Genomic DNA, 57,671 nt, shown 5'->3' with positions numbered 1-57,671 from the left:
TGCAGTGAGCATAGAGGTCGCCTTCCCATCATTAACCTGTACAAGGAAAGAATAACTGCCTGATGTTGCAGGAGTCCACGTGAATTCGCCAGTACTTGGGTCTAAGGCGGCTTCGTCCGGACCATTAATCATTGTATATGTCAAGGTATCGCCGCTATTTGCATCAGTAGCTTCAAAGGAAGCGGACGTTGCATGACCGACATAAGTGTTTACTGTAATTTCTGTTGCAGAATTTTCAAATTGGGGAGCACGGTTATCTGTCGGACTCACTTTTATATGATCTATGGCCAGATAATTTCTAGAGTCACCCTCAAGACTTAAAATCACAATGTTGATCCCTGGAAATTTTGAGATGGGCACTTCCTTAATATTCATATTAACCGTAACATAGGTCCATGTGCCATTCGTATTTGGTAAATTCACGGTTTTAAACGGTTCACTGCTAGCGTCTCTTCTTAATTTCAATTGCGAGACTCCGTTTGTTTTTATTTTAAGTGCCAGGACACAATAATCATCACGATTGTATAGGGCCGGTATATTCAGAACAGCTATCTCTGTTCCACCGTTCCCTGCATCAAGCTTTAAATAGGAAGTTGTATTATCACTCTCTTCCGTCGCAGTACCACTCAATAAAGTATATCTATTTTTTTCTACTTCGATCGGATTGGTATTCCCACTATTAACAGCTGTGCCAGCAGCCGATGCCGGAATATGAAGCCAAAATTCTACTCCCGCATTTTCTGGTGACGGAGCTTTATGAAAGGCTTCTGTAAAATATTTAGCATCATTCCCATTCATATCTACACCAGATTTTTGATAGTAATAATACATCATATAGAAATCATAAAATCTGCCGCGCCCAAAATCTGCAATTGTATCATAGGCTTTTATAGGATGCCATGTTGTTTCATATCCCAAATTATACTTACTGAAATAATTAGCGCCTTTTAATAAACGATCGTCCTTGAAATGGAACATGCTAACCGCATCGGAAGCAGTCGAAATTGCCCCTGTGGAAGGATTTACTTTAGTTCCTTGTGCTTCAAGCATATAGGCTATTTGTGCCAGACATGTTATATTGGCAGCTGCATGCGGTTGGTCGCGCCCCATCTCTGCTACTTGTATAACAGAATCATCCACATCACTCACAAGACCGTCATCTAACACTCTTTTCATAACTTGTGCAAGAGCGCCTGTATTTTCAGGGACACTTGCTTTACTATTTACAGTCGCCATCTCTACTGACTTAGCATAATCGGTTGCATCATCCATAAAAAGATCGGCAGACATACGTCCAACCAGCGCATAGCCAAATTGATTCATCCAAAAATTAACAGATGTAGGTCCGGCAAAAAAGTTCTCATTCGCCGGCTTAACATAATTAGTGATAAATTTGGTATTATCCGCCTCTGTCCATACTAAATCGGGACTTTCAGTACTTGTATATTTTAAAAGCTCGGCTGCCGATACCATAAAATACATAGCATATGACATTTTTATATGTCCATCCACAACGTACTTTGCTTGTGATGGATCTAATTGAGACCATAACCGAAGAATCGTGATCGACTTGTTGCGATATGCTTCATCACCCGTAAAATAGTACAAAAGTGCTTGCGTAAAGGCAGCTTGTGCATCAGGTCCTATAATATTTTGCATAAAACTGGACGAATAATCGGAATACGTGAACTTAGCCTTTGCTGGATCACTGCTATCCTGATTCTTGATCCCATAACTCTTAGAGGCATAGGGTGAACTTGACATTGCATTAAAATAGCTCTTCCATGGATCAGCTCCATTTTTAATTTGTGTCCGCACATTTTCTAGTTCAGATTTTGTAACCCCGATGCCCGGATGAACAAATCCGCTTTCCGGGTTAACTTTAGATAGTATTGTCGGCTCATAGCTAGTGGAATTTAATGTAGTTGCAGCGCTTGCTTTAGCATTCAAATACGGAAAAAATGAAATAATCATACTAATACAAAGGATACTTGCTATTGACTTCATAAGGTTAGTTGCTCTGTTTGAATTCATTATTTCCTCCCGGTTTCTCTTGAAATTAATTGAGTGACAAACATTTTCGAACTTTTTCGACAAATATCTTCCTTACTTATCGATATATCGTTCGTTTCTGGAATTATGTTTATAGGACAAATTACCTTACTTGGGTTTGACTACAAACCCTAATCATTTTAATGAAATAATTACAAGGAATCGTGGAAAAGTAATATTTACACCATGTGACTTGATTAGCTATATTTAGAACGGTTAAGGTAAGCGCTTACTTTATGACTACACTTGTAGTGAGGGGGGATCGTTCCATCTGCCAGCTTTTTTGCTAAAGAACACACGCATACTCTATGAATGCCAGGGAGGAGGGACACATCTGGTGAAGCAGCATATTGGTTATCTGATAGAGAGACAGTGGGGGAATTCATTCAGATAGGATGATTCAGAACACGATTCTCCATATGTATATCTTATGTGAAGGAGCTAAAAAACGAATGGAACGAAAACTATTAGTGATGAAGGGACGTTTGGTTCGCAGGTGGATGTCCATTTTGCTGGCCGCAGTGATGCTGCTGTCCTATTTGCCCATGACGGCCGAAGCTGTAACCGCTCCAAATGACGGAATGTTGGATTATCCCGCATTGGCCACCGGTACTTCCGGTTCGGGCACAACAATAACATCTGCTCAACTAGCACAGTTAAAAGATGATAATACCAACACCTATATTGGTGACTTTAGTTTACCGACACCTTATTTCACGCTTGATTTTGGTGATGGTTATGGTGTAATAGCGAAAGCATTCAAAATGCAAGCCCGGACCTCATATTCCGGCCGCATTTCCGGCGGACGGGTGCTGGCTTCTGCGGACGGCAGGGGTTGGACGGAAATAACGGCTGCAAGAGCGTCGTCGAGTATCACGGACATGCAGACCTTGTCAGTTAAAACAGAGTTTCAAGAGGTTCCTTTCCGCTATCTGAGATTTCAGGCGGATGGGTCCTGGGGTATATTCAACATCGGCGAGTTAAGAATCGACGGATCAAAAGTGACGCTGGTAAATCTGATTAACTCTGTCTCGATGTCGTCCAGCAACGCGGACTCTGCTACAGCAGTTGCAGGCGATACCGTTACCCTTGGATTTGTGTCAGCCTCTCCCATTTCCGATGTTAATGTCCACGCTAACGGGAAAGTATATCCTGCTGTACTGAAAGAAGGATCGAACAACAAAGAATGGTCTGCAAGCTATGTCATCGGTCCGTATGAATCCCCTGGAACAGCTTCATTTTCCATTCATTACAAGGATGCGGAAGGGAATTACGGGAAACCGGCAACCGCAGCTATGCTTGGAAGCGTTTTAACGATTGAGGAGCCCACGGATTTTATTGATGTATTATCTAAAGCTAAGGCATTTGGGATTCCTTCACCAGACGGAAGCAGCAATGTTGATTATGGTACGACCAACGCTCAGAATGGCAAAGCTTTTGCCACCCTGATGATGGACAATAATACGATCACTTACCCCGACTACAATAAATATAATGGTTACGTATATTTGAACGTGGATATGGGCGAAGGCAATGCAATCGCTCTAGATCGGGCACATTTAATAGCCAGGAGTGATCTGCCCGGCCGCATCTTGGGCACCTACCTGCAAGGTTCCAACGACGGAATCACCTGGAAAACAATCAGCAGCAGTGCAATCCAAAGCATAGATTGGCAAACATTATCTATAACAGACAAGACATCTTACAGATATCTTAGAATTAACAGCACTGCGAAATGGTATTTAAACATGGCGGAGATCAAGCTCTACGGAAGACTCCGGCAGGCAGGAGTTCTCTTCACGTATGATTTGCAGGATCAAGTCGCCGCCGCCAAGGTTATCGTCGGTCAGGGGCAAGTCATTCCAGGCAAACACCATTATTCTGATGCGACCTGGCAAGCGCTTAAGACTGCCTATGCTAACGGACAAGAAGCCCTGGCCAAAATAGAGAGTGGCACCGCGAGCGGCCTCACCCAAGCAAATCTGGATACGTTGACCGCAGCCTTGAAAGCTGCCATTGAAGGGCTGGCGGAACAACTGCCTGAGGTTGTCGATTTGGGGCTGAAGCTCGCAAGTCCCGGCATCGCGCTTAACGCAGCCGACCTTGACCGCATCAGAGAACATGTGGCCAAGAAGGAAGAGCCCTGGTACACCTATTATCAAAATTTCAAAAATAACCCCTTAGCCTCCAAGTCATACCAGATACAAAATGATAAGTATCCGGGTACCGACACACTGGCGCCGAATTTCGGGTATCTCAACTATAACACTGGACTTTTTAACAACCAGCTCTCCAAGGATTCGCATGCGGCTTATTACCAAGCTCTTATGTATTATTTTACAGGTGATAAAGATTACCGGGCTAAAGCGATTCGGATCTTAAAGCTATGGTCCATGGTGAATCCGGCTGAAGCCGGTCCGACAGCTGATGCACACATTCATTTCGGCTTTCCGATGTTTATGATGAATTCGGCCGTCGATCTGATCCGTTCGACCAGCACCAATGATAACGGCCTTATGTGGACACAGGAAGACACAGACAAATATATCACCAATTTTGTGGATCCGCCCCTGCGTTTGTTTTTTGATAAAAACACGTACTGGCTTAACCAGTTCCAAACAGCTGTGACGGGAGCTATGTCATCCTACATTCTGAAGGATGATGTGGAAGGATACAACAAGTTGGTTGAGCGGTTTACTGTCAACAGCTCCGTTCCGGAGGAGGCCAAATATGGGCACGGCGCATTGGTCAACGCGTTTTTTGAAACCAGTACCAATTATGACGGCACTCCATTAGACGAACCTGTCATCGTTATCAAAGAAATGATGCGCGACCAGCCTCACTCCAGAGATAATGTCAACGTGGTTTCAATGATAACGCGTATGCTTCTGGCGCAGAAAACCAAGGTGGATCCGGTAGCCGGGACGGCTTCGGCGGAATCGAACGCTGTCGGCATTTTTGAATTTATGAATGACCGGATACTCAAGGGAATTAATCTTTATTGTGCCTACAACCTGGGCTATACGGTTCCATTCAACGACGGCATAGGATCGCCTCCTTCCGAGTCCGGCCGGGGCCGCCTTTCCAATTTTGACTATATGTACTATTACTATAAATATGTACGCGGTTATCAGGATACTGACCCTGATTTCAAATACCTGGCGGAGGCGTTCAAACGAAGAACGATCAACTATCAATCTTTTATTGATTATGACCATAACTGGTTATACATTCCTGATCAGGCGCTGGGCGATAAATCACTGTTGCAGAGCCAAACGGAAGAAAAGCAGGGTACCCCAGGCCCTCATCAGATTGAGCCCAGATATACGGCCTTTGACGGCAATTCTTCGACACAGACTGCCGACGGCGTATCTTATCTGGAAGTGAAAGCATCACCTACAGGTTCTAAATTTGCCATTTTCCAGCAGTTCAATTGGCGTGGAGGCCTTTTGGCCTTCCGGATCAAAACTAACGACATGATGGAATTGGACATTAGCCGGGATCAGGGCCGCCAGCCGTTCAAAACCATTACTTTACCTAATACCGAGAACCAATGGCGATTCATTACCCTCGATCTTAGGGATGTCCCGGTCAACGCTTTCGGAAATGAAATTCTCTTCTTCAGCCTGCGTGGCAACGATGGCGCCATTGCCGATCTTGATTATATGAAGGAAGGGGCCGCAGATGTTACGCCTCCGGTATTTCCAGGATCGGCTTTGAGTACGACAGCAACCACTTTTGCAGGAGGACAGTTCTCAACTTCCTTTAAAGCCACTGATTCGAATGCGACGGAAACCGTCAGCTATTCCCTTATCGGTGCTCCCGAAGGTGCGAATATTGACGCCTCAGGCAATTTTACATGGACTCCGCCCAGCAGTGGAAGTTATTTCTTCCGTGTGTCCGCAACCGACGGAACCACCATCAGTTTGCTTGAAGTGACCATTTATGTACAAGGCTCTTATGAAGAAGCGATTGCAGAACTGGAGAAGGCCTATGATTCGTCCAGAATATACGAATCCGCCACTCTAAAGGCCTATCTTGATGCATACAATCTGGCAGTAGATGCAATCAGCGGTACTATGGAAGAAAAGAACGCCAAACTGCTGGCTTTGAAAGCTGCGGCAGAGGGACTGAGGCTTGCTACACCTCTTGCATACGACGGCAGCCTTGATTATAGGGGACTTGTCACCTCCACGCTGTCAACCTCCAATGTCAACAGTATGCTGGATAATGACTTTCTAACAGCTATGGCCGATATGTGGGGTAACAACGACAAGTCGTTCACGATTGATTTTGGCCCTAACTATAAGGTTGCGGTTTCCGAATTCCAAAGTGGGCCAAGACATATGTTCCCCCAGAGATCAGAAGGCATGGTAGCCTTAGGCTCCAATGACGGAGTGAACTGGATCCGCTTGACGGATATGGCCGTTAAGTCTCTGGAGATGCAGGCCCTTCCTGTATTCGAGCAATACCGGGACACCAAATTCCGTATGTTCAAGTTTAAGGATTTGAACGGCGGAGTTATCAATCCTAACGAATTTGCTGTTGAGGATCAGCCATTGTCGATCAGCGAGATGCGGATCTTTGGAACACGTTATGAGAATGTAAGTGAAATTTCCAGTATTTCTATTGTGTCTGACAATGCGTTGAGTACACGCGCGGTTCCAGGCGACACAGTAACGTTGACCTTCACTACCACGGAGGCTATCGTAAATCCGAGGGTAGCCATCGAGGGACAAAACGTTTCTGTAGTTAAAGCTGAAGGAAGTAATAAATACACAGCTGCGTATAAGGTTCCTGCCGATGTACAAACCGGAGATGCATACTTTGCCATTAACTATCTGAGTGCGGATGGCGTAACTCCGGGCGGAGAGGAATTACTGACAACAGACGGCTCTTCCGTACTGTTGTCGAACACTGGTAATTTGATTGACGATGTGCTGGGCAAATCAACGGCCACTTTTTCGTCCCCCCTCAAAGCCGGCACTGTTACAGCGCTGTTTGATAATGCAATCAGCAATATCGAGTTTGGTGACTGGGGCTCGTCTGTTACCTTCGATTTCGGCAAAGCGGGAGCGGATTACACTGTCAAGCTGAAGCGGATTGAAATGTTGGCCAGATCTGGCTTTGGAAGCAGACTTGCAGGGGCCTATGTTCAAGGCTCCAACGATAATGTAAACTGGAAGACTCTTACCGTATCAGGTGCTAGAGACACTCAATTGTGGCAATCACTCTCAGTGAAAGCGTCCGAGCAGGTTCATACCTACCGCTACATTCGGGTGACCAATGGTGGCAAGTGGTATGGCAATATCTCCGAGCTGCGTTTCTACGGTGAATACGGCGATCAGCTAACCGCCGGACCTGAGGTAACCTATACAGTGCAGGCCCAGACTTCGCCTGAAGAAGGCGGCGTTGTGTATATGGTTTACGGGACGACAGCAGAGGAAAAACGTGATTGGCTGGATGGAGTTGCAGATGGCTCAGTAGTTACGGTTAAGGCTGTTGCCAATGAGGGATATAAGTTCGAGAGCTGGACGCACAAACGGGTAGTGGAAGGGCTGGAGGTTGATTACGCGACATCCGGCAACCCTGTGTATACCCTTGGATACTTCAATGGAGGTTACCTTGGCGGCGGCAGAGTAACTGAGGTTGTGGAGAACTGGAATTTAACAGCTCACTTTGTCAAGGTTAAAACCGACAACGCAGATTTGGCAGCCCTTAACCTGGGTGAAGTGCAGTTAAGCCCGGCTTTCAGCCCAGATATAAGGGAATACACTGCCACAGTAAAGCAAGCGACATATGGCATCACCGTCACCGCATCGGTATACGACCCGTCTTCAACGCTCAAGATCAATGGCATTGATGCGACTAGCGGCAGTCCGTTTTCTGTTTCGCTCAGCGAAGGCAGCAATAAAGTGACCGTGCAGGTTACATCAGAGAATGGCACCCAAAAAACGTATACGGTTACAGTGATCATTGACAACAAGACCGACGTGTCATTAAATCCGGAAACACCTAACGGTAAGAACGGCTGGTATACAACACCGGTTACAGTAACGTTGTCGGCCTACGGAAATATGCAGTACAGCTTGGACGGCGGAAGAAGGTGGAATGTCTATGATAAGCCTGTTGTTCTGGGTCAGGAAGGATTGAACCAAATGCTGTATCGCCCTGTAACCGAAGAAGGCGCCCCCGTTCCGAAGTCGGTGGAGGCGAAGATCGACATGACTGCGCCTCAGGTGAACATCCATGGAGAGACTGCCTATACGGTCGATCAGCCGGTCAGTATCACATGCAGTGCGGCGGACACCGTTTCCGGCGTGACTTACTCACCGTGTAATGCACCGCTGGTGGATGTCAAGGCGTATACGCTTCAGCCGGACGTTCATAAGGTAACGGCGGAAGCGGAAGATGCCGCGGGACATCGCGGATCGGCCGAACATTCGTACAGTGTGGTGGCTACTTTCGACAGCCTGTCTGTGCTGACGGGTATGTTCTCGGCCGAAACCGGCGCTGCAGGCGCGGATCAAACTGCCGCAGCGCTTAAGCAGCAGCTGGAAACGGCCAAAGTGAAAGCCGATGAAAGGAAAGGTGCGGAAGCACGCAAGCTGCTGCAAGCGTATATCGCGGAAGTGAAGCAGCAAAGCGGAAACGTGTTCACGGGTGAACAGGCGGCTGTGCTTGTCCGATGGGCGCAGTGGCTGCACGATGTAACGCCGCTTGCCAGCGGCGCACCGGGCAAACCGGTTCTGTCCGAGAATAACGGCCATGATACGGGGCTGAAGGACGGAAGCTATACCATTACGTTGAACCTATGGTGGGGGAGCAACGGTACCGAGTTCAAGCTTTACGAGAATGGCAAGATGATCTCCACGCAGAAGCTGACGGACAACTCACCCGAGGCACAGACCGTGAACACCGATATCGCGAGGAAAGCGAACGGAACGTACACGTATACCTGCGAACTGACGAACGTCTTTGGTACGACGGCAAGCAACCCGCTTGTCGTCACCGTCACCGATGCAGCACCGGGAAAACCGGTATTGTCCCATAACAACTGGGACAAAGACGGTGATTACGTCGTCACGATGGACATGTGGTGGGGAACGAATGCATCGGAATACCGCCTGTATGAGAACGGAGTATTGATCCATACGCAGACGTTGAGCGAGGCTACGCCGAAAGCCCAGAAAGCGGTAACTACGGTTTCCGGCAAGGCGCCGGGCGTATATAAGTATCACGCCGTATTGGTCAATGCGGCTGGCGAGACGTCCGGAGAGACGATCACCATTACTGTCAAGCAGCCATAAGTCTGGTTCCACGGAACAACACAGTAACGCTCATATACATTGACCTATCATATAATCCCTCTTGTGCTGATCATAAAATGCATTTCAATCGCACAAGAGGGATCTTTATTAAAGAGTGACAATGAAGCTTAGTGATGGGGATATGGTCAATGGAAAACGGATTGACACTCCGGTAACCAGCTATAACTCTGGTGTTACAGCCAGCGCAATCCTTCCAGTCGGCCAGATGTATACGGCTTTTGACCCGGCTACTTTGATGTATCCCAAGAGAGGATCGTAAGAACTGCTCGCTTTTTTCTGGACTGATCAGTTCAGATATGTTATATTACCATTACGGGAGGTGTTACTTATCGCCAGGACAAAAGAGTTTAACAAAGATCAAGCGCTGCACCAAGCGATGCTGTTGTTTTGGAAAAAAGGATATGAGGCAGCCAGCATACCGGATTTACTGGAAGTAATGGGCATTAGCCGGTCCAGTCTTTATGATACTTTTTCTGACAAGCATACCTTGTATACGGCTGCCCTGGAGCATTATAAAAAGGGGAGCTTTAATAAACAAGCTATTCTTGAACGGGCATCAACCGTTAGAGATGGAATTCTTCAATTTTTTGAGCATCATATTGCGTCAGCATATGATACCAGCCTGCCGGGCGGGTGTTTTGTAACGAATACAGCTACAACATTAGAGTCGCCAGATGAAAAAATAAATGAGTTGATAAAGACAAGTTTCTTGGAGTTAGAACAAGCTTTTTGTGAGCTTTTGGAAAAGGGTCAACAATCGGGCGAAATTGATAAATCGACTGATATCAAAGCATTATCTTATTTATTGCTGAACTTACATCAAAGCATAAATATTATGGCAAAAACAGGTCAGGATCCGGAACGCGCAAAAGAGATGATAACTTTTGCAATTGCAGGAGTATAATTTTTTTGTCGATAACGGAACGATCGTTCCGTTATCGTGTTCATTATATTTATGGAGGTGATATTTGTGAAAGTATCTGTAGGAGCATGAATTTTTTTTGATCAAATTGGAACAATCGTTCCGTTATTGCGAAATCCATCATAAATATGGAGGTGAGACTAATGAAGGTATCGTTTATCGGGCTTGGGAATATGGGCTTTCCCATGGCACAAAATCTGTTGAAAGCGGGTTATGAATTAATCATCTTTAATCGGACCCCTGAAAAAGTTGAACCATTAATGAAACAGGGAGCACGATATGCCGAAACACCGCTAGAGGCAGCAAAAGAAAGCAATCTTGTAATAACCATGCTTTCTGACGATGCCGCTTTAGAGGAGGTTGTTGAGGGGCCGAATGGTGTCTTGAATGGATTATCGGAAAAAGGAATTCACGTATCTGCCAGTACGATTAGCGTAGATCTGGCTCGGAAGTTATCCGCCGCGCATGCGGAGAGAAAGCAACACTTTGTGTCTGCCACGGTGCTGGGGCGTCCGGATGCCGCTAAAGCAGCTGCATTGCGCATCATTTTGGCAGGTCCGGTACAAGTAAGACAACGGGTACTTCCAGTTTTAACAGCATTGGGTCAAGAGATATTCGAGATTGGGGAGCACGGCGAAGAAGGGAACGTTGTAAAAATAGGTGTTAACTTTTTAATTGCTTCGATGCTGGAGGCTTTGTCGGAAGCGCAGCTAATGGTAGAAAAGCACGGCATCGAGCCAGCCCGATTTATGGATGTCGTGAATGCTCTTTTTCAATCTCCGATATATCAGAACTATGGAGCGATCATGACCGAACAGCGTTTTGAACCGGCCGGTTTTAAAATGAAGCTTGGAATGAAGGATGTTGCATTGGCTATTGAGGCAGCTCAGTCCGTTCAAGCTCCTCTGCCTTTGGGAGAACTGATCCATCATCATTTGCATGAAGGACTGGCCAATGGTTATGGTGAGCTTGATTGGACCGCTTTAATTCGTTGTCTGAAGCATTCTAACTAAAAATAGGGTTGAGCCGATTCTGTTGGGCAAATTGCAGGAGAAAAAACAAAAAAAGGTGAGATGAACCATGGAAATAGGCGTTACTTCGTTTGTAGAAACAAAGCCTGATACTGAGACCGGAATTGTGATGAGTCATGCACAGCGATTACGCGAAGTCGTCGAAGAAATCGTTCTTGCCGATCGGGTTGGATTGGATGTTTTCGGTATAGGTGAGCATCATCGGGAAGATTATGCAGCTTCTTCACCAGCAGTGGTGTTGTCTGCTGCTGCCCCCCTAACTAAACGGATTCGATTAACGAGTGCTGTGACGGTCCTTTCATCAGCTGATCCTGTGCGAGTGTTTCAGGATTTTGCCACGCTTGACGGCATCTCCAATGGACGTGCCGAGATTATTGCGGGCCGGGGTTCCTTCGTTGAATCCTTTCCGTTGTTCGGGTATGACTTGCATGACTATGAGGAATTATTTAATGAAAACATTGAACTGCTTCTGAAAATACGGGAATCCGAGAAAGTAACATGGAGAGGAGGCCATCGATCAGCGATACATAATCTGGGTGTGTACCCGCGGCCCATTCAGTCCTCTTTACCCATATGGATTGGCAGCGGGGGTAACCAAGATTCAGCCGTACGTGCAGGCCTTCTGGGTCTGCCTATGGTCCTGGCTATTATTGGTGGAAGCCCGGCGAATTTTGCGCCGCTTGTACAACTGTATAAAAAAGCGGCAGCCCACGCCGGGCATGATGTATCGCGGCTTCAGGTGGGTTCACATTCAATCGGATTCGTCGCAGAAGATACAGAACGGGCGGCGGAACTCTTTTTTCCGTCTACCCAATACGGCATGAATAAGCTCGGCAAAGAGCGGGGATGGGGGCATTACGATCGTTCCAGCTATGATGCTGCCCGACGCTTTGATGGTGCGTTGTATGTTGGGGATCCGGAAACAGTCGCCCAAAAAATCATCCATCTGCGCAAGCATGTAGGGATTACACGTTTCATGATGTATGTCCCATTAAGCACGATGCCGCATGAGTTGGTTATGCGGGCTATAGAACTGCTCGGTACAGAGGTTGCTCCACGAGTACGAGAGGAAATTGCCAAATGGGAAGCTGAAATGAAATAAGATTTATCTATGGGAAAAACGTGAACGAACGATTTTATTTGGAGGGATTTTCATGAGTATAGAAACACGTATACTACCAGAATTAAGAGAGGTATATTCACAATTTCCAGGGTTTCAATTGGATGAGAATTTAGAGTGGAGTAGGAGCTTAGTATCGGCTGCGCCCGTGAAGAGATCAGAGCATGTAAACACAACCAGTCGGAAAATTCCGGGGGCTGGAGGCGAGATGCTGGTAAAAATTTATGAGCCTGCCGGGCGAACTGATGACTTGCTTCCAGCCATGCTATGGATTCACGGGGGCGGATACGTGTTGGGACATCCTGATATGGACGACGAGTTGTGCGAACACTTCGTTCAGACAGCTGAATGCGTTGTCGTGTCGGTCAATTATAGGCTTGCTCCCGAGCATCCTTATCCGGCGGCGATTGATGATTGTTATGCAGGCTTGGTATGGATGACGGAGGAGGCGGAATTGCTTGGCATTGATGTGAATCGGGTTGCAATTGCCGGTGCAAGCGGTGGCGGCGGGCTGACAGCAGCACTCGCGCTGATGGCACGTGATAAAGGAGGACCGTCTATTATCTTCCAAATGCCGTTGTACCCGATGCTTGACAACCGTAACATCACGCCGTCAAGCCATGAGATTACGGAAAAAGGCGCAATCTGGAACCGAATGGACAACTTGGCAGCTTGGAACATGTATCTGGGCGAGGAGAACGATGTCAGCGGGGGATCTCCCTATGCGGTACCGTCGAGAGCGGAGAACTTGGCAGGGTTGCCGCCAACCTATACATGTGTAGGTCAACTCGATCTATTCCGAGACGAGACGATCGAGTATGTAACACGACTTGCACAAGCAGGTGTGGATGTCGAATTTCACCTGTATCCCGGTTGCTTTCACCTTTTCGAAATATTCGTTCCAGAAGCGGAAGTGAGTCAGCGCGCTGTTCGTGGCTGTATGGATGCGATGGCCCGAGCACTTCATCCCAAAGGGGGCCTTTGTTGATGGAGGATCATCAAGTTGTAGCTATTATCAGTGAGAACAACAGAATTGGATCGGGGTATTTGATATGCACCCGATAGAATAATAATCGTTCCCATGTTGATGTCTACCTACCCGCATTATTCATCGCACACACGATAACAGTGAGCAGCTATGAAATAGAAGATATTGATCGTACATGAAGGTATTTGAGAACAATAAAGGAATACTCATTGCATCAGCACCGTTTCTAACGGGAAACGTTAGTTAAATGAAACAGCGACAGTTTAGGACTTTATTTTTCGGTCCTTTGCTATCGCTGTTTCAATTTCTAGGGTCAGTCTAGAACCGGAACCGGATTTCCCATACCTGTGAGAAATGGGAGACGTAGACCGGAGCAGCCGACATCCTTTACAGGACTCTGCATAAAAGTCGGAAGATGTTAGCCTCACATTCCCCAAGAGTACCCTATCCAAAATTATCGGAAATACAGTAAGGAGTACCAACGGGACGCTTTTATGTCTGCAGGTTTTGTTGAAGAAATCACTAGTAAGCTTAGCGGGAACATCCTTCACAATGGTGTTGAATTGAATGTCACGCCAACTGATATCTACTGCTCACCGTCCAGATGGAGTGGCAACAAGAAACATTAAATACTATGAATGAAATCTACGATAAAATGCATAACTTTACACTTTATGAGTCAGAGTATGAGTAAGGGGAGATTTAAACTACCAATTGTCACGGCATTTTTGTTATCCCTCCATAAAATAAAGTGTAACTTGACTAAATACATATAAGTGAAGTACCATGTGTATAAATGATAGTATTTACTATCAAATGATATATATTTATATCGTTGATTGAAGTTTTAAATCATATATTGATCGGAGAACGACAATAAAGGGGATGGGAATCATGTTGATCCAAAATGCGTTAGGACGAATTACATTTTCGAAAGAGGTTATCACCAAAATTGTTGGCAAAACAGTCAGCATGACGGAAGGCATTGGTGCGATGTCAAACGGATTTATTGAATTCCTTACCCAAAAATTTACAGGTAGCAGCATTCATAGTGGTATTGAGTTACGTGAGCAAGATAGAGAAGTGGATATTCATTTAAGGATTAACGTTCACTACGGGATTCGTGTGGAGGATGTATGCAGGGAGCTACAGGACAACGTGAGAGAAGTAGTAGAGAAATGTACAGGGCTGACTATTGGTGCAATTCATATCAAAGTAGAGGGATTTACTCTTTCTTAGAAGTAATAAATAAATGAATGAATTACATCATTAGAAAACAATATAAACCAATCGATAGGAGCATTGATTATGATAACAGTCATTTCAATTGTACCAGCCAATCCGCATTCACTTGATGGAGCTAAACTCAATTTAATGGCAGTTGGAGATTTGGCGCATACGATTGCAGGTTCGAGCAACCAAAGCATAGTAGGGGAGACCTTCCAAAAGCTGTGGCAATCTAAGCACAATAGATTCAGTCATGAATATGCTTTTGAGGCGAAAATGGGCGATAAAACACTAGGAATGATTACGTGCTTACCCATTAGCGTTCTGGAACAATTGATCTCGTCAACGGCGAAACAACTGTTTTCATACAGAAAATTAGGCCTGATCGCTTACAATCTTCAGCATCTGAGAGCTTTTTTCTCTACAATTTCACTGAAAGAAGGCTTCGAAGGAGAATATCATATCGCTACACTTGCGGCAATACCTGAAAGCAGAGGAATGGGTATCGGCTCCCAGCTCATTGAACATGCGGAAAAGCAGGCGATAAAAAAAGGCTATAGCGTAATTTCTCTGACGGTCAAAAAAGAGAATCATCTCGCGGCCAAATTATACTCCAGACTCGGCTATGAAATTACATCGGAAGTGAATAAACCCTCTGTGTCGTTGTACAGAATGGTCAAAAAACTAACTATTTGACCGGCTAGGTGATGGTATACTATCAAATAAGTTGTAATTGAACCAAAAAGACAAAATATACTATTGGGGTGTGCTGAATGAAAAAAGAAATGCCTATAAACAAACAAACGAGGCTGAACACCATTTTGGATGAAGCAACGAAGTTGCTTATTGAGAAGCCAAATGCTTCCATGAATGAAATTGCTGACGCGTCAGGGATCGGAATTGCTACGTTGCACCGTTATGTGGAGAGTAGGGAACAGTTGATGATTCATCTAGGGTTCCGCGCCATTGAAGTCGTAAGGGCGACAATTGAGGGAATTCCACTTACTGAAGAAAACTGTGAGGATTATTTTCCGAGATTAATTGAAGCGCTTATTCCACTTGGTGATAAGATTTATTTCCTAGGACATGATGCCTCTGTGAATTATAACCCGGACATTGAAGGTGCCGATCAAAAGCTAAGGGAACCAGCACTGAAAGCGATCAGCATGCTACAACAGAAGGGATATCTCCGCCATGATATTAATTCGAAGTGGATTATAGATGTTCTATATTCAATCCTTTTTCTGACATGGCAACAGGTGATTGACGGACAAATTGCTAGAAAGTCGGCTGCGGCACTTGTGGTCGATACGTTTTATAATGGCTTCAAGACTAAATGAGATCGCGACATAGATCGGGTCAGACAAGTTAACCGGGCTGAACTGGTGATAATTCATCGGCAGAATCTATTCACGAACATCAAATGGAACCGGCGTAAAAATCGTATAGTAGCTCCGGGTGAATAACAGATGTACTCTTAACACAAAATAACCAACCATGCCAGCTCTATTATATTGTTTATTTTATGTTTGGTAGCTAGGTGCTATGCTTATTTAGCTGGGGGAGATAGTACTGAGTTCTTGCCCTTTTTCGCATGTCGATCTCCTAAACCACGTACTATCACGTACTATAAAATGATTGGGTATGAAGACGTAATAAATAAAAAAAGATAACGCTTACATATGCTTGCGGTATAATTTTGGAGACATGCCATAGGCCTTGGTAAATTGGCGAGTAAAATAGTTGCTGTCGTTGAAACCACTTTTGTAGGATATTTCTGAAATAGGGAGATTTGTCTTCTTCAATAACATACATGCGTGTTCCAAGCGAAGCTGCTGAAGATAGGCGAAGGGTGTCGTTTGATAATAGGATTGGAAGATCCGGTTCAAATGCCTTACGGAAATATTCGATTTCGCTGCAATTTCTTCACGTGAAAGCCACTCCAGATAGTTATCCTCCATGTAAGAAATGGCATTTGCTAAATACATCAAATTGCTTTGAACTCCTTGTCCTTCCTGCTTCTCATACTGTCTGGACAAATGTACAACGAGCTCCATAAACCGTGAACGCAGCATCGTCTGATATCCCTGTAATTTACGGTTATATTCCTCTATCATGAAATCCAAGAGTGATGAGATATAGTCTAAATGTGAAATCGGTAAACTTAATTTACTTGTTAAATGTTGGATATTTAGATAGGAAGGTTTCAGGATAAAAAGAGCCTGAAAACCGTTTGATTTTCTCAGTTCAGGACATGCCAATTTCAGAAACTCAGATTTGTACATAACATTGCAAATTCGGAAATTATTAGGGTCTTTATAGGCGTGAGAGGTAGCACCGTCAATGATAAAAACGTCCCCTCTTTTAATAAAGAATTCTTCAGTATTGACAATATGTGTAGCATTTCCGTGCAGAACGATAACGAGCTCGGAGAAATCAACATGATTATGCATATACATGTCTTCCTGATGTCCACCGTACTGAATATAGAACTTGAATTGTTCGTCGGACGTAAACCAATTTAAATAAACACTCTTCATTCGGAACACTCCTCTCACCTGGGATTTATGTACATTTGTCCCTATCATCCTATTTTATGGCTTTAAAATCAAGGTTTAAGAACAAAGACTAAAACTATAATCTAACTGAGAGCGAAATTTACAGAGGAGTCGGTGGGCTTCAGATTATTGATACTAATTATAGAAGGGAGTAATTACGAAAAATCTCCGTCGTACCTTTTTGCTATTTGCGCAAACGTTCTCACTTTCATCTCCATTTCTTTCTTTTCTAGCTTCTAGTATTAAATCGTTATAAAGTCATTTTATATTTAGGTTTTGTAAGCGGATTCACAAATTCATCGATTTCACGTCTAGCATTAGCCCTGATTTATGGCAGTTTCAGGATGTGAATACATAATTTTAGAGGGGAGTGTAATATGAAGAGAAGTGCAAGATCACTATGGAGCATCGTTCGGCTTTTCGCATTGGTGTTGCAGTCATGGGGCTTGATTGCAGTTCCACGAAATAATGCTCTAGCTGCAAATGCTAGTAGCGTATAGGCGGCAGCGGATTACGATTACTCATTATAGCGGGTGTATTTTATTACGGAGGAGTGATTGTGGTGACTAGCGTATACAAAGTTCTAAAGACAGATAATGATTTTTCTAGGGCTGCGAATACTCAGGCACCTGTGGCCGTCTTTGAGCGCCGAGGTGATCTGGCCGTTTGTATTGTGAATTATGGAGGATTGGTAAAAGAGTGGAGTGACGATAGTGTTAATATTGATGATACTTATTATAGGAGGGACCAATTTGAATTTAGAATAGCTTTGGCTTAATAGGTCACTGGAAAGCGAGGGATTTGCAAAAAATCCTTACCTGTTAACAATATACGGGTGTATGTGAAATAATAAATCGGAGATTATTTTGCTCTTTGTGCAAACGTTCTCGCTACCTCATCTCCACTATAACTTCTAGTATTAAATCGTCATAAGTCCAATTCTATATCCTAGTTTTGTATGCGAATACATAAACTCATTACTTCCATCGTCTAGCATTAGCCTTGTTTTATAGCCAGTTTCAGCGGCTGTAAATAAATAATTATAGAGGAGAGTGTGATATGAAGAGAAGGGCAAGATCACTATGGAGCATCGTTCTGTTTGTCGCGTTGTTGTTGCAGACCTTTGGCTTGACTGCGGTTCCACAGAATAATGCTCTAGCTGCAAATGATAGTAGCGTGCAGGCGGCAGCGGATTACGGATTGCCAAGTAAAACTTCAGAAGGTGTCATCTTTCATGCATGGAACTGGTCATTTGATAACATAACTAAGAATTTACCGGCGCTCGCTGCAGCAGGCTTTAAATCTGTACAAACTTCTCCCGTTCAACCCACTAAGGAAGGTTCGACCGATGGTAGTAAATGGTGGCTCCTGTATCAGCCAACACACTTCTCGGTAGGTAACACTCAACTCGGATCAAGGGATCAATTCAAAAAAATGTGTGACGAAGCCCAAAAATACGGTATCAGCATCATCGTCGATGTGGTTGCTAATCATACAAGCAATGCTGGTGGTGGCAGCAGTACGTATATACCTGGCACAAATGTCGATCCGGCGATACGCAACAATCCTTATTTTTGGCATGAAGCCAGAGGAGTGGAAAACTGGAACGACAGATGGCAGGTTACTCAGTGGGGCATTGGTCTTCCGGATTTGAATACATCGAATCAAGAATTGCAGAATATGATCATCAATTTCCTGAATGATGCCATTTCTCTTGGGGCGGACGGTTTCCGTTTTGACGCAGCGAAGCATATTGAACTGCCCGATGATCCAAATGGCTCAGCCTCAAACTTCTGGCCCCGTGTGCTGGGTTCACTAAACAATAAAAACAACCTGTATATTTATGGTGAAGTGCTGCAAGGAGGAGCAGACCGTTTCGCGGCTTATGCGAACTATATCAATCTGGCGGCTCCAACCTACGGGCATAATGTTAGAAATGCAGTTGGTTTTGGAAGCGCAATCAATGTAAATAGTGCCACATCGTTCAATGCAAATGATGTGAATCCGTCGAAACTGGTAACCTGGGTGGAATCTCATGATACGTATGCCAACGACAGCAAAGAAACGACTGGCATGAATGATTGGCAAATCAAAATGGGATGGTCAATCATCGCGGCCCGTGCACAGACAACCTCACTGTTCTTTGACAGACCGGTTGGAGGCGGCACTCTCGGTCAGGTCGGAAGTACGCTATGGCAGGATTCAGACGTAACGACAGTCAACAAATTCCATAACGCTATGGCGGGCCAAGGTGAATATTTAAGAACCCAAGGCAATCAAATTATGCTCATTGAACGTGGAACCAAAGGAATGACTATTGTTAATCTTGGTGGGGACACCTATATCAATTCGAACACCAATCTTGCAAGCGGTACCTATATTAACCAGGCAAGTGGTGGCGGTACGTTTACTGTCTCAGGCGGAAAAATCACCGGAAATCTGGGTGGCGGAAAAATTGCCGTGTTGTATGAAGCTGCAACGCCAACGCCAACCATTTCAATTAATGTTGCAGAAGGCTCTTTCTATACGGATACCTTGGCAGTCAAAATGACTTTAAGCAATGCAGACAGCGCATCTTACTCGGTGAATAATGCTACTGAAACTGTGTTCAGATCTGGCGATACGGTTACACTAGGCGCAGGCGCGTCGTTTGGCACTTCCTTTGTTCTGAAAATTAAGGCAAACAATTCAGCAGGCCAAACGGTCAAAACCTATACTTTCGTCAAAGATGATGCTAACGCCGCACTGAAAGTCCACTATTACAAGCCTTCGAGCTGGGGTACACCGAATATTTACTATTATGACGCTACTGTGACTCCAAAGAAAGAAGGAGCGGCTTGGCCGGGAACTGCGATGACCAGTGAAGGAGACAACTGGTATTCCTATTCCATATCCGGTTGGCGGCAGGCCAAAGTAATCTTTAATTCCGGTAGTAATCAGATCCCGGGAGCCGAGCAGGAAGGTTATTCGATAAGCGGAGAGAAGTGGATTAAGGATGGTGCGATCTATTCACAAAATCCGGATGTCGTCAGACCAACTATCTCCATTGACCAGCCGGAAGGAACCTTCAGCGGAGACAGCCTTGGAGTAACTGTTACTTATCAGAACGCAAATAACGCTACTTACACTTTGAATGGCAGTGCGGCTGTACCCATAACCTCCGGGCAGAAAATCACCATTGGAGCGGGTGATGCTGCCGGAAAGGTATACAGCCTCGTTGTAGTGGCAGCTAATGCAAAAACATCAACAACGGCAACGTACACTTTTACGAAACAGACGTCGTCAAAGGATATTACCGTTCATTACTATAAACCTTCATCATGGGGTACACCAAACATATATTACTATGACGAAACGGTAACACCGAAAAAAGAGGGAGCCGCCTGGCCTGGTGTGGCAATGACTAATGAAGGAGGCGGTTGGTATTCTTACAAAATTAGTGGTTGGAATCAAGCAAAAGTGATCTTCAACAGCAATGGACAGCAAATCCCGGTATCGGAGCAGCCGGGATACCTGGTAATGCAAAATTCCTGGATCAAGGACGGTATCGTTGCAAGCCAGCAACCGGAAAGCAGCACGGTCCCGGTCACGTTTACCATTAAAGATGCCTCAACTAATCTGGGACAGAAGCTATATATTAGCGGCAATATTGCCGAGCTTGGTAACTGGGATCCAGCAAAAGCAATCGGACCGGCATCCAATCCGAATCACCCGGATTGGACGATCACGATTAACCTTCCAGCAGGTAAGTCTATTCAGTTTAAGGCGATCAAAAAAGACGGCAGCGGAAACGTGGTTTGGGAAGGCGGTGACAATCACACCTATACAGTATCAGCCTCAAGCCCTGCAGTAGATTTCTATTTTCACAACTAGTTAGTTTATAACTCTAGCCGGTACGCCGCATATCAGCGTTCCAGTTAGAGTGAATTTAAGAAGAAGGCATAAGCATTCTTATTATTTACCAAGACATTCTTATGAGCCAGATGAATAAGAGCTTTAGGACTGAGAAACCGCATGGTAACGAAACTAAAAACCGGCAGAGCTTTTAATGAGCTCTGCCGGTTTTTTTTGCTGTTCAGTATGTTCTAATCGATCATGCTGAAGAACTGCAGGAACAATGGAAATTCACATCAGCTTATAAGATTAGGAGGTTCGGATATCTGTCCGAGCGTAGTATTAAGCGGACCTTGGGCCCCGATAGGAATTAATGTTTTGTCCTTAGCGGATAATCGACTTCGCCCGCATACGCAACTGATGCCGTTCACCGCGGATGGCATTACCAAGTGCATCGATATTCTGGTACAAGGCAAGGCCGGAGAAACCAGCGTCACCGATATGTTGAATATCAACCCCGCATGCTTTGCAGGCAAGGGCAATCTTCTGCACCACTTCCTTGCTGGAGCTTTCCTGACTCGTGCCGATGGCTGACAGGGTCAGCACCTTTTGAGACGGATCTGTCACAGAACGATTGTGGGCGTGGACAATTTCCACCATTTGCGTTAGGTCTTCTTCCCTAAATTTGGGTACTGTATAGACCGCGGGGAACAAAATAATATCGGCTCCGGCCGTAATGAACGCCTGCACGGTTTCTGCATCAATAATGGGCTCATCTATGCCTGAGCTGTGCATTTTGCCTGCGATAATCAGCCCGTGGAAATGCTGGCGTGCCTGGCTTATCGAGCTGCAAATGGCCGAATTCGTAACCCCAGTGCCCGGGTTTCCTGTGAGACAAATAAAATCGAGACCAAGCTCATTTGCTTGCANTCGAGCTGCAAATGGCCGAATTCGTAACCCCAGTGCCCGGGTTTCCTGTGAGACAAATAAAATCGAGACCAAGCTCATTTGCTTGCAGAAAAGTAGATACAGTAGCTCTGCGGCCCGGGCTAAGGTGCTCCTTCTCGTCCATGGTTTCCCGCGTATCGTCTACGGGCTCCAAGTTGGCGCCTACCGGACGGCCAATCAATCTTCTCAAGGTCTGTACAGGCTGCAGATCGGCAGGATCGATACCTGATATTTGCGGATGCTCAACATCGAACGCGTTTAGCAGCAGCAGATCCGCTCCTGCGAACCGGGCGATTTCTCCATTAGTGATTCCATCAATAATAGGTTCCTTTACTACCGCCGTCTCAGCCAGTATTGTTCTTCCTTCACTAGCATAAATGGAGAGCTTTAGCTCATCCCGATTCATGGCCAGCAGATCGCTGGCGTTGCAGTTCAGTAATCGTTTTGTCATATTCATCATTCTCCTTTGCTTTCTTCACGAACAAATTGCTTGTCCATTGTTCTGAAGAAAGGATAATAGATAAGCACGGATACGGCCAGGTTGACAATTTGCAGAATGGAGCCGCGGATGCTGCTTGTAGCCAGGTATCCGCTGATCAGTGGCGGCATGGTCCATGGAACCGACACGCCGTTTGTTTTGGGAACCAGACCTGTCACCATAGCGAAGTAGGTCGTGATTACCATTGCAATCGGAGCCAGGATAAACGGGATGAACATGATCGGATTCAGTACGACCGGAACACCGAACATGATCGGTTCGCCGATGTTGAAGGCCGAGGGCATGATGCTCAGGCGTCCCATCGATTTGTTTTGATTGCTCTTGCTAAACAGGATCAGACAGATCGCAAGGGCGAATATCGTGCCCGCTCCACCCATATGGACGAAGATATCAAAGAATGGCTGCGTGAAGATGTTGGGCAGTTCTTGGCCAGCTTGGAGGGCCAGGCGGTTTTCGTCCATTTTTTGCATCCAGATCGGATTCATAATGCCGCCCATAATGTTGCCACCGTGAATTCCCGTCAGCCAGAACAGGCTGATCAGCAGATCATAGATGATTGCCCCGAAGATGGTGCCGCCCAGCAGTCCAAGCGGTTTGCCAAGCACGGTCTGAACCAGATCGTGCAGGCTGCCGATTCCTGATGCACTCAGAATCCAGCTAACTACAGCGAAGAAGACGATAATGAAAAAGCCCGGAATGAGCGCGGTAAAGGATCGGCCGACCGCTGGAGGCACGCCGTCGGGAAGCTTAATAACCAGATTCTTGCTGATGACAAAGCGGAAAATCTCGGTGCTAATAATTCCGATGATGATCGCAACAAACAGTCCTTTGCTGCCCATTAGGCTAAGCGGGATACCTGCAGCGTTATCCGCAGACAGAATGTTGGGCGTGCTCAGTAAATAAGAAGACAGGGACAGGATTCCGACCGACATACCGTCTAATGAATATTGATTTGCCAGGGAATAGGCAATAGTAAATGCAGCTAAAACCCCGATGAGCCCGAAGGTACCGTCGACGATCATCCCGAGACGAGCTCCCCAGCCGCTTTCGTTCATCAGATTCAAATACCAGTTGGCCTCAATGGGGAGGCTATTTAGAATTAAGGCGATGGACCCGATGATAATCAGAGGCATGATGTAGGAAATCCCGTCACGGATGGCCACTAATTGTTTGACTTGACCGATCCTCCCGGCGAATGGAGCGACCTTATCTTCCATGAATGTTTGAATTTTGCTCATTGTATGTCCCCCTTTTAGTATTTACTTGTCCAGTTCCAGGTAATTCAGCAGCAATCGGCAATACATCATATTCGACCAGGAGAACCATTCCCGGGTATACTGGTTTTCATCTTTAACATCAAAGCTTTCATGGCATTGCATCGTACCTGCCGTGGTTCCAACCAACAGATCGAGCAGGCGCTCTTTCTCAGCTCTGCTATTTGTGGTCAGACCCTGCATGGACAGGGCTATGGGCCAGATATATTGGTTCGGCGTATGTGAGCTTCCAATGCCTGATGCTACTTCGCCAGAGTAATAATAAGGATTGCGGTCACTAAGCAGGAGCTCGCGTGTATTTAAGTACACCTCGTCTTCTGGATCGCAGTAGCCAAGATAAGGAGCCGACAACAAGCTGGGCACATTGGCATCATCCATCAGAGTGTAATTGCCTAACCCGTCCACCTCATAGGCAAATACCTTTTTGCCTGTCTGTGGATCTTCAACAATGCCGTATATGTCGATGCCTTCTTGAATTTCATCCCGCAGGCGGCCTATCTCCTCACCTAGAGCACTCTCGTCATAAAATTTGCCGATAATTTCAGTCAGGTAAGTAAGGATCACTACAGCAAACATATTTGCTGGAATCAGGTATCCGTACCGGCAGGCATCATCACTTGGCCGGAAACCGGACCAGGTCATACCGGTATAACCGACGGGTGCTCCCTTTCCGCCATTGACGAGGGTGTCTTCCGGGCGTTCACCGAATCGTTCAAATGAATAGTCTGAGTTATCATGGTGCTGCTCATTCTTAAACAAGACTACAACTTCCTTGACCGCTTGAAGGAAGGTTTCATTAAAATGCCCAGTATATCCTGTTTGCTTGTATAGTAAGTACGCAAGTCTTACCGGATAGCACAACGAGTCAATCTCATACTTCCGCTCCCATACCCAAGGTGACATCGAGGTTTGGTCTGTCTGATGTCCGTGACTGTTCGGCTGTTCATTAAAAGCATTGGCATAGGGATCAATGATAATGTACTCGCATTGTTTTTGGACGAGCTTTGCGATGAGGTGCTGGAATACTTCGTTCGACTTGGCCAATATCAAGTACGGCTCAATCTGGGCTGTAGAATCCCGAAGCCACATGGCCGGAATATCCCCGGTAACCAAATATACCGATCCGTCAGCCTGAATGTGAAGCGTTCTCAATAAAGTGTCCGAAAAACAATTGTGGAACTGAGTTCCCCACGAATCCTTGTTCATTTGGCGGGTTAGAGCATCTACTTGCTCCAACATTCCGGTAATTCCTTGCATGGCTTGATCTTTGATGATTTCCAACTCCTTCTAACATTTATATCATTTTATAATACATTTAACACCTTTATAATATGTTCTGAGATTTATCTTTGTCAATCAAATTATTAAATGATATAATATATATATCTTTTTACAAAAGGACGATCTAATTATGAAAAAGAAACCGTTGTATCAAACGATCTACCAAAGCGTTAAGGAAGATATACAGAGCAGCAAGTATGCCCCGGGCGATCAGGTGCCCACCGAAAAAGAATTAATGGATATGTATGATGTCAGCAGGTTGACTGCTAAAAATGCCATGAATCTGTTGGCGGAAGAAGGGTGGATTCACCGGGTTTCAGGTAAAGGGAGTTTTGTCAGTGAACTGGTGGTAGAGAAGGCAAACCGAAGTGAGCAGAGACAGGCGAGGCTGATTGGCCTGATCCTGGCCGGGTTCTCAGACAGCTACGGAACAGAACTGCTTCGGACCATGGTTGACGAGCTGACCCGGAGGGGATATCACGCGATCCTCAAGATTTCCAATGAATCACAAGAAATGGAGACCCAGTATTTAAACGAACTGATTGCTTTAGGAGTTCAAGGTATCCTCATTTTGCCTGTTCAAGCCGAGTTTCATAACGTAGCCCTGCTGAAGGTAACGCTCAGCAATTTCCCCATTGTTCTTGTAGACCGGAGATTATCCGGCTTATCTGTTCCCTATGTGGGCAGTAATAACAGGGAAATAGCAAACCAACTGACATCGAAACTTCTAAATTCTGGGCACAGCAAAATTAGTGTCATTTCTCATGAGCATTTAAATAATTCTTCGCTCAGCGATCGGTTGGATGGGATCAGGGACGCTTATATGGAAAAACAGGTGCTTCTCGATAACAATCTGTGGCTTCTTGAATTAGAGACGTCCTATTGGAACCTATCGGATACACATGTACTTGAAAAGGATTTTCAAAAAATCTATCAAAAGCTGCAGGAAAAGCCGGAGATCACTTGTTTCTTCACATTGGATTATCTCAGCGGACAAATTTTGTGGTATGCGCTACACCAGATCGGGAAGAGCATTCCAGAGGATTACAGCTTACTCAGCTTTGATGGTCCGCAGCATAACTTTTTATCCCCTTCATTCTCCCGAATCATTCAAAACCAGACGGAGATCGGGTTGCATGCTGTAGAACTGCTGCTCCAGATGATAGAATCAGGACGGCCGGATTACAAGGAAGTCATTGTCAAGACAAAATTCCAGGATAATAATTCAATACGTGTCATCAAAGAGCAGAGAAGAAATGCCCCTGTATCGGACGTTGGGAAATAGGGGAAGACAATGATAGTAAAGGAGGAGGGACGTGTGTATCCGCGGATTGTACTCATCCTGCAGTATTTGCTCCATACGGACTCTCCAGTAACTGGAGAGTATCTGGCTATTGAGGTTGGAGTTACCTCAAGAACAATCCGAAATGATATCAAGCTACTACATGAACTGATTTCTGGTCACGGAGCTGAGGTTCAGGCCTTGCGGGGTGTAGGGTATGAACTTAAGGTTAATGATCGTCCCGCCTTTGGTACCTGGCTGAAAAGACATGTGTCCGTGTCACCTATTGCTACAGGAACCTTTATGAACCGGGTCGAATTCGTGATGAGAACGTTGTTGTTGGAAGAAGGCTATGTTAAATTAGAAAACTTGGCAGATCAAATGTTTGTTAGCAAATCCACGGTACAAAACGTGTTGAAGTCTGTGAAGCAGAGACTAAGTGTCTTCGGACTTCGAATCATAACCAAGCCAGGTTACGGGTTGAAGCTCAGCGGAGAAGAATACCGGCTTCGTTTTTGCATCGCTAATTTTTTTGTGGAGGATGTTAACCAGGTAGGTCTGAATAGCGCGGGGGATGAAGGATTTCCTCTTCTATTCAGCAAGGATGAATTGAGATTGGTTAGGGACATCGTTATAAGATGTATGAGGAGACACGGTTTAATTTTTTCTGACCGTGGCCTCCACAATCTCACAATTCATATTCTGTTTGCTGTACGGCGGATCCGGGAAGGGCACCTAATACTATCCTTACCGCAAGAGTATATATGGCCGGCTGATTGCCTAGAAGCGGCAATAGCCCGGGACATTGCTGCAGCCCTGGTGCCCGTATCCACCCTTATGTCGTATCCTGAACTAGAGGTAGATTACCTGACTATGAATGTGCTGAGTACTGAGTTGTCTGTGGAAATGGGAGATACTAAACGGCTGGCATTGACAGAGTCGGATAAGGAATACCGTATGTATGCCAAATCCATGATTGAAGAGATGGAAGCGGGTCTGGAACTTGGGATCAGGCATGACTCGGAGCTGGAATGGGGGCTCAGCATGCATCTCAAACATGCGCTCAGCCGTATACGCTTTGGGATGGGATTCAGTAACCCGATGCTGGACTCCATCAAATCGGAATATCCGCTTGCTTTCCAATCCGCTATTATCGGAGCTGCTGAACTGCAGAGGCAATCAGGCCTGCACATCTCAGAGCAAGAAATCGGCTATATTGCGCTTCATATCGGATCTGCACTGGAACGTGTGAAGGAGTGCTCTGCCGTCAAAAAGTGCATCATCGTGTGCAGTACGGGACTGGGCAGCGCACGCCTGCTATATCATAAGATCAACAGGCATTTCGGTTCGAAGCTGGAGGTTGCCGGCACTTTCGGATACTATAATTTGGACCAGGCTCCGCTGGAAACTATCGATTTTATTGTAAGTACCGTTCCTCTCCCGGATGAATTACCGGTTCCGGTTGTACAAGTACAAACCCTGCTCCAGGACGCCGACCTTCAGCATATTCAAAGGATGGCCTTCAATCTTGGGCATGAACCCATTGGCTTCATCCGTGAGGAATTAACATTTTTACAGATGGAGTTGGAGAGCAGGGAAGAGGTTCTAAGTTTCCTATGCAACAAGTTGGAGTCGGGGCAACTTGTGAAATCCGCTTTTCTGGAATCGGTTAGACTGAGAGAACAGCTCTCATCGACTGCTTTTGGTAATCGCACAGCCTTACCGCATCCGCTTATTCCGCAAACGAAAGAGACCTTTGGAGCCATCTGCACCCTGAAAAAACCTGTGATGTGGGGAGACAAGCCTGTTCAGTTTGTTTGTCTTTTATGTGTGGGGAAGAAGAGTCAGCAGGAGGATCTCACGGTCATCTACGATACCTTAATCCGCATCACGGAAAGTGCTGAACTGGTTGAACAATTAGTCGAAGCGGAGACCTTCCGAGATTTTAGCGATATTTTTTTCCTAAGAGAAGCGGAAAAACATTCGCTGTAGCTTGAAAGAGGGATAGCTTATACTTGTGGAAACACTTTTTCGCTTGATTGGAAGCGCTATATAGCACTCTGTCAAGCTGATCCAGTGCACAATAAAATAATCGGAGGGTATGATAGTGGAGTATATAGAAAAGGTCATGTCGATGATCGCGAAATCCGGTGCGGCCAGAAGCCAAGCGATGGAAGCCATTATGGTTGCTAAGCAAAAGAATTACACCGCTGCAGCTGAACTTCTGGATAATGCTACTCTGGATTTGAAGGGCGCGCACAAGATACAGACACAGTTAATCCAAGAAGAAGCTGGCGGTGCCAAGCACGAAATTACACTGCTGATGATTCATGCTCAGGATCATTTGATGAACGCCATGACAGTCAAAGATTTAGCCAGGGAAATTATCGAGCTGCATGAACTTACTCATCTGCACCAAATTGGAAAGGGGATGACATCATGATTAAGATTGTACTTGTATGCTCCGCTGGTATGTCTACTAGCCTAATGGTTAAAAAAATGCAAGAAGCCGCTCAAGCAGGCGGTCAGGAGGTAAGCATTCAAGCGACAGCTGGAGAGAATCTGGCTAATTTTGGTGATGAGATTGATGTCCTAATGCTTGGCCCCCAGGTTGCTTATATGCGGAAGGATTATGAGAAGAAATATATACCTAAAGGTGTAAAAGTAGATGTTATCAATACGGTTGATTATGGGCGTATGAACGGAGAAAAGGTGTTGAGTAGGGCATTAGAGTTGGCAGCAAAGTAGCTTGAGAGACTATCGTTTCACTTTACCCGAAAGTTAAAATTTCTTCGGTAGAAATTATATAAACAAAGAACCTTCAACAATACTAAAAAGTTGGTTTGAAGATTCTTCTTCGCGCACGCCAGATTGTAGGCGGTGATAGTCTTGGCTGTACCACCTTTCTGATTGCAATGTTGATAACGGTTGTTTGTCTCATTGTGAAAACCTCCCCTTAGGTTTGCTACGAACATATTGTCAATGGTAGTTTGCGCTTTCTTTTGCTTTTGCCGGAAACCATATAGGCCGGTCCCCTATTTAAGGGGGCCGGCCTATTGTGAGCTTGGCAGCGCATCGTGCTAACGGGTGAAGGTCCCAGGCGGCAGAACCAAAGCTTGCGTTCAAAGATAATCAGGGTAGAATTGACCGGGGAATCAAGTATTAACCCTGAAATCGCTTAGTTGTCTCACGTATGACCAAGCTTGTAGGCAACATGACTTTCTTATTGCCGTAGGATGAGCCTTCGGTAATTTCGAACAGCAGCTTGGCACTCTCATAGCCAAGGACGTCGAAATATTGCTTCACTGTGCTCAAGGCGACCTTGGCGAACTTGGAGCTCTCGAAATCGTCAAAGCCGATTAGGGATACTTGTTCAGGGATACGGATATCAAGTGCGGTCAGCCGATCTATTACCTCAAGGGCCCGCTTATCGTTCGCGCAGAAAAGTGCGGTCAGCTCCCCGCTTTGAATCAGGTGTGCAAGCACAGAGTGATCCATTTCCTTATCCAGGAACAAGAGAGACTCGGATATTGGAATGGACGCATTCAACATGGCATTGCAATAACCGTTATATCTGTCAATCTCCGGACTCAGATGATAGTCGTAAGCCGCAAATCCGATTCGTCGATGACCTTGCTGTATCAAGTATTCTACTGCTTCATAAGCACCGTCGTGGTTATTACAAGTGACGAGCTCCCCTTACCCCTGATACGGTAGATCACGCCCTCGTTCACCAGCTCTGACAGTGCTTTGCGCACAGTGATAGTGCTGACATCCAGCAGCTTGGAAAATTCCGACTCGCTAGGAATCCGGTCTTCCTCTGTAAATTCCTGATTCTCAATCTGGGATAAGACATAGTCTTTAGGTGATCTACTTCGAGGGGACTTTTACGAATACGTTTACGAATCATGTCGCAACACCACGGTATAACTACAATCAAGTCATGTATAAACTCGATCTGGCGAATCCGAAGCTAGGGCTTACTCCGGTTCAAGGAAAGACCGGTCAATAGAGTGCCGGATCAGATGCACTAACTGAATAAGGACCCTTCCGGAAGCGCTATGAACTCCGGAAGGGTCCTTTATGCAGGGTGTGATAGCAGCCTGTGCCGGATGGGAATTGGGTAGTCTATGCAGAATTTGATTGATGGGAGGAGTTACTTTGAATTTTGACTTTGCCAAGTACACCAGGCTGATGGGGAGATTTGATCTGACTGAGAAGGGGAATCCGAAATGCGGATGGGTTAACAGTGCTGTTCATCTAGCCTTCCGGGGTACGGCCATCTCTATGACAGCAGAGGATTCCGGTGGCCAGGATTATGTTGAAATCGTATTGGACGGGATTGCCCGTAATTGGATTAATCTGAAGAAAGGGGTTCATGCATACATGATCGAACAGGGACTTCCGGATGGTGAGCACACTTTGGAAATCCACAAGCGAACGGGGATTTTGACCGGAAATATCGCATTTCATCATTTTGCTCTTCCTGACGGGGGAAGCTTCCTTGCCCCGCCTGCGGCCAAGCCTATCCGGCTTGAATACTTTGGGGATTCCATCACAGATGGAGCAGGGATCGGCCATCCGCATGTGCTCGCTGAAGCTCCGCATCTTGACGACGGCTACATGTCCTATGTCGGGATCAGCGCCAGAATGTTGAACGCGGAATATCATACGATGGCCATTTGCGGCATTGGTGTTTGGCAGGATGCCGTAGGGAACAGGCATGGGTTGCCGGAGCATTTTTTTGGGACCCTTGGCAAAGAGACGACGCCATGGGACCTTTCCCGATATATTCCTGATGGAATTGTCATTAATTTGGGTCAAAACGATTATTCTACGCCGATTGATGATGAGGAGTATATAGCCGTTTATATAAAATTCATTCAGGTTATCCTGGAACAATACAATGATCCCTATGTCTTTTGCTGTGTTGGAACCATGAACAACAACTATCTTGCCAGTGTGAATAAGGTCGTGGCCTATTTTAATCAAATTGGAAACGGAAAGATATTATTGGTTGATTTAGGGCTGATTCATCCAGAGGTGGAAGGATGGGGCGGCCGTTACCATCCCAGCTATCAGACGCATTACCGGATGGGATGGGAGCTTGCCTCGTTTATATCCGCCAAGACCGGATGGGAATTGCTTAAGCGTCCGTTGATCGCTACGGAATGCGTGTTGTGAACCTAATAGTGGAGGATGGAGAGTGGCGAGAGGGTTTGGATACCATAGAAAGTCTTAATCTGCTCCCCGGTAACTATAACGGCTACGTAGCATTTTCTGATCACACGCGGAGAAAGGCGTTTCACCACAAGGTAGTTTTTTGGTGGAGGCTTACGTTTCGGTGTTTCAGAGACTTCGCTCTTCTTACGAAGGCGTGTGTGCGTCCGGAAAGTGTATTCCTGGCTCCTAAGCATGAACGGACCGAGTTGCACTTATTTGGAGCTATTAGCCTGTTACAGTAGGGAAAAGGACTCCAGCGCAGTTATTTCTCCCTGATGGCCGCTTTTAGATAGAATGCAGAGCAGATAAGGTCGTCTGGGTCCGCAAAAGAGAATAAACAGGGGTTTTACTCTCCATAGCGTCTCCTGAGTCCTTAACGAGTAAACGAACCCGCTGAAGGCTTTTAGGGACCCTGCTTTCAATATTAAATCCCTGCTTCCCCAGAGTTTTTTCCGAAACCCTTGAATTTTGAAACACTTGGAAAAGATCGCATGACTCTCATGAAATATTGAGGCAATGCGATCTTTTTTTATTAAAAGATCAAAACATTGCTCATCGCTGATGCTGAAGGTACTTTGGAGCTGTATTCCCAGTTTCTTTATCCAGATAGATATACTCCTCGTAATTGGTGCAGTAAGAGTTACTACATATAGTTCGTTTATTGCGCCCGGCAGCATTCAGCATCGCTACGGCATCTTAAATTGAACTACAGTTCTGTCTTTTTCAAGAGATTCAGGTGTTGCAAAAATGCAATTACGCAACATGGGAAAAATATTTTATTTTTTTCTTGATATTTATAAAATATCTTAAAATGCATTCTGCACGAATTTGTATAATTCGCCGAATATGAAAGGTCACCTCCAGGTTATTTTTATATCTTTTAAACAAGATGAATGAAATAGTGTGGTTATTTTGCGACTGTTACATCCAATCCGAATAAGAAAAAAATAGAGTTGAATTTCACCTGTCTATTCCAACACGCTTATTAATCATTAAAGAAAAAATGTGCTTAAAAAGAGAGTGTTCAAAAGAGTGAGTCGCAAAAAATCTACAGAAAAAAACCTTGATTTAGAGCTATTTCGGGCCTGTTGACCCGTTCTTTTTTCTGTAATACGATGACATTGCGAAATATTTCACAATAGATTTGAGGCATGCGAAGTAATAGTTTTATTTTTTTAATCAGAAAAGTGAAAATATTCACATATGAGGGAGCAGATTAAATGACAAAAGTAATTTCAGCCGCAAAAGCAGCGGAACTAATTAAAGATGGTGATACAGTTGCAGCCAGCGGGTTTGGATTATCATGCTGGGCAGAAGAGATGGGAATAGCCATTGAAGATCGCTTCGTGCAAACAGGACAACCGAAGAATTTGACTGTAATGCACGCGAGTGCAGTCGGCAACCGCCGCGACAAAGGAATGAGCCACTTAGGCCATGAGGGATTAATTAAACGATGGATTGGTGGAATTGCAATTGCTTCTCCCGGGATGGCTAAGCTCATCGAAGAAGACAAATGTGAAGCGTACAATTTGCCCCAAGGTGTAATTACTCAGCTATACCGGGAAATTGCAGCTAAGCGTCCTGGTGTGATTACCAAAGTAGGCATGGAGACGTTCGTAGATCCTCGGGTCGAAGGCGGAAAAATGTCCCCGTCTACGAAGGAAGACATAGTGAAGGTTATTGAATTAGAGGGCGAAGAGTGGTTATTCTATAAATCCTTCCCTATTAATATCGGCTTGATCCGCGGAACCGTGGCTGATGAGAATGGCAATTTGACTCTTGAAAAAGAAGGCCTGCATATGGAGGTTCTGCCTATCGCTCAGGCTGTCCGCAACTCGGGAGGCATAGTTATAGCCCAGGTGGAGACGGTCGCAAAGTGTGGCACTCTTAATCCTAAGGATGTTAAAGTGCCAGGGATTTTAGTAGATTATATTGTTGTTTCTAAACCGGAAAATCATTACCAGACAGAAAACACTCATTATAATCCGGCATTTTCCGGTCATGTAAAAGTACCTACAGAGTCTATTGAATCCCTACCGCTGGATGAGCGCAAAATCATCTCCCGCCGAACTGCAGTAGAGCTTCAACCGAATACGATCTTGAATCTTGGGGTTGGAATTCCGGTTAATGTTGCGAACATAGCAGCAGAAGAGGGAGTAAGCGACCAACTGATTTTGACAACAGAGGCGGGTTCGATTGGTGGTGTTCCCGCAGGTCTGAAAGACTTCGGTCATGCTTATAACTCTGAGGCTATTGTAGATCATGACTCGCAGTTCGATTTCTATGATGGTGGCGGAATCGATTTATCTGTCCTTGGCTTGGCTCAAACAGACGAGTTCGGGAACGTAAATGTCAGCAAATTTGGAACTCGTGTAACTGGATGCGGTGGGTTTATTAATATCTCTCAAGCTGCCAAAAAGCTTGTGTTCGCAGGTACATTTACTGCTGGCGGGCTAGAGGTCAAGGCTGAAGATGGAAAACTGCAAATACTCCAAGAGGGAAAAGTAAAAAAGTTCATTAAGAAGGTGCAACAAATCACGTTCAGCGGTTCATATGCTGCCAAAGTTGGGCAACCCGTTGTATATGTTACTGAGCGCGCAGTATTCGAACTGCAGGATGGAAAAGTTACATTAACTGAAATCGCACCAGGTGTTGACTTGCAGACTCATATTCTGGATCAAATGGAATTTGAACCGGTGATCTCACCAAATCTTAAAGAAATGGATCAAGCCATGTTCCAGGAAAACTGGGGAAAATTGAAGTCTATTATTGCCGCGAAAAATCGGATTTTATTGGAAGTATAGTGATTATTTATTGATTTAATAAACCATAAAAAGGGATGATGTCATGAATGTAAAGTTGAATCGTTGGAGGATATTGATTGCATCAACGATCATTAATATCTGTGTAGGTGCAATATACGCATTCAGTATTTTTGCACTGCCGTTAACCAAAGTATTTAATGTTACGATGCCGGATATTATGATGGCTTTTACTATTAACGCGGCTATATCTCCAATTCCAATGATCCTGGGAGGGAAGTTGGTGGATAAAGGGGGAGCCAAGAAGGCTGTATTCATTGGCGGAGCAATGTTTGGGCTTGGATTTATTCTTTCCGGATTGGCAACCGCTCCTTGGATGCTGTATATCACATACGGTGTAATTACCGGAATAGGTCAGGGAATTGTGTATTCAGCTACAATTGGGAACAGCGTTAAGCTGTTCCCGGACAAAAGAGGATTAGCTGCCGGAATTGTTACAGCGGGATATGGCGGTGGATCCATCGTTATAGCACCTATAGCTAACGCGTTAATTAGCGGCAATGGTGTCCAGCCAGCACTGATAATGCTCGGGGCCGCCTTCTTAGTAGTCATTTTAAGCCTTGCTCTACTCGTTAAAGCATCCCCGGCCGGTTATATCCCTGACGGCTGGACGCCTCCGGCTGCTGCAGCTTCTAAGGGTGGAGTTAATATAGAGTGGCACGAAATGATAAAGAAGCCATTATTCTATGTGATAGCCTGCCTGTTCTTAATCGGTGCCTTGTCAGGAATGATGGTAACAGCTAATGCTTCTGTAATCGGTCAGAAGATGTTTGGACTTTCAGCTGCAGCTGCAGCACTATATGTAAGTTTATACTCTCTCAGTAACTGCATTGGTCGTGTATTCTGGGGTGCTGTGTCCGATAAAATTGGGCGGGTAAAATGTCTGCTCATTATCTATCTGGTCATTGCGGGCATGATGTTGACTATAGCATTATCTACAACAATAGCCGGATTTGCGGTAGCCATCGTAGGGATTGGCTTATGCTTTGGCGGAACCATGGGAATATTCCCTTCTATTGTCGGTGAGAAATTTGGTATGAAATATTACGGTGTGAACTATGGTGTAACTTTTATCGGTTATTCAGGAGCAGCATTCTTCGGACCGAGAATTGCCGGTAAGGTTGCAGCAGCTAATGACGGAATGTTCACGAATGCTTTTTACATCGCTCTGGTTATCTCCTTGGTTGGTTTTGCCTTAACCTTTGTTTTCAAAGCAATGGAAAAACAACAGCCAAAACCAGAAGCCACTAAAGCTGCTTAAGAAACTTAGTTACATTAACTATAAAAAACGATCAAAAAAATGGAGGTTTATAAGAATGTCGATTACAAAATTATTAGGTATTAAATATCCGATTTTTCAAGGTGGTATGGCTCAAATCGCTGTTTCTCCTCTAGTAGGTGCTGTTTCTAATGCGGGAGGGCTAGGCATTATCGGTTCAGGCGGATTTACTCCTGATCGTCTTCGTGACGAGATTCGTAAGGCAAAAGAAAGCACCAATAAACCCTTCGCTGTAAATTTGATGTTGATGATGAACAATATCCCTGAACTTATTCAAGTCATTATAGAAGAAAATGTGAAAATTGTAACCACTGGTGCAGGTACGCCTGCTCCATACATGAAGACTCTCAAAGAAAATGGCATTATCGTAATTCCGGTAGTTCCTTCTGTAAAAATCGCTAAGAAAATGGAAGCATTAGGTGTTGATGCGATTGTTGCTGAGGGAACAGAAGCAGGCGGACATGTTGGTGAAACAACGACGATGGCTCTGCTGCCTCAAGTAGTTAGTGCGGTTTCCATTCCGGTTATTGGAGCCGGCGGGATTGCGGATGGCCGTGGGGTCGCAGCTGCCTTTGCGCTCGGAGCACAGGGCGTTCAGGTTGGAACCCGGTTCCTGGCTACAGTGGAATGCCCTACTCACGAGAACTTCAAACAAGCAGTAATTACCGCAGATGATACGAGCACAACGGTTACTGGCCGCAGCCTGGGTGGACCTGTTAGAAGTATTAAGAATAGTATGATTGCTGAATTCCTTAGACTTGAAAATGAAAAGGCTTCTCGTGAAGAGTTAGAGAAATTAAGTTTGGGATCTTTGCGCAGAGCTGTATTCGAAGGAGATACGGATACTGGCTCTGTAATGGCAGGACAAATTTGTGGGATGGTTAATGAGATTACCACGGTTGAAGAGATGATTACCACTATGTTTGAAGAGGCTCAAGAAATCCTTGAGAAGCTGGGGAAATTATCAGTTGTTGGCGCATAATTAAAGTGTAATGTATATTAGCCAAGTGGTATCATTTACGTAATGATATCATTTGGCTTTTTTTCTAAATATGGAATAAGCGTTAATACAACTGTATAGGACTGATAAATTTGACGAAAAGAAATAAAAAATCAGGTAAACGTACGATAGACGAAATTATTGGAGAATTGCCTTCTACTTTATTTGTCACCGATCCAAACGGAAATATATTAATTTCCAATGAATTTACCGCTTTAACCATTGGAGTTCAATTAGAAGATCTGCTAAAGGCCAACGTCCAGGATTTGGTGAAGGCAGGCTATTATGGTCATTCCATTACGATGGAAGCCATTCAAAGTAAACAAAAAGTATCTAAGAATATCATTACGTCAAGAGGGTTTCATATATTCTCGACAGCTATTCCTATTTTGGATAAGGATGGGGAGGTGCAGCTGATAGTCACCACTTCAAATGAATTCAAACAGGAACACACCTATTATGAGGCTAATGTATCTGTAACCCAGCAAATCAACAAGCAATTAGGAGAAGCTGCAGCGGGAAAAGGGAAAGGTATTGTTGCCGAAAGTTTGGCAATGAAACAAATTATTAAAGTCTGCAACCAAATAGCATCCTACGACAGTAAAGTATTAATATATGGTGAATCCGGTACGGGTAAAGAGGTTATAGCGAAATATATTCATCTAAAGAGTGAAAAGTGGAAGGGTCCCTTCATTGCGATTAACTGCGCAGCTATTGCTCCGGCTGGATTTGAACATGAATTGTTTGGATACGAAAAAGGAGTCTTTGAAGGGCAGGCGGAAGTGAAGACGGGCATGATCGAAATTGCCAATGACGGGGTTCTATTTCTGGATGAAATTGCTGATTTGCCGCTCGAGATGCAAGCCAAATTATTGCGGGTTCTTGAGAATCAGGAATTGAGACGAGTCGGCGGCATCACTAATATACCGATCAATTGTCGTGTTATATCAGCTACTAGTCGGGATCTGTGGAGTATGGTAAAGAAAGGGCTGTTCCGGGAAGATTTATATTATCGGATTAATGTGATCCCGATTCATATTCCTCCGCTTCGCAACCGCAAACTAGACCTTGTAGGATTAATCTCCAGTTTTATAGCCAGCTTCAATCAAATGTACGGTAAGAAATATGTCTTAAGTGCTGAAGAGTTTGATAAGATGCTTAGTCAGCCTTGGCATGGGAATGCGAGAGAGTTAAGGAATTATATCGAAAGACTTGTGGTTACGGAATACATGGGAATTAGCCAACAGGAAGAGGATAATGTTGCGGATTGGTATTCAATAGACCACTTCATAGAAAAGAATAAACATCAGCTGTCTACTCTGAAAGACTTCACTGCAGTAGCAGAGGGGCGTTATATAAAAAAAGTACTGAAAGATTGTTATGGGAACGGAACAGAAGCGGCCAAGAAATTAAGTGTGGACAGATCGGTTATTTACAGAAAGCTAAAGAAAATGGAAGAAGTGCTGGCCCCCAAAACCTTATAACTGGGCAAGCTGTCCTGAATGGAACGTTATTAAAGCTTGATTCTGGTAGGGGATTTGAATAAACTGAAGCCTGCCATAAATTAATTCACGGGCTTCAAGTGGCTAATTCTCGTTATTCTTCTTTATACTTATCGTATAAATCCTGTCTGTTTCACCACATCACAATGTTTGTTCAGGATCTGTGAGAGGCCTATGTCAGCGACAAGGGCCTCTTTATTTATGAATAATAGCTAAATAGTAAAAACATTAATGTATATAATCAGATACAATTTGTATATTATAATTTACAAAATGAATTACATCATATACAATAAATCAAGGAGATGATGCACTTGAGTGAACTGGTTAACCGCGTCCGTGAACTGCGGGCCAGGGACAGATTGTCCCAGCAAGAGCTGGCACAGCGAATCGGAGCCTCCCGCCAGACGATCGCATTGATCGAAAGGGGCGATTATTCCCCCTCAGTGGTGCTGGCTCTGAAGATTGCTGCAGCCTTTAAAGTGCAGGTTGAGGATATATTTTCCATTCGAGAAGAGGAGCGTGAGCAATGATGGACAGCACAAACAAACCACTCAAAACCAAAAAAGCATTGTGGCTGATTCTATGGGCATTTATTGGAGGGATGATCGGCTACATCTTTGCCTCGGGTGCAATTACTGTTCCGGAGAATGCCGACTTCAGCTTTTCGCTTGTTTACGAATATGATCTTATGTTCGCCTTGTTGGCGCTGATTGTGCTTGTTCTGCTGGTCTGGAATGTGATTGGCCTCAGCCAGTTGAACGCCATGCACGATGAAGACCAGCATTCAGATGAGCCGATGAGTCCGAAGGAGAAGCTGCTTGGTACAATCCTCAAGGTCAGCTCGTATAACACTATTGTCACCCTGCTATGGCTGGTGCTTGCTTTTGCCCATGCCCTGGGAGCGGGCAGTCCGAGGGAGACCATGCAAACTTACATGCTGGTGAACATGATCAGCGGCTGCGTCACGATGTTTATGGCCATTTTTCTTCAGCACCGCACGCTTGTGATCTACAACGAGGTCTATCCGGATCGGACGCTGAATCTGAAATCCAACAGTGGGAAAGAAGCGGCACGTGAGCTGTTTGCCAAAATGGACGAGGGAGAGCAGTGGACGGTATACCGGTCTGCCTATTCTGCTTATCAGATTACCAACGTGATGTTAATCGCAGGCATTGTGCTGTTTACGCTGTACTCCCTGCTGTTCGGCTTCACACCGCTGCCCATTGTCGTCCTGGGCATCATTCTGCTGGTGCAGCAAACGGTCTATTACCGTGAGGTGGCCAAGGCGTATAAATGAAATTAATGAGTCCGAATCCATAAAATTCCGTAATAACCGCTATACCTATTATTTTAATGGAAATGGAGTGAAGTGAATGAATTTGTCAATGTTGCGTAGCGGTCCCGCTTTTTGGACGAGGACAGTGCTTGCCGCTACCCTGATTCTGACTACGATGGCCCCGATGGTGCATGCGTCTGCCGTTTCCCCAGCGTCTCCTCCTCCGGCATCTGCTACCGGGCAAGCCAAGCCGCTGACGACAGAGAATGCTGCGGCGTTCCTCAAGCAATTCTTCAGTATGAAAGAAGTGAAAGCGCAGCTTGCCGGTGCGGTTGTCATCGTGGTCAAGGATGGCAAGACGGTGATTGAAGAAGGTTTCGGCTATGCGGACAAGGCCGGTAAAACGGAGGTAGACCCTGATGAAACGGTCTTCCGCATGGCCTCGGTATCCAAAACCTTCACCGCCGCTGCCGCTATGCAGCTGGTAGAGCAAGGGAAAATTGATCTGAAAGCGGATTTTCAGACCTATACAGGACCGATTGAATTCGAGAATCCCTTCGGGGTTCCGGTAACGGTGGAGGATCTGCTGACCCATACCACTGGGTTCCGGATTCAGGACCCCCAGCCGGAAGATATCAATGATGATTTCGGGACAAAGGTATCGATTGAGGATTATGTGCTGCAGCACATGCCGCCGGTTGTCCGAGAGCCGGGCACTTCTTACATGTATGACAACTTCGCTTCGCTGTTGCTCGGTCTGGTAGTGGAGAAGGCCAGTCACGAATCCTATGAGGATTATATGGAGAAGCATGTATTTGCACCGCTGAATATGGATAAAAGCGGCTTCCTGCTGGAAGGCAAGCTGAAGGAAGATCTCGCTACGGCCTATGATGCCGCAGGCAAGGCGCTTGACTTGTATACAGTAACTCCAACCGTCATGCCGCATGGAGGCATGCTGTCCACCGCCGATGATATCGGCAAGTTCATGACTGCTTTGCTGAATGGGGGCGTGGCGGGAAATAACCGCATTCTGGCTGAAAGTACAGTAGATTCCATGAAGGAATATCGCTCCTCCATCCACCCGTTGTTGCCGAATACCACCTACGGCTTTGAAGCGCCCATGCAGCTTCCCGGTGCCGGCAGCAGCTCCAAGATTATCACCAAGGCAGGCGATTTAATCGGCTTCAGCTCTTATATGTTCCTGATTCCGGAGCAGAATACCGGGGTTTTCATTGCCTATAATCAGCAAAGCGTGCTGCGGGAGCTGTTTTACCCGGCGTTTATCCAGGCGTTTTTCCCGCAATATGCCGCACCAGCGAAGCTGGGAACCTTCCAGCCGCTGAGCGTCGAAGCCCTGGATGCGTTCACCGGTTACTATGCGGATCTCCGTCTCAAGAGCTTGGTCTCCACGGTTGCTGTAAAAGATGGTGCGCTTAGCATTAGCGATGCATTGCTGGGCACCCGCCAGCTGCGTCAGGTGGACGATAATTTGTTCATTGATGAGCTTACCAAGAAATTTACTGGCTTTGAAATGACTTCGGGCGGGCAAGGCGCCTATCTGAAAGAACCGTACCTCAATCCTTACAGCTATGAGCAAAAAGGGCCGGATGGTGTCGGTTATGCCGATGTCACCCCGAGCCATCCGTATGCGGCCCCGGTTATGATGCTGCAGTCGCTGGGATATCTGCCGAATGATGCGGCGCTCAGCTTTCAGCCTGAGGCGGGAACTACGCGTGCCGAGTATGTGCGGCTGATGCTGGAGAGCAGCAATATAAAAGAGAGCAAGACAGAGAAGCTGGCATTCCCTGATCTGCAGGGTCATCCTGATGCCGCTTATGTACAGATGGCCGTTGAACTCGGAATGGTTCAAGGAACGCCAGGCGGAGAGTTCCAGCCTGACCGGGTCATTTCCCGCCAGGAGGCGGCGGTAATGGTGTGGAAACTGCTCAGCGCACAGTACCCGGATGAGCTGTTCAAAGATGTGAAGCTGGCCGGCAAAACGGATAAATGGGCGGTTCCGGCGGTGAGGATGGCCGTGGCTTTGGGACTGTACGGACCTGACATCAAGGCTGATGCCAAGGGGGCTGTTGATTTCAAGTCCAGTGATGCGCTGAGCAAAAAGGAGAATGCTGCAATTCTGTATGCTCTGTTCACGAATCCGATCAATCAGATCGTTGCCGGACTGACGGAGAAGTCCGGGGAAGCGGGCAACTGAGAGGGCGGACAGCGACAGGAGTTCATATATCTAGTTCAATAGATACGAGTGGGAGCGTCGTAGTTTTGTTAATAAGACTCCTTATGAAATAGAAAAGAACGGGAGATTGCGCCCGATGAATCTATTGGGCTGTAATACAAAAAGCAGAGCCTGCAGACATTGTCCGCAGGGCTCTGTTCTTCAAGGATTTGGGAGGACGGTCTAACAGCCTTCCTCTTCTTATTTCTTCACTCCACCCTCGGCATGGAGCTTGGCGATTAGCTTATCGCCCTCGACATCGAGGTTCGGAAGCAGACGGTCCAGCCATTTTGGAAGCCACCAGGCTTTGTCTCCAAAGACTGCCATTACGGCCGGAACGAGCGTCATACGGATGATGAAGGCATCGATCAGGATACCGAAGGCCAGCGCGAAGCCGATCTGCTTAATCATCGCGTCAGGTGCGAAGATAAAGCCGGCGAAGACGGAAACCATGATTATGCCCGCTGCAAGCACTACGCGGCTGGCGAGATCATAGCCGTGAACGACGCTGTCGTTGCCACGGCGTCCGTGGACGTATGCCTCGCGCATGGAGCTGACCAGGAACACCTGATAGTCCATCGCCAGCCCGTACAGAATGCCGGTGACCAGAATCGGCATGAAGCTGAGCAGCGGACCTCCCGTGTCAAAACCGAACAGGGAGTGCAGCCATCCCCACTGGTACACGGCTGTGGTAAGGCCGAAGGTGGCGAGGACGCTGAGAATAAAGCCAACTGTCGCTTTGATCGGAACGATGACTGATCTGAAAACGAGCAGCAGGATGATTAGCGACAGAATTACGATGATGCCAATATATATTGGGAAAGCATCGGAAAGCTTGGAGGACATATCAATATTAATGGCGGTGAAGCCGGTCACGCCAAGCTTAACATCATTCCCGGATGCGAGGCCGGAAGCGGGATCGCGCAGATCCTGCACCAGATCTCTTGTCACTGTATCTGTCGGGCCGGTTTTTGGAATTAGACTGATAATGGCGATATCTCCGGTCGCATTGACACCCATTGGGGACACCAGCGTGACGTTATCATGCATTTGCAGCTCCTGAACCAGCTTGCCCAGGGTCTGCATAGAAATCTTGCCGGACGGGTTGTTCGGCTGGGCCACCAGCAGCAGCGGTCCGTTGAAGCCTTCGCCGAAGCCCTTGGAGATAATGTCATAGCTCTGGCGTGCCGGGGTGTCCAGGTTCGCCGAAGCACCGGACGGAATACCCAGCTCCATTTTTGTTACCGGGATCGCCGCTGTTCCAAGACCCAGAACGACCAGAATAATGATGATCCAGCGGTATTTCACGGTAGCGTTCGCCCAGCGGTGTGAGAACCCGTGGCGGGCTTTGTTAACGGAAGCAACGTTCTTGGAGCGGGCCTTAGCGGTGCAGATCCGTTCACCGACCAGACCCAGCAGCGCAGGCAGCAGGGTCAGCGCCAGCAGGACGTTGATCAGAACGCTGACAGCGGCCACCAGAGCCATGGTCGACAGGAAGCCAATGCCGATGACCAGCATGCCGCATAGGGCGATGATAACGGTCAGTCCGGCGAAAAATACGGCGCTGCCGGCGGTACCTAATGCCCGGCTTGCTGCTTCGCCGGCGCTTAATTTCTCATCGAGAATCAACCGTCGCTGCCGGTTGACGATGAACAGCGAGTAGTCGATGCCGACAGCCAGACCGATCATAACGGCCAGAATCGGCGTGATATCGTTCATCTGGATGATACTTGAGAGGGCAAACGCTCCGCCGACGCTGATCCCGACGCCAAGGAGTGCGGTGATCAGCGGCAACCCTGCGGCAACGACCGAGCCAAGCGTAGTAAACAGCACAATCGCTGCGACGACAACTCCTACCGCTTCCGTCGATCCGATGGATGGAATACTCTTCAGGGAATCGCTCGGAATGGCTGTGATGCCAGAGCCTGCCTGCTCGACTTCGGTCACGGTGCTGATGATGTTATCCGGTACGGAAGATGGCAGCGACGTCTGCTGAACAGTGAATTGAAACTGGAACAAGGCGATGCTGCCGTCGGCGGATAACATGACGCCGGGAACCGGAACACCGTCAGCCAACAGCGGCCCGTAAGGAGCTGCCTGAGCTGCAGCCGCCGCTTGACCCGTTGCGGCCGAAGGATCTGCAGTGGCAGATTGACCACCGGCAGCGGCTTGACCCGCAGCGTCAGTCTGACCCGCAGCGGCCGACGGGTCTGCAGTGGCAGATTGACCAGCGGCAGCGGCTTGTCCCGCAGCGTCAGTCTGACCCGTAGCTGCTGATGGATCTACAGCTGTAGCTTGTCCCGCAGCAGCGGCGGCTTGGGCGGCCAGCTCGGCCGGGTTGATGATATAGTCCATGCTGTAGACATCATTGATAGCCTTCAGAATCATCGCTGTCCGTTCCGGCGTGTCCAGCCGTTCTCCGTCAGGTGCGGTGAAGGCAACACTCGCTTGGCCGCCGGCAGCAGCAGGAAGCTCTTCAGCCAGCATATCCAGCACTTTTTGCGATTCCGTGCCTTCAATTTTCATTTCGGAGCTGGACTGGATGCCATTGACGCCTAGCAGGGCGCCTACAACACCGAGAATAAGAATCCAGGCTGTAAGGAAATACCATGGTTTGGAATAAGCCGATTTTCCCAATCGGTACAGAAATGTTGACATGAAATGGTTTCTCCTTTTTATCTCTGGTTTAGAAGCCGTTGCGTAAATAAGCAAACATGGAATTCAAATATTGATCAAACGACATAGCACCGGAGTGTTCATCCTGTGCTTCTCCCGGCAGCATTACGTTGAGCCGTCCGTCCAGAATCGGCACGAACGCTCCGTAGACAGCACCGGCAAGAAGATGGGTATATCCGTCAGCGTAACGTCCATGAGAGAACTGCTCGAGCGTCTGCTGTGCAGCGATCTGCAAACGGCGGAATACGCTGAGGATATAAGGCTCCAGCGACGGATACCGATTCGCAAGTGATACGAACTGGCGTAATTGATACAGAAACTCGGAAGTAAACTGCAGCTTGAGCAAGTTGTACAAGGCATCCAGCGGTGTTGCATCCGGAGGCAGGCCTGTTAACAGTATGTTCTTGTCCTCTTTTGAAATGTTGCCCATAAAATACTCTGCTACCGCCTCCTCTTTGCACGAGAAGTAATTGGCAAAGGTCCGCCGGGAGTAACCGGCCTTCTGGACAACATCATCGACAATGAAGCCGTCCATACCCAGCTCAAGCGCAAGCTCGAAGGCGGATTGGGATAAGGCATAAGCTGTGGCTTCCTTCTTTTTATCGCGCAGTGTCGGCTTGGGGTTCAAGTTCCAAGCGACCTCCTTTCTTGAGCACAGAGGATGCTCTGCTCTCTATTTGCTATTTCTATATTATTGCCCAAAGAGCAAAATTGCACAATGGGCAATTTTCGCTGCCGGGTTCTCTCGTGAATGACCAGAGCATTTATGTAACAGGCAATGATTATGCTGACGGCAGCAATTACGGGTTAAGTGACAACATGATTAGCATAAATGGCTCAACCGAAGAGCAGTTTAGGGCAGCACTGCGCCTACTGGAGTTGTCCAACAGCTATTTGCTGCAGTTGCCGGATGATGCAGACCATTAATACGGTCAATTATGCGGCTGTGTGGAACAACAATATATGTAATTATGGGCATGCGAAAGATAACTTTCGCATGCTTTTTGTTGTCTAAAGGGCTGCCCAAAAGGGCAGATCCTGTGTGCCCCTTTGGACGATGGCAGAAGGTCTCCCGGTCTGTAAGATAAAGACATAGAGAAAAACATCTATATAGATTGAACTAAAGAATAACATAGGGGAAAAGGAATGGAGGAAAATTTTGGAACTGTAGGAGCGGTAGCGACCGCCTTTGTCTCCGGATTTCAACCGCGAACAGCGGTACAATTGAAAGAAATTCTTACGACAACAGCGGCCGGAAGTCCAAACATTTTACGCAATGACGTCCTTACTCCATGTAAAGATCTTAAGTTCAATTTATATAGCACAGAGGAGACGATACTGAAATGGCAAAATTATTATACCGGCTGGGGTTTTGGTCGGCGAAGAACCGGATAAAAGTCCTGTTGGGAAGCATCACACTTTTGGTGGCAGCAGCTATTGTGGCACTGTCGATGGGCATCCATTTTGGTGAGGAAACTTCCATTCCCGGACTTGCCTCGCAAAAAACATTGGAGGTTATGGAGAAGGAATTTCCAAACCCGCAGGGTGACCTCGGGAAAACCCAATTGGTGCTGAAGGCTCCCGGCAATGAAACGTTATCCTCTGAAGCAGCGCAGCAGCTAATTGCAGAGAAGCTCAAGGAAGTGGCAGCGGATCAGGAGGTAGCTTCGGTTGTAAGTCCATATGATAACCATTCATTGAATGCGGACAGCAGCATTGGTTATGCCACAATTACGTATAAAGTGCCAGGTGATGAAGTTACAGAGGCATCGAAGGATTCAGTTACCGAGATTGCAGAAGGCCTGCGGGATGCCGGCTGGCAGGCCGAATTGATCGGCGACGGCTACGTAAAGATGGCAACCAGCAGTCCGGCCGAAGCACTCGGGGTATTGGTGGCCTTGGTAATTCTTGCGGTTGCTCTTGGTTCTATCCTTACCGGCGCTTTACCGATCTTAACGGCGGCTTTAGGCCTTGGCTTTGGCATTATGCTGATTATCATCGGAACGAGTATATTGGACATTCCGTCGTTTGCTTTATCGCTGGCCGGTATGCTTGGACTGGCTGTCGGCATCGATTATGCATTATTCATTATCGCCAGATACCGCCAGCAGCTTGCTGAAGGCTATGAAAGACGGGAAGCAATCGCCATTGCGAATGGAACAGCCGGGAGTGCAGTGGTGTTTGCTGGAATAACAGTTATTATCGCTCTTCTTGGTTTTTCTTTCGTTGGAGTACCGTTCCTTAGTGCTATGGGCATGGCAGGCGCACTATGTGTATTCACTGCTATATTGATGACGATATTTGTGGTGCCGGCAATACTAGAATTGATGGGAGGTAAAATCAAAGCACCAGTCAAGCGTTCCAAGGGCTCAGAAAGCAAGCAGAAGCCGGCAGGCCGCGGGAATTTGTGGGGAAGATTTGTTACCGGGCAGCCTTTAGTGGCTGTAGTGCTGGGTGTAGCGCTGCTGGCAACCATTGCTCTGCCATTCTTCCACATGGAGACGGGCCTTGGGAATGACGGACATAAATCACCGGATAAAACCGAGCGCCGGGCCTACGACCTCCTAAGTGAAGCCTACGGTGAAGGGTATCATGGACCGTTAGTACTATTGGCAGAAACAGATGGCGGGGAAGCGGCTGCCGCCAATCTTAATAAAGTGATTGAAGAGGTGAAGACCTACCCCAACGTCGTTATGGTAAACCCGCCGGTGACTGGACCCTCCGGAAAAGTGTCGCTGATTACCGTCATGCCTGCAACGGGACCCAATGATTCAGAAACCTTAGACCTTGTCCATCTGATTCGTGATAAGGCTTCGGAAATTGAGCAGCAGGATCATGTCAAAATTGGGGTAACCGGCAGTACTGCTGTCAATATTGATATCACTCAGAAGTTGAATCAGGCCTTGCCTAAATTTTGCCTGATCATTGTTGGCTTGGCCTTTGTACTGCTAATGCTGGTGTTCCGTTCGATTCTGGTTCCGATCAAGGCAGTGCTCGGCTTCATTCTGTCGCTCGGTGCGACCTTGGGATTTGTCACCTATGTTGTTCAGGATGGTCATTTCCAAAAGCTGTTTGGATTCTATGCGGAAGCGCCGGTGTTCAATTTCCTGCCGATCATTGTAGTTGGTGTTCTGTTCGGCCTGGCGATGGACTACGAAGTGTTTCTGGTCAGCCGGATGCGTGAGGAGTTCAAGAAAAGTGGAGATGCCAAGAAGTCCGTTCTTGCCGGTATGCACCACAGTGGCGGAGTCGTAACCGCAGCCGGACTTATCATGGTTGCCGTCTTTACCGGATTCATTCTGGCAGAGGAGCCTATGGTCAAGGTCATGGGACTGGCGCTCGCCTTTGGTGTTCTGTTTGATGCCTTTGTAGTCCGGATGCTGATTGTTCCTGGTCTTATGACCTTACTTGGAAAGTCAGCCTGGTATTTTCCAAAGTGGCTGGACCGGCTGCTTCCTAATCTGGATGTAGAAGGTGAGGAAGTCATGAAGGAAATAGAACAGAAACAGCTGAAATTTGTGAAGGAAGCTAATATCAGATTCTTGGCTGAACCCTTAGAATAAGCTGGCTTAAGGAGCGGTAGCCGTTGATTAGTACAATATTCAATGACTGCCGCATTGTTATCCATAAATCGTTAAGAAACTGGGGGAGGTTGCAGTGAGGATAGGCGTTATTGGGGCAAGGTACGTGGAATTGGTGTACGGTGCAGTAATTCATTGGCAAAGAGGTGTTGCTCCATGACCCGCCTTTCAGTGGTCGCACCTGTCTATAACGAAGAGGGGAATATTTACGATCTTTACTTAAGCATCACGAATGCATTGAAAGAGAAAATAGAAAGCTATGAAATTGTGCTGGTAAATGATGGCAGCAGAGATCGAAGTGCTGTCCTGCTGAATGAAATCGCCCAGATGGATGAGGCCGTAAAGGTCATTCATTTTGAAAAAAACTATGGGCAAACGGCTGCGATCTGGGCCGGAATCAAGAACTCTACAGGTGAGTTAATTGCCCTTATGGATGCAGACCTCCAGACAGATCCCCGGGATATCTTCAGACTGATGCCTTTCATTGAGAGGATCGATTTTGTGAATGGAAAACGGGTGGATCGCAAAGAACCCATGCTTAAGAAAATATCTTCGCGGCTCGGAAATAGAATCCGTAATTGGATTACAGGAGAAGCGATTGATGATACGGGCTGTCCTATGAAACTCTTCACGCGGGAGGTAGCCGACAGCTTTCATTTATACAATGGAATGCACCGTTTTCTGCCGACACTCGCAAAGATGAATGGATTCTCTGTCCTTGAAGTCACGGTAACCCATCAGAGAAGGAAACACGGCGTATCTAAATATGGGATTTTGAAGGAGGGGTGCACAGGTTTCATGGATGCCATGGTCATCGGCTGGCTCAAAAAGAGAGGGATTATGTACCATGTTAAAGGAGGAAATTAAGATGAAATTACACAATAAAGTAGCGGTTGTTACGGGTGCAGCGTCAGGGGTAGGCCGGGCGATAGCGGAATTGTATGCCAAGGAAGGTGCCATGGTTGTGGTGGCCGATCTTAACGGGGATGCAGTTTCTGAGGTTGTAGACGGCATTAATCTGGCCGGAGGGACAGCCGTGGGCATCGTTGCCAATGTGACGAAGGAAGAGGAAGTGCAAGCGATACTGGAGAAGGCGGTGATAACCTTCGGGAGTGTGGACATTCTCGTGAATAATGCAGGGATTATGGACGGCTTCCGGCTGATCGAAACGTTGGAGGATGAGCTGTGGGAACGGGTTCTTGCGGTCAATTTGACCGGCCCGATGCGAACGATCCGCAAAGCAGTGCCGCTGATGCTCAAGAAAGGCGCAGGTGTGATCATCAATATCGCCTCAACCGCGGGCATTTCCGGGGGTAAGGGTGGCGTCGCCTATACGTCTGCCAAACATGGTCTGGTAGGTCTGACCAAGAATGTTGGCTATATGTATGCCAAATCCGGCATCCGCTGCAATGCCATTGCACCCGGCGGTGTCCGCACCAATATAGCCAATACTCTGGGACAAATCGATATGGACGGTATGCAGGTATTCAGAGAAGGTGCCGGAACTCAGCGCAGTGAGGCGGTTGAGCCTATAGAAATTGCGACCGTTGCCCTTTTCCTTGCCTCCGAGGATTCCAAGTTTGTCAACGGAACTGTGATTGCTGCAGATGGTGGCTGGACGGCGTACTAAACCATAGGCACGCTAAATGAATATTCGTAAGCAAAAGCTTAAGAGGCATTGATGGAGATTTCCATACAATGTCTCTTTGTGTGTTATAAGGAGTTCAGCCATACTGCCCAAAAGGGCAGATATCATTTGCCCTTTTGGACGGTGTGGAAATTCTTACAACATTATAGAATTAAAAGAAGTGGAAAATTATAAAGTTAGGGATGCTTTTACATGTATTAATTAGAGGATTGCAGCAAAATACAGTTAGGTTAAAATATAACTTACGGATCAGTAGAGACGATCAGGGGGAGGACCATTGAACAATAAAAAAAACGGACTGCAGAATATTAGTGAATTATTCGCTTCTAGGCTGCCGACTTTGATTTGGGTATCCATCGTCTATGCAGGAACGATAATACTGCAATTTCTTAAGGAGCCTTTGATTTTAGAAGGTGCTGTATTTACAGCTTTGTTTACAGTTCATGTATTGTTACACTGGAATTCCTATAGAGTCACTCACAATAAATTTTGGCTGTATTTCACAGTTCAAGCCGCTTTAATTTATTTGTGTGCGATTTTAATGCGAGATGGTTATCAGGCGGTTTTAATGGGACTGCTGCCTATACTGATAGCTCAGAGCCTCAGTTTTTCCTTCCGGGTGAAGAGAGCAGTATTCGTTTCACTTATCAGTATTGTGGTGTTTTTTGATTCTGCTTTGACTGTTGGTGATACCGGTGAGCTTATCTTATTTCTTCCTATATTTATTCTGATGCTGATTATTGTGCTTGCGTATGCAATTTTGTTCTTCAAGCAGGTTCAAGAGCGGCTCAGAATTCAGAGCTTTCTGGAGGATCTGAGAGAAGCCCATGAGAAGGTGGAGGAGTTAACCCTTGCGAATGAACGCCAGCGTATGGCCCGGGATTTGCATGATACACTGGCACAAGGGGTTGCCGGACTCATTATGCAGCTTGAAGCTGCAGATGCTCATATGTCACAGAATCATGCGGAACGGGCGCAGGAAATTATCAGGCAGTCGATGCAGCATGCCCGCCGGACATTGGCCGAAGCCCGGAGAGCGATTGACAATCTGCGCTTGAAATCAGCACCAGAGGTTGATTTCAAGGAGGCCATTGGCGATGAAATTGAACATTTTAATGATGCCACCGGGATCCTTGTATCCACGGAATATCATTTGAACAAGCGGTTGTCCAGATTGCTGATGGAACACAGCCTGCATATCATTAAAGAATGTCTGACCAATATTGCCCGCCATGCAAAGGCTGATAAAGTATGGGTTGTGGTTTCCACGCAAAACGAGAGGCTTAGTATTGAGATTAGGGATAATGGCATTGGATTCAAAACGGACGAAATTGGCAAGGATGTCGGACACTATGGGTTGCTGGGAATTAAAGAGCGGGTAAGGCTAATTGGAGGAGAGATTAACGTGGACAGTAACTCAGAAGGAACCTGCATTAAGCTGGAAACACCTTTCATTGAAGGAGAACTTACATGAATGTATACAAAATTCTGATAGTAGATGATCACTTTGTTGTCCGGGAAGGATTAAAGCTGATTCTGGAGACAAGTGAGCAGTTTCAAATGGTTGGTGAAGCCGAGAACGGATCAGTGGCACTGCAATTGATTAAGGAGCTGCAACCAGACGTGATTCTGATGGATTTGAATATGCCAGTCATGGGCGGCCTGGATACGATGAAGGAGTTAAGGAACCAAGGATGCACAATTCCGGTAATAATTCTCACAACCTATAACGAGGACGATTTAATGATCAGTGGCCTAGCCATGGGGGCGAAAGGGTATTTGTTGAAAGATACCAGCCGTGAGAATCTGTTCAGAAACATTGAGTCGGCAGTACGTGGAGAAACCTTGCTCTCTGCAGATATTATGGAACGGGTAATTGCAGTCAAGACGCAGCAGAAAGATCCAATCCCTCCGAAAAATGAAGCCAATCGCTTGACTGACAAAGAAATATTCATCCTGCAGTCTGTCGCCAAGGGGTTCAAAAGCAAAGTAATTGCCTTTGATATGGGAATCTCCGAGCGTACCGTAAAAGCGCATTTAACGACCATTTACAATAAGCTTGGAGTGGATTCACGTTCGCAGGCGGTTGCCGTTGCGCTGGAGCGGGGGATTTTGGAAATGTAAGATCGGGGGCAAGCATGCGAAAGAAATCTTTCGTATGTTTTTTGTTTCAACACTTCGTCGATCAAAATATCTGAAGGCAGAATCAATTACTCTCCAGAGAGGGAGTCTCCTTCCTCTTCGCCTTCCTCCATAATCCAACAAGTAATAAAAGCATTGGCAGGCCCAGCATGTTCACAGGCAATGCAACAGGCACCCAGTAGCGCTGCATATAATTCGTTGTGGCCTCCGTTACATTTTGCGGAATCAGCGCAAAGGCGAACATTACCGGAGCGATGAACCAAATCATCAGCTTCCAGTTGCGTACCTTCAGAAATTGGGCAGTTCCATAGCTTACTAAGAAGAGATAGACGGCCAGCTTAATGAATACACTTGAAATCCAGATCACGACTGGAACTGCGTCGAAGTTATCTACGAAACCAAACAACGATATTTTTTGAGTCATCGCGAAAAACGGATACCACATGTTAGGACTAACATTGACACCAAGGATGACAATGATCATTATGGTGGTGATAAGTACCATGAAGTTCGCAACCAATACCGCCCAGACCGCATAACGCCCCTCCTTACGGGGCTGCCGCAGAAATGAAGCAAACATAAGGTACTCGACAGAATGGCCAAGATAAGAAGCAGGGGCCAGTGAACCGCGCATAATCTCCTTTATTCCGCTATCCGCATAGACAGGAAGGATATGCTTCCAGTGAATATTGTTACCATTGGCGAGCAGAACAAGCAGGACCATGATCATAATGATCGGTCCCAGGAATTCGCTGCAGCGGGCAATCCCTTCGATCCCTCCCGCATAGGTCGCATAAGTAATTAACAGGACCATCAGCAGAATAATTGATTCTTTAGGCGTTTCCGGAAGCAGCATTATATTAACAAGGTCGGTAAACTGACGAAGTACAATCGGGAGAATCGTATACCACTGAACAAGATAGATCATAATTACCAGTTTGCCTATCCATGTTCCGAGAATCAATTCACTGTATTCAATCAGACTTTTACCAGGGAACAGCCGGGCGACTTGTGTTACCAGTACGGCAATAAGCAATGCGATGCAGCCTGCCAAGACAATCGAAATCCATGCATCCTGCTTGTCAGCCTGCAGGCTTGGTGTAATCGTCATGACCAGTGTCATGCCGAGGTTCATACTGAAGATGAGCCAGAATACCTGCATGCCTGAGATTTTCAGATTCATTGTGAGCATCCTCTTCATTTTTTGGATTTGCTATTTTCTCAAATAAGCACGGCCTTGCGTTTTTCCTATTTGTTCAATTTGGATGTCAACCTCTATGGTCACTGGCATTCCGGGGAAGATGTCATTCCAGGAGTCCCGTATTTTTTTCCAGTAATAAGGATGTTCGATATGGATTTCCTCACTAATACCAAAGATATCCGACTTCATCTCTTTTTGAACATGTGTCAGCATGCGCTCGATCCTGGTGTGCAATTGCTCGGAGAATTGTTTTTCTACAATTTTTCTATCCCGGGCACTGTTCAAATCAAGCCTCGAATTGTTAGAGACCACCCGGACTAAAGTGCGGAAGGTAACTTTGGCCTCGGGGTGCTCATTTTTTATCAACGTCTTAATCTTTACTCTGCTCTTCGAAGACTTGACACTGATGGTTCCTTTGTAATCCTTGTCTTCTGGCTCAGCTTGAATGGTAAATCCCAGGCGATAGGGGTCTCCTATCCACCAGCGCAGCAGCTGAAGTTCATCGGGGGGAATAAATCCGCTCAATTTATTGCCAAGGTAGACTGCAGCCCTGTCGATTGCAATTGATTCTTTATCGGTACCTTTATGGACGACCCGGATTGCTGCAGTTACCGGCGATGTTCCAGGCGATGATAAGTCCTCCAGAAATTTATCGAACTTCACGGAGAAGCTGAGCCTGCTGCTTTGTATTTTGCTGATTGCGAGTGCCGGAATAAGCTCCATTTGATAGGGTGAGCTTAAAATTTCTTTGGCTGTTGCTCCATAAGTTGTTAATACGTAGCTGTTGTAACGGGTCTCGGGGAATCGTGTAAACAGATCCTCAATTTGGTTGAGGCCATGCCGTGCGCAGTTCTCGCCAATTAAGAATATCTCCCGGTGCCCAAAATAACTGTATCTGGACATTTGCTCTTGTATTCGGCCAACGGCTTCTTGAATATCATTTCCCTTAGCCGAGATGACTACTACCTTTTTCTGTGGTCCCCCTGATTTCACAGCACTCGGTATTCCCGTTGGCAGCGCAATTTGATAAGATAACTCAATCAGTCCGTTATCTGTAAGGTCGATCCCACTGCCCATAATCAATGCGAGATCATCCATTTCTTTGCGGTCCCAGCAGCCGGTCGTCATACTGAGAATGATCAGGATAACCACACATCTAAATGCAATTGCCACTTTGTTCATGTTCTATCCCACTCCAATTAACGCCTTGTATGTTTATGGCGTTTCCTCATGATTTGCCACGGGGCCCTCAACAATGTATCACCCAGTCCGTTGAAATTTACAGGTGCAAGGGGAGTCATATAAGGCACACCGAAGGAACGCAAATTTACCAGGTGCACCAGCACAGCCAGTAAGCCGATACCCAGTCCATAAAGGCCGAATGCTGCAGCGAGCAGCATGAGTGGAAAGCGGATAATGCTGATCGCCTGGCTCATTCCCGGATTAGGTATCAGAAAAGAAGAGATTCCTGTTATGGATACGACAATAATGATCGTGGCCGAAATGATGCCTGCCTGAACTGCAGCCTGTCCTATAACAAGCGCACCTACAATGCTGATTGTCTGGCCTACAGGACGGGGAAGGCGAATTCCTGCCTCGCGCAAGGCCTCGAACGTGATTTCCATGATCAGCGCCTCCACGATTGCCGGGAAAGGAACAACCTCACGGGCAGCTGCAAGACTTAAAGTTAAACTTGTCGGAATCATCTCTTGGTGGAACGTAGTAACTGCAATAAATATGGAAGGTAGGGTCATGGCAAAAAAGGCGAACAAATATCTCAGCCAGCGCAGCATCGTGGCATACATGAATTTCATATAATAGTCCTCTGCGGACTGAAACCCGAACCAGAAGGTAACGGGCAGGATAAGGACCATTGGTGAGCCGTCGGTGAGAACGGCAACCTTGCCTTCAATCAAAGAACCTGAAGCCATATCAGGACGCTGGGTCGCCTGGATGACAGGGAAGGGCGAATAAGGATGGTCGCAGATCAATTCCTCGATATAGCCGGATTCGAGCACGCTGTCCATGTCAATTCCCGCTATACGCCTTTTCACTTCCTCTACCACACTCTTCTTGGCAATATCCTCAATGTAGACAATGGTAATATCAGTACGGGAGAGACTACCGGCACTAAGCTTTTCCGTCTTCAGCCGGGGGGTGCGGAGCCGATGACGAATAAGGGCAAGATTAATATCCATTTTCTCGATGAATCCGTACCTTGGTCCGCGGATAACCGCTTCCGTTGAGGGTTCATCCAGCGGCCGGTTCAGTTTATCTTTGAGTGCAAAGGCAAATGCCTGAGGGGAGGATTCAACGAACAGGATCGTCTCCCCGCTGACAATACGTCCAGCGGTTTCATTCATAGTCAAGACAACCGCGGGCTGCACAATGGAAGAAAATCTAAATTCAAGCTGCTCCTTGAGCTGAGAGGAACTGTCGATTGGAGGTGTCTCCTGTTGCATCAAAGGCTCCAGGAAGCCGTCGTCCCAAAGCTGCTTGTCGATTAGAACATCAAGATAAACCACCATGGCGGGCATGGATCCGAACATAAGGAGCCTCCGCACGACAAGGTCGGAGCAATTCGCAAATACTTGAGTAATGGCCGTTTCATTGTCGTCCAGCCGCTCAGAGATGTTTAAGTCAATTTCAGGCTCAAGCGCCTTCAGTTTTTGTGAAAAAGGATTTGTTGCCTTTTTTTTCAGTTTCATCAGCCTGCCCCCTTTTCAGATAACATTCTCCATCTATTACCGGATTATCCAATTACATAAGAAAAAGGCTATCCGCAAGGTTAGTTCAGACCTTGTGAGATAGCCGGTTCTACTTGGGTATATTTTCACTGCCGCTGTACATACTTCATCCAGAACAACAGGATGGTTGCGGAAAGGGTGTGAAGGAGAATGAAGGTTCTTGGAAAGGCTATGGCCTTCTTGTTGATTATTGCCTTATCGGGAGCATTGCTGTATTATTCCACCGCAATGGGGGATTAGCTAAAATATTTTGTTACGATCTTCTCCGCTGTCCGTGTGGCCAGCGCCTGGGTCGTAAGTGTCGGATTAGGCCCGCCGATCCCGTTGAAGTGCACACTGTTATCTGCAATGAATAAGCGTTTCACTTGCAGCGCTTCACAGTTCGTATCGGTGACATAGCCCATCCGCATCGTACTTTCCAGATGGAGCATAAATCCGAAAGGGGTATCTGAACGGATAATCTGTTTGGCACCGGCCTGCCGCAAGGTTTCCGAAGCGTATCTTGCCAGTTGATCGCGCCTCTTGAGTGTCTTCACGCTGGGGGTGTAATAAATGATCGGGACCGGGCCATGTTCGTCTTTCAGCAGAGGGTCAACCTCAACCCTGTTGCGGTAGAGCGTTTCATCATCCGTCAGCAGCAGCATGGTCATCGTCCGGCTATAGTTCATCATCAATTCCTTCAGCCGAGGACCGACGACCCTGCCGCGAATATTCCATGGCGCACCAGGCTCCGGCGGGTTCAGTGCGTCAAATCCCGCTTCACTGAAGCCATAAGTCAGGAAGGACATTATTCCGGGACTTAGGCATGAAACCTGGAAGATCCCTGTTCCGGGAATGTCGACCCTGGCTCCCGAAGTATGACCCACATACGGATAGACTGCCGGCAGACCCATAATACTCATAAGATCCTTCTCATCAAACACGCCGCCAACCCAATCAAAGCAATGATTGGTCAAGCCTCTTCCCACCCATTCGTTACGGGGGAGATCCGAATTCAGCCACAGACGCGGTGATTCGATGCAGCCGGCTGCCATAATGACTATTCTGGCTGTCAGTTCGCCGATTTCTCCCGTCCACGTATCCCGGAACTGAACACCGCTCGCGCGGATTCCTTCTTTGGGGTCGTGCGACGTAAGAATTTTAATGACGAAGGAATTGGGCCGGATCGCAACATTGCCGGTTTTCAGAGCGAGCGGGACATAACTGACCAGCGTACTTCGTTTGGCTATTCTGTCAACAGAAGGGCCTGACGCGCATCCATTGACGCAATTCCCTCTCAGTGTACAGCCTTCCATATTGGATAATTGATCAAGTGAATACCCGGTATCCATCAGATGCTCGTTGGGCGGCAAAATGGCATTGGGATTCGGCCGGTATCCCGGAGTGGTTACGTTCAGCGTAGGATTCAGCTGCCATCCGGCTTTCTTTGCACCATAATAAAAAAGCTCTTCTTTAGGTGTTGTAGGCGAAAATTGAACGGGCAGCGTGGCTTCGGCTTTCTCGTAATAAGGAATCAGCTCCCGGTAGCTGAGTGGCCACACCTGGTCAACGGCCAGGGGAAAAGCCCGCGGCGACTGTCCCCAGTAATGCTGCGTCGTTCCGCCGACTCCGGAAGCCTGCCAAATATCGCCCTTCTGCCGCATAATACGGTGCCATGGGGTACGGCGCCGGTCAGCAGGCCCAAAGCGGAATACACCGGATACTACATCATTCATATTGTTCTCATACGCATTGAAGACCTTCTTGTAAATCCCGATATCCAAATCCTTATAATCAGCGCTCCATTCTCCGCCGTGTTCACTGTTCGGATTCACCCATTGCTTGTTGCCGTACCATGCCCCTGCTTCCAGTACCAGCACTTTCAGCCCGGCTTCTCCAAGCTCTTTAGCCGCAACGGCACCTCCGCCGCCGGACCCGATAACAATTACATCAGCATCGAACATGGTCTCAGCTGCACACAATGGATGATCCCCCTCCTTGTCGCTCAATGG

The 57,671-nt window shown here is 46.6% G+C and carries 44 protein-coding genes (2 of these 44 only partly in view); 29 read left to right on the top strand and 15 right to left on the bottom strand.

The window, feature by feature from the left end; all coding sequences use genetic code 11:
- Positions 1-2,034 carry the 5' portion of a putative Ig domain-containing protein gene (locus tag ACAN56_RS06380; RefSeq protein WP_379141325.1) on the bottom strand. 1,374 nt of this gene lie to the left of the window's left edge, so the window shows 2,034 of its 3,408 coding nt (coding positions 1-2,034); its start codon is at positions 2,032-2,034; its stop codon lies beyond the left edge, outside the window.
- A gap of 470 nt (positions 2,035-2,504) precedes the next feature.
- Between ACAN56_RS06380 and ACAN56_RS06375 the strand changes: the two genes are divergently transcribed.
- The 9 genes from ACAN56_RS06375 (at position 2,505) to ACAN56_RS06335 (ending at position 16,011) form a co-directional block, all read left to right on the top strand.
- Positions 2,505-9,362, top strand: a complete 6,858-nt coding sequence (locus ACAN56_RS06375) for a cadherin-like beta sandwich domain-containing protein (RefSeq protein WP_379141323.1) — start codon at positions 2,505-2,507, stop codon at positions 9,360-9,362.
- Positions 9,363-9,483: 121 nt separating this feature from the next.
- Positions 9,484-9,642 (top strand): hypothetical protein, encoded by a 159-nt coding sequence (locus ACAN56_RS06370; RefSeq protein WP_379141321.1) that lies wholly within the window; start codon positions 9,484-9,486, stop codon positions 9,640-9,642.
- Between the two features lie 60 nt (positions 9,643-9,702).
- Positions 9,703-10,287: a TetR/AcrR family transcriptional regulator gene (locus ACAN56_RS06365; protein WP_379141319.1), complete on the top strand. Its 585-nt coding sequence runs from the start codon at positions 9,703-9,705 to the stop codon at positions 10,285-10,287.
- A gap of 140 nt (positions 10,288-10,427) precedes the next feature.
- A complete protein-coding gene (locus ACAN56_RS06360) occupies positions 10,428-11,318 on the top strand; it encodes an NAD(P)-dependent oxidoreductase (protein ID WP_379141433.1) in 891 nt (296 codons plus the stop codon).
- A gap of 67 nt (positions 11,319-11,385) precedes the next feature.
- Positions 11,386-12,438: an LLM class flavin-dependent oxidoreductase gene (locus ACAN56_RS06355; protein ID WP_379141317.1), complete on the top strand. Its 1,053-nt coding sequence runs from the start codon at positions 11,386-11,388 to the stop codon at positions 12,436-12,438.
- Between the two features lie 52 nt (positions 12,439-12,490).
- Entirely contained in the window at positions 12,491-13,444 is a 954-nt protein-coding gene (locus tag ACAN56_RS06350; protein WP_379141315.1) for an alpha/beta hydrolase, read from the top strand.
- Positions 13,445-14,338: 894 nt separating this feature from the next.
- Positions 14,339-14,683, top strand: a complete 345-nt coding sequence (locus ACAN56_RS06345; RefSeq protein WP_379141312.1) for an Asp23/Gls24 family envelope stress response protein — start codon at positions 14,339-14,341, stop codon at positions 14,681-14,683.
- A 72-nt stretch (positions 14,684-14,755) separates the two neighbouring features.
- A complete protein-coding gene (locus tag ACAN56_RS06340) occupies positions 14,756-15,367 on the top strand; it encodes a GNAT family N-acetyltransferase (RefSeq protein WP_379141431.1) in 612 nt (203 codons plus the stop codon).
- A gap of 77 nt (positions 15,368-15,444) precedes the next feature.
- Positions 15,445-16,011, top strand: a complete 567-nt coding sequence (locus ACAN56_RS06335) for a TetR/AcrR family transcriptional regulator (RefSeq protein WP_379141310.1) — start codon at positions 15,445-15,447, stop codon at positions 16,009-16,011.
- A 336-nt stretch (positions 16,012-16,347) separates the two neighbouring features.
- Here the strand turns inward: ACAN56_RS06335 and ACAN56_RS06330 are convergent, their stop codons facing one another.
- A complete protein-coding gene (locus ACAN56_RS06330; protein ID WP_379141308.1) occupies positions 16,348-17,211 on the bottom strand; it encodes a helix-turn-helix domain-containing protein in 864 nt (287 codons plus the stop codon).
- Positions 17,212-17,788: 577 nt separating this feature from the next.
- Here ACAN56_RS06330 and ACAN56_RS06325 point away from each other — a divergent pair.
- Positions 17,789-18,007 (top strand): hypothetical protein, encoded by a 219-nt coding sequence (locus tag ACAN56_RS06325; RefSeq protein ID WP_379141306.1) that lies wholly within the window; start codon positions 17,789-17,791, stop codon positions 18,005-18,007.
- A gap of 281 nt (positions 18,008-18,288) precedes the next feature.
- Complete coding sequence (locus tag ACAN56_RS06320) at positions 18,289-21,102, top strand: starch-binding protein (protein ID WP_379141303.1); 2,814 nt, start codon at positions 18,289-18,291, stop codon at positions 21,100-21,102.
- A 345-nt stretch (positions 21,103-21,447) separates the two neighbouring features.
- Here the strand turns inward: ACAN56_RS06320 and ACAN56_RS06315 are convergent, their stop codons facing one another.
- The 4 genes from ACAN56_RS06315 to ACAN56_RS06305 are packed head-to-tail and all read right to left on the bottom strand — an operon-like array spanning position 21,448 to position 25,065.
- Positions 21,448-22,071, bottom strand: coding sequence for a DUF7916 family protein (locus ACAN56_RS06315; RefSeq protein WP_489685691.1), 624 nt, complete (start codon positions 22,069-22,071; stop codon positions 21,448-21,450).
- A complete protein-coding gene (locus tag ACAN56_RS35485) occupies positions 21,980-22,417 on the bottom strand; it encodes a DUF7916 family protein (RefSeq protein WP_489685694.1) in 438 nt (145 codons plus the stop codon). Before ACAN56_RS35485 ends, ACAN56_RS06315 begins: the two co-directional genes overlap by 92 nt.
- Positions 22,418-22,467: 50 nt before the next feature.
- A complete protein-coding gene (gene celB, locus ACAN56_RS06310; protein ID WP_379141297.1) occupies positions 22,468-23,748 on the bottom strand; it encodes a PTS cellobiose transporter subunit IIC in 1,281 nt (426 codons plus the stop codon).
- Positions 23,749-23,769: 21 nt separating this feature from the next.
- Entirely contained in the window at positions 23,770-25,065 is a 1,296-nt protein-coding gene (locus ACAN56_RS06305) for a glycoside hydrolase family 125 protein (RefSeq protein ID WP_379141294.1), read from the bottom strand.
- A 130-nt stretch (positions 25,066-25,195) separates the two neighbouring features.
- Between ACAN56_RS06305 and ACAN56_RS06300 the strand changes: the two genes are divergently transcribed.
- The 4 genes from ACAN56_RS06300 to ACAN56_RS06285 all read left to right on the top strand — a co-directional run bounded on the left by ACAN56_RS06300 (position 25,196) and on the right by ACAN56_RS06285 (position 29,095).
- Positions 25,196-26,350 carry a GntR family transcriptional regulator gene (locus tag ACAN56_RS06300; protein WP_379141292.1) on the top strand — a complete coding sequence of 385 codons (1,155 nt, stop codon included), beginning with the start codon at positions 25,196-25,198 and terminating at the stop codon, positions 26,348-26,350.
- 9 nt (positions 26,351-26,359) lie between these two features.
- The gene (locus tag ACAN56_RS06295) at positions 26,360-28,339 is read left to right on the top strand and encodes a BglG family transcription antiterminator (protein ID WP_379141290.1); all 1,980 of its coding nucleotides are present in this window, start codon (positions 26,360-26,362) and stop codon (positions 28,337-28,339) included.
- 109 nt (positions 28,340-28,448) lie between these two features.
- Positions 28,449-28,790: a PTS lactose/cellobiose transporter subunit IIA gene (locus ACAN56_RS06290; protein WP_379141288.1), complete on the top strand. Its 342-nt coding sequence runs from the start codon at positions 28,449-28,451 to the stop codon at positions 28,788-28,790.
- Complete coding sequence (locus ACAN56_RS06285; RefSeq protein WP_379141286.1) at positions 28,787-29,095, top strand: PTS sugar transporter subunit IIB; 309 nt, start codon at positions 28,787-28,789, stop codon at positions 29,093-29,095. The genes ACAN56_RS06290 and ACAN56_RS06285 overlap by 4 nt, the downstream gene beginning before the upstream one ends.
- A gap of 414 nt (positions 29,096-29,509) precedes the next feature.
- Here ACAN56_RS06285 and ACAN56_RS06280 read toward each other — a convergent pair whose 3' ends face one another.
- Positions 29,510-29,992, bottom strand: a complete 483-nt coding sequence (locus tag ACAN56_RS06280; RefSeq protein ID WP_379141284.1) for a LacI family DNA-binding transcriptional regulator — start codon at positions 29,990-29,992, stop codon at positions 29,510-29,512.
- A gap of 5 nt (positions 29,993-29,997) precedes the next feature.
- A complete protein-coding gene (locus ACAN56_RS06275; protein ID WP_379141428.1) occupies positions 29,998-30,156 on the bottom strand; it encodes a GntR family transcriptional regulator in 159 nt (52 codons plus the stop codon).
- Between the two features lie 352 nt (positions 30,157-30,508).
- On the opposite strand from ACAN56_RS06275, the gene ACAN56_RS06270 reads away from it, so the two are divergent.
- From ACAN56_RS06270 to ACAN56_RS06235, 8 genes are all read left to right on the top strand, one after another.
- Positions 30,509-31,531 (top strand): SGNH/GDSL hydrolase family protein, encoded by a 1,023-nt coding sequence (locus ACAN56_RS06270; protein ID WP_379141282.1) that lies wholly within the window; start codon positions 30,509-30,511, stop codon positions 31,529-31,531.
- Between the two features lie 1,259 nt (positions 31,532-32,790).
- Positions 32,791-34,374 (top strand): acyl CoA:acetate/3-ketoacid CoA transferase, encoded by a 1,584-nt coding sequence (locus ACAN56_RS06265; RefSeq protein WP_379141279.1) that lies wholly within the window; start codon positions 32,791-32,793, stop codon positions 34,372-34,374.
- 43 nt (positions 34,375-34,417) lie between these two features.
- Positions 34,418-35,653, top strand: a complete 1,236-nt coding sequence (locus tag ACAN56_RS06260; protein WP_379141277.1) for an L-lactate MFS transporter — start codon at positions 34,418-34,420, stop codon at positions 35,651-35,653.
- Between the two features lie 55 nt (positions 35,654-35,708).
- On the top strand, positions 35,709-36,653 hold the full coding sequence (locus tag ACAN56_RS06255) for a DUF561 domain-containing protein (protein WP_379141275.1): 945 nt from the start codon (positions 35,709-35,711) through the stop codon (positions 36,651-36,653).
- A gap of 110 nt (positions 36,654-36,763) precedes the next feature.
- Positions 36,764-38,155 carry a sigma-54 interaction domain-containing protein gene (locus ACAN56_RS06250; protein ID WP_379141273.1) on the top strand — a complete coding sequence of 464 codons (1,392 nt, stop codon included), beginning with the start codon at positions 36,764-36,766 and terminating at the stop codon, positions 38,153-38,155.
- Between the two features lie 332 nt (positions 38,156-38,487).
- A complete protein-coding gene (locus ACAN56_RS06245) occupies positions 38,488-38,706 on the top strand; it encodes a helix-turn-helix transcriptional regulator (RefSeq protein ID WP_379141271.1) in 219 nt (72 codons plus the stop codon).
- Positions 38,703-39,473 carry a DUF3169 family protein gene (locus ACAN56_RS06240; protein ID WP_379141269.1) on the top strand — a complete coding sequence of 257 codons (771 nt, stop codon included), beginning with the start codon at positions 38,703-38,705 and terminating at the stop codon, positions 39,471-39,473. Before ACAN56_RS06245 ends, ACAN56_RS06240 begins: the two co-directional genes overlap by 4 nt.
- A 76-nt stretch (positions 39,474-39,549) precedes the next feature.
- Positions 39,550-41,667 (top strand): serine hydrolase domain-containing protein, encoded by a 2,118-nt coding sequence (locus ACAN56_RS06235; RefSeq protein ID WP_379141267.1) that lies wholly within the window; start codon positions 39,550-39,552, stop codon positions 41,665-41,667.
- A gap of 219 nt (positions 41,668-41,886) precedes the next feature.
- Here ACAN56_RS06235 and ACAN56_RS06230 read toward each other — a convergent pair whose 3' ends face one another.
- Positions 41,887-44,343, bottom strand: a complete 2,457-nt coding sequence (locus ACAN56_RS06230; protein ID WP_379141265.1) for an MMPL family transporter — start codon at positions 44,341-44,343, stop codon at positions 41,887-41,889.
- A 28-nt stretch (positions 44,344-44,371) separates the two neighbouring features.
- Positions 44,372-44,989: a TetR/AcrR family transcriptional regulator gene (locus ACAN56_RS06225; RefSeq protein ID WP_379141262.1), complete on the bottom strand. Its 618-nt coding sequence runs from the start codon at positions 44,987-44,989 to the stop codon at positions 44,372-44,374.
- 20 nt (positions 44,990-45,009) lie between these two features.
- Between ACAN56_RS06225 and ACAN56_RS06220 the strand changes: the two genes are divergently transcribed.
- The 6 genes from ACAN56_RS06220 (at position 45,010) to ACAN56_RS06195 (ending at position 51,714) form a co-directional block, all read left to right on the top strand.
- Positions 45,010-45,288: a hypothetical protein gene (locus tag ACAN56_RS06220; protein ID WP_379141259.1), complete on the top strand. Its 279-nt coding sequence runs from the start codon at positions 45,010-45,012 to the stop codon at positions 45,286-45,288.
- 416 nt (positions 45,289-45,704) lie between these two features.
- Positions 45,705-47,924, top strand: a complete 2,220-nt coding sequence (locus tag ACAN56_RS06215; protein ID WP_379141257.1) for an MMPL family transporter — start codon at positions 45,705-45,707, stop codon at positions 47,922-47,924.
- Positions 47,925-48,098: 174 nt separating this feature from the next.
- Complete coding sequence (locus tag ACAN56_RS06210) at positions 48,099-48,809, top strand: glycosyltransferase family 2 protein (protein WP_379141255.1); 711 nt, start codon at positions 48,099-48,101, stop codon at positions 48,807-48,809.
- A gap of 1 nt (position 48,810) precedes the next feature.
- Positions 48,811-49,572 carry an SDR family oxidoreductase gene (locus ACAN56_RS06205; protein ID WP_379141253.1) on the top strand — a complete coding sequence of 254 codons (762 nt, stop codon included), beginning with the start codon at positions 48,811-48,813 and terminating at the stop codon, positions 49,570-49,572.
- 295 nt (positions 49,573-49,867) lie between these two features.
- Positions 49,868-51,064, top strand: a complete 1,197-nt coding sequence (locus ACAN56_RS06200) for a sensor histidine kinase (RefSeq protein WP_379141251.1) — start codon at positions 49,868-49,870, stop codon at positions 51,062-51,064.
- Positions 51,061-51,714: a response regulator gene (locus tag ACAN56_RS06195; protein WP_379141249.1), complete on the top strand. Its 654-nt coding sequence runs from the start codon at positions 51,061-51,063 to the stop codon at positions 51,712-51,714. Before ACAN56_RS06200 ends, ACAN56_RS06195 begins: the two co-directional genes overlap by 4 nt.
- An 82-nt stretch (positions 51,715-51,796) precedes the next feature.
- Here ACAN56_RS06195 and ACAN56_RS06190 read toward each other — a convergent pair whose 3' ends face one another.
- The 5 genes from ACAN56_RS06190 to ACAN56_RS06170 form a co-directional block, all read right to left on the bottom strand.
- Positions 51,797-52,915 (bottom strand): GerAB/ArcD/ProY family transporter, encoded by a 1,119-nt coding sequence (locus tag ACAN56_RS06190; RefSeq protein WP_379141247.1) that lies wholly within the window; start codon positions 52,913-52,915, stop codon positions 51,797-51,799.
- 30 nt (positions 52,916-52,945) lie between these two features.
- A complete protein-coding gene (locus ACAN56_RS06185) occupies positions 52,946-54,115 on the bottom strand; it encodes a Ger(x)C family spore germination protein (RefSeq protein WP_379141244.1) in 1,170 nt (389 codons plus the stop codon).
- Between the two features lie 17 nt (positions 54,116-54,132).
- Complete coding sequence (locus ACAN56_RS06180) at positions 54,133-55,641, bottom strand: spore germination protein (RefSeq protein WP_379141242.1); 1,509 nt, start codon at positions 55,639-55,641, stop codon at positions 54,133-54,135.
- A 275-nt stretch (positions 55,642-55,916) separates the two neighbouring features.
- A complete protein-coding gene (locus ACAN56_RS06175; protein WP_379141426.1) occupies positions 55,917-57,623 on the bottom strand; it encodes a GMC family oxidoreductase N-terminal domain-containing protein in 1,707 nt (568 codons plus the stop codon).
- 4 nt (positions 57,624-57,627) lie between these two features.
- On the bottom strand, positions 57,628-57,671 hold the 3' portion of the coding sequence (locus tag ACAN56_RS06170; protein WP_379141240.1) for a hypothetical protein. 622 nt of this gene lie beyond the right edge of the window; 44 of the gene's 666 nt are visible here — the last part of the coding sequence; its start codon lies off the right edge, out of view; its stop codon occupies positions 57,628-57,630.

This window comes from Paenibacillus paludis, assembly GCF_042610515.1.
Lineage (GTDB): Bacteria > Bacillota > Bacilli > Paenibacillales > Paenibacillaceae > Paenibacillus_AQ.
Note: the sequence above shows the minus strand (reverse complement) of the source record. Positions and strands in the feature narration are given on the sequence as shown.

Coding starts and splice junctions, on each gene's coding strand:
- ACAN56_RS06375 (WP_379141323.1), top strand. CDS start 2,505: ATGGAACGAAAACTATTAGTGATGAAGGGACGTTTGGTTCGCAGGTGG.
- ACAN56_RS06370 (WP_379141321.1), top strand. CDS start 9,484: ATGAAGCTTAGTGATGGGGATATGGTCAATGGAAAACGGATTGACACT.
- ACAN56_RS06355 (WP_379141317.1), top strand. CDS start 11,386: ATGGAAATAGGCGTTACTTCGTTTGTAGAAACAAAGCCTGATACTGAG.
- ACAN56_RS06350 (WP_379141315.1), top strand. CDS start 12,491: ATGAGTATAGAAACACGTATACTACCAGAATTAAGAGAGGTATATTCA.
- ACAN56_RS06345 (WP_379141312.1), top strand. CDS start 14,339: ATGTTGATCCAAAATGCGTTAGGACGAATTACATTTTCGAAAGAGGTT.
- ACAN56_RS06335 (WP_379141310.1), top strand. CDS start 15,445: ATGAAAAAAGAAATGCCTATAAACAAACAAACGAGGCTGAACACCATT.
- ACAN56_RS06330 (WP_379141308.1), bottom strand. CDS start 17,211: ATGAAGAGTGTTTATTTAAATTGGTTTACGTCCGACGAACAATTCAAG.
- ACAN56_RS06320 (WP_379141303.1), top strand. CDS start 18,289: ATGAAGAGAAGGGCAAGATCACTATGGAGCATCGTTCTGTTTGTCGCG.
- celB (WP_379141297.1), bottom strand. CDS start 23,748: ATGAGCAAAATTCAAACATTCATGGAAGATAAGGTCGCTCCATTCGCC.
- ACAN56_RS06300 (WP_379141292.1), top strand. CDS start 25,196: ATGAAAAAGAAACCGTTGTATCAAACGATCTACCAAAGCGTTAAGGAA.
- ACAN56_RS06295 (WP_379141290.1), top strand. CDS start 26,360: ATGATAGTAAAGGAGGAGGGACGTGTGTATCCGCGGATTGTACTCATC.
- ACAN56_RS06290 (WP_379141288.1), top strand. CDS start 28,449: ATGATAGTGGAGTATATAGAAAAGGTCATGTCGATGATCGCGAAATCC.
- ACAN56_RS06285 (WP_379141286.1), top strand. CDS start 28,787: ATGATTAAGATTGTACTTGTATGCTCCGCTGGTATGTCTACTAGCCTA.
- ACAN56_RS06265 (WP_379141279.1), top strand. CDS start 32,791: ATGACAAAAGTAATTTCAGCCGCAAAAGCAGCGGAACTAATTAAAGAT.
- ACAN56_RS06260 (WP_379141277.1), top strand. CDS start 34,418: ATGAATGTAAAGTTGAATCGTTGGAGGATATTGATTGCATCAACGATC.
- ACAN56_RS06255 (WP_379141275.1), top strand. CDS start 35,709: ATGTCGATTACAAAATTATTAGGTATTAAATATCCGATTTTTCAAGGT.
- ACAN56_RS06240 (WP_379141269.1), top strand. CDS start 38,703: ATGATGGACAGCACAAACAAACCACTCAAAACCAAAAAAGCATTGTGG.
- ACAN56_RS06235 (WP_379141267.1), top strand. CDS start 39,550: ATGAATTTGTCAATGTTGCGTAGCGGTCCCGCTTTTTGGACGAGGACA.
- ACAN56_RS06230 (WP_379141265.1), bottom strand. CDS start 44,343: ATGTCAACATTTCTGTACCGATTGGGAAAATCGGCTTATTCCAAACCA.
- ACAN56_RS06215 (WP_379141257.1), top strand. CDS start 45,705: ATGGCAAAATTATTATACCGGCTGGGGTTTTGGTCGGCGAAGAACCGG.
- ACAN56_RS06210 (WP_379141255.1), top strand. CDS start 48,099: ATGACCCGCCTTTCAGTGGTCGCACCTGTCTATAACGAAGAGGGGAAT.
- ACAN56_RS06205 (WP_379141253.1), top strand. CDS start 48,811: ATGAAATTACACAATAAAGTAGCGGTTGTTACGGGTGCAGCGTCAGGG.
- ACAN56_RS06195 (WP_379141249.1), top strand. CDS start 51,061: ATGAATGTATACAAAATTCTGATAGTAGATGATCACTTTGTTGTCCGG.
- ACAN56_RS06190 (WP_379141247.1), bottom strand. CDS start 52,915: ATGAATCTGAAAATCTCAGGCATGCAGGTATTCTGGCTCATCTTCAGT.
- ACAN56_RS06185 (WP_379141244.1), bottom strand. CDS start 54,115: ATGAACAAAGTGGCAATTGCATTTAGATGTGTGGTTATCCTGATCATT.
- ACAN56_RS06180 (WP_379141242.1), bottom strand. CDS start 55,641: ATGAAACTGAAAAAAAAGGCAACAAATCCTTTTTCACAAAAACTGAAG.
- ACAN56_RS06175 (WP_379141426.1), bottom strand. CDS start 57,623: ATGTTCGATGCTGATGTAATTGTTATCGGGTCCGGCGGCGGAGGTGCC.